The following is a 49,676-nucleotide window of genomic DNA, read 5'->3' as shown; positions in this document are numbered from 1 at the left end:
ATGACACGCGGGGCGAGCACCCGAAACCAGACGCCCTCACACCCCTACCTGCGAGATCGGGTCAGACGCCGTAGCCGCCGTCGACGTCGAGCTTCTGGCCGGTGACGAAGCCGGCGCGGTCGGAGGCCAGGAAGCACACCGCCTCCGCGATGTCCTCGGCCGAGCCGAACCTGCCCAGCGGGATGTTGCCGCGGGTGATCGCCAGTGCGCGTTCGTCGAGGTCGCCGGAGCCGATCAGGCGCGCGGCCATCCCGTCGGTGAGCATCCCCGGGCCCACGCAGTTGACCCGGACGCCGTACCGCCCCTCCTCCGCGGCGAAACCTCGCGCGAGTGCTTCGACCGCTCCCTTCGGGCCGGCGGACAGCCCGTCGCGCACCGGGTAGCGCGCGGTCGCGGCGGTCGTCACCACGACCGCCGAGCCCCGCGTCGCGCGAAGTGCTGGGAGGGCGGCGTGCATCAGGTTGAAGAAGGCCGCCGCATCCTCAGCCAGCTGCTCGGCGAACTGCGCCGGCGGCACGCGCGACAGGTGGACCATCGGCACGTGCGGTCCGGCCGCGTGTACGACGGTGTGCACGCCGCCGTGCCGCTCGACGAGGCTCGCCACGTGCCGGGCGGTCGCACCGGCGTCGGTGAGGTCGAGCGGCGCGGCCTCGCCCCGGACCCCGAGACCGGCGAGCTCCACGAGCAGCTCCTCGGGCCGGTGGGTGCGATAGGTCAGCGCGACGTCGGAGCCCCGTTCGGCGAGCAGCCGGCACACCGCCGAGCCGAGCCCGCCGGAGCCGCCGGTCACCAAAGCCACTCCGGGCCTGTCTGCGAAGTCCTTCAAGGCAGCTCCCGATCCAATCACCAAACCAAGCACTTGTTTGGTAGCCTAGCAGGCACCCCAGCCGACCTCGCCGCACCAGGAGAACGCGTGGCCCTCTCGATCGACCTCGTAGACCACGTCGTGCTCGTCACCGGAGGCGCCAAGGGGGTCGGCGACGGAATCGTCGAGACGTTCCTGCGAGCCGGTGCCCAGGTGGAGATCTGCGGCCGCACCGCACCGGAGCAGCTGCGCGAGGTCGACGGCCGCTCCCCGGTGTTCAGCGCCGTCGACGTCCGCGACGAGGAGCAGGTGGCGCGCTGGGTCGGCGAGGTCACCGATCGCCGCGGCCGGATCGACGTCGCGGTGAACAACGCCGGCGGGGCGCCGTACGCCGACTTTGCCACCGCCTCACCGCGCTTCCACCGCAAGATCAACGAGCTGAACTTCCTCGCGGCGGCCTTCGTGTCACAGGCGGTCCAGCCGGTGATGGCAGGGCAGGAGCAGGGCGGGGTGATCCTCAACATCACCTCGATCAGCGCCCGCCGGCCGAGTCCCGGGACCGCGGTGTACGGCGCGTCCAAGGCAGCCCTGGAGAGCCTGACCACCAGCCTCGCGGTCGAGTGGGCGCCGAAGGTCCGGGTCAACGCGATCAGCTGCGGCCTCGTCGCGACGCCGGGCTCCGCGGCCCACTACGGCGACGAGGAGCAGGTGGCTCGGGTGGCGGCGACCATCCCGCGCGGCGTCTTCGCCACCCCGACCGACATCGGCGAGGCCTGCGTGCTGCTCGCCTCCCCGCTCGCCTCGCACATCACCGGGGCGGTGCTGAACGTCGACGGCGGCGGCGAGGTGCCGGCGTTCCTGGCACACACGCCGAACGCCTAGGCCGGCTGCTCGGTCCGCAGCTCGGTCTTGAGCACCTTGCCGCTGGCGTTGCGCGGCATCGCGTCGACCACCACGACCGACCGCGGCACCTTGAAGTTCGCCAGCCGGTCCCGGCAGTGGGCGACGACCGCGTCGGCGGAGACCGACGCCCCCTGTCGGGGTACGACGTACGCCCGGCCGACGGAGCCGAGCCGGTCGTCCGGCACCCCGACCACCGCCGCCTCGAGCACGTCGGGGTGGGAGCTGATCACGTTCTCCACCTCGGCGGGGTACACGTTGAAGCCGCCGACGATGTACATGTCCTTGATCCGGTCGGTGATCTTCACGCATCCGTGCTCGTCCCGACGGCCCACGTCGCCGGTGTGCAGCCAGCCGTCGGCGTCGATCGCGGCGCGGGTGGCCTCCTCGTCCTCGAAGTAGCCGAGCATCACGTTGTCGCCGCGCAGCAGGATCTCGCCGTCCTCGCCCACGGGGAGGTCCTGGCCGGAGGAGTCGACGATCCGCACCTCGATCCCCGGCACCGGCGGCCCGGTGGTCTCCGCGATGTGGGCGGGGTCCTCGTCCGGCCGGGACTGGGTCGCGACCACGCACTCGGTGAGCCCGTAGGCCTGGCGGACGGTCTCGAAGCCGAGCACGTCGCGCATCCGCTGGAACAGCGACTCCGGCACCGACGCCGCGCCGGCGATGGAGAACCGCAGCGAGCTCAGGTCGTGCTCGGCGAGCCGCGGGTGGTCCATGAGGGAGGTGAAGATCGTGGGAGCGCCCGGGAGCACGGAGATCCGCTCGGCCTCGATCAGCCGCAACAGGGTGTCGACGTCGAAGGTGGCGAGTGGGTAGATCGTCGTACCTGCGGTGAGGGCGGCGACCACCCCGGCCTTGTAGCCGAAGCTGTGGAAGAACGGGTTCACGATCGCGTAGCGGTCGGCCGGTGTGAGGGATGCGCCCGCCGCCCACACCCGAGCCACCCCGAGGGTCTGCCGGTGCGCGCTCATCACGCCCTTCGGCACACCCGTGGTGCCGGAGGTGAACAGGATGTCGGCGACATCCTCCGGGCCCACCGCGGCGGCAACGGCCTCGGCCTGGTCGACGGGCACCTCCTCGCCGTGGGCCAGGAAGTCCGCCCAGGAGAGGCCGGCCGGCGAGGACGTCGTGGCGTTGAGGTCGACCACGGTGTGCAGTGACGGCAGCCCCGGCACGGGGCCGGCCGAACCACCGTCACCGTCCGCGGCCGCCTCGCGCAGCATCCGGCCGAAGTCGGTGTCGAGGAACCCGTTGGCGAGCACCAGCACCGAGGCGCGGGACCGCTGCAGGATGACGAGCGCCTCCTGCCCGCGGTAGCGCGTGTTCATCGGCACGACCGACGCGCCGGCACTCTGCGCCCCGAGCAGTGCGACGATGAACTCCAGGCGGTTCGGCGCCCAGATCGCCACGCGGTCGCCGGGCCGCACGCCCGCGGCCAGGAAGGCGCGCGCCGCCTGTCCGACCAGCTCCGCCAGGCGCTCGTACGACGTCGTGGTGCCTGCCTCGACCACGGCAGGGTGGTCGCCGTGCTCCCGACCGGCAGTCCGGACGAGCTGGGGAAGGGTCTCGGGTGCTGCCACTGCCGCGCCTCCTCGAACTACCAAGTGCTTGTTAGGTACCCTAGTCGAAGGGGGTCCTTGCTGCCACGGGCCCGTTCCACTCAGAGAGCCCGAAGGGACAGCCACGATGGCCACGACGACGCCCGGTGCCGCCCGGAAGAGTGCGAGTGCAAGTGGTTCCGACCGGCGGGCGGAGCTGCTCGCCATCGCGGCGCGACTGTTCGCCACCCGCGGGTTCACCCAGACCACGGTGCGCGACATCGCCGACGAGGCGGGCATCCTGTCCGGCAGCCTCTACCACCACTTCTCGTCGAAGGAGGCGATGCTCGACGAGATCCTGCGCGGCTTCCTCGGCACCCTCCAGGAACGGTTCGTCGAGATCGAGCGGGAGGGCGACAACCCGCAGCAGGTGCTCGACGCGCTGATCAGGCATGCGTTCGCCACCATCCACGCCAACCCGCACGCCGTCGCGCTCTACCAGAACGAGGCGAGCCTGCTCTCACGGCTGCCGGACTTCGGCTACGTCGACGAGCTGAGCCGCAAGAACGAGAACGTCTGGATCCGGGTGATCAAGGCCGGCCAGAAGTCCGGAGCGTTCCGCTCCGACGTCGACGCGACCACGACCTACCGGTTCATCCGCGACGCCGTCTGGTCAGCGGTCCGGTGGTACCGCCCGGGCGGGAAGCTCAAGGCGGACTCCCTGGCGCAGCAGTACCTCGGCATCCTGCACGGCGGGCTCCTCACCCGCTGAGAGACGCTTCCGCGCGGCGTGACAACAGGCGCCTCCGCGCGTGGCAGGTCAGCCCACGCTGCGCCAGCCCTCGAGCTCGGCCAGCCGCCGCCGGTGCTCACGCGCCGGGCCGAACAGCTCGGCCGTGGCGTGCGCCCGCTTGAACACCAGGTGCGCGTCGTGCTCCCAGGTGATCGCCACGCCGCCGTGCAGCTGCACGGTCTCGGCCGCCACCGCCGATGCGGCCTCGGAGCACCAGGCCTTCGCCACCGCGGCGAGCCCGGGCAGGTCGGCCCCGCTGGTGGCTGCCGACCAGGCGGCCGCCCAGGAGGCGGACCGGGAGGTCTCGACCTGGAGGAGCATGTCGGCCATCCGGTGCTTCAGGGCCTGGAAGGAGCCGATCGGCCGGCCGAACTGCACCCGCTGCTTGGCGTAGCCGACGGTCATGTCCAGCCCCCGCTGCGCCGCGCCGACCTGCAGCGCGGTGACGGCGACGGCCGCGACGTCCCGCAGGCCTGCGAGCATCCCCCTGGCGTCGGTCGACAGCGGCGTCGCCCGTGCTGTGTCGAGCGTGACGGTCGCGAGCGACAGCGTCGGGTCCAGCGCCGGGGTGCGGGTACGACGCACACCGGAGCCGTCGGGGTCGACCTCGAAGAGACCCACGCCGTGCGGGGTCGAGGCCACCACGAGCAGCATGTCGGCCGCGGCGCCGTCGAGCACCAGCGTCGAGGTGCCGGACAGCCGCCAGCCGTCCTCGTCGGTGGCGGTCACCGACGAGCCGTCGACGCGCCACCGGCCGTGTTCGTCGGCCCAGGCGAGTGCCGCAACGCGTCCCGAGGCGATGTCGGGCAGCAGCCGCTCGCACGCGGCCTCGTCGCCGGAGTGGAGCACCGCCTGAGCCGCCAGGACGGCCGACCCGAGCAGGGGCGAGGGGGTGAGCGCGTGACCCAGCTGCTCGAGCACGATGTGGGTCTCGAACAGCGAGAACCCGGCTCCGCCGTACTCCTCGGGGATGGCGAGCGCGGCGGCGCCGATCTGCTCGCACAGGGTCTGCCACAGCGCCTCGTCGTACCCGCGCTCGGAGGCCGCGGCGGCCCGGACCGCAGCGCTGTCGCTGCGTCGCTCGAGCAGCGCGCGGACGGTCGCGGCCAGCTCCGCCTGCTCGGGGCTCAGCGCGAACTCCATCAGGAAGCCCTCTCGGCGGTCAGCGAGGCGAGCACCCGGCCGCGGTGGTGGGACGGGTCGCCCCAGGCACCCACCAGGGCACGCACCTTGGTGATCCACAGGCCGAGGTCGTACTCGGCGGTGTAGCCGATCGCACCGTGCACCTGGAGTGCCGTGCGCGCCGCGCGGTCGGCGGCGACGGAGCAGGCGACCTTCGCTGCGGAGACCTCCCGGGCCGCGGTGGTGCCGCCGGTCATCGCGACGGCAGCGCCATAGACCAGGGGGCGGGCGAAGTCGAGGCCGACCTTGACGTCGGCGAGGGCGTGCTTGACCGCCTGGTACTCGCCGATCACCCGGCCGAACTGGCGCCGGCTCTTCGCGTAGTCCACGGCCGCGGTGAGCAGCCGCTCGCCGGCTCCCAGCAGCTGTGCGGAGCAGGCCAGGGTGGCCATGTCGACCGCGTCCCCAGCGGTGCCCTCCGGCAGGGTGGTGACCTGTTCGCCGGCCGTCACCCGGAACAGTCGGCGCGAGGCGTCGACCGAGCGGAGCGCTGACCCGAGCCGGGCCCGGGCAACGGTGTCACCGGCGAGCAGGAGGGCGTGCCCGGCGACGTCGCCGTCGAGGACGTGCGGCGCCACCGGTGGCGCCGCGACCGACACCAGCGCCTTGCCCTCGGCCAGCGGGGGCAGGAGGCCGTCCGGGTCGTCCCCGGCGGAGAGCAGTGTGGGAGCGAGCGCGACGGACTCGACGAGAGGGCCCGGGACGGCGTGGAAACCCAGTCGCTCGAAGGCGACCACCAGGTCCACCGGGTCGGCCTCGAGGCCACCGTGCTCCTCGGGCACGAGCAACGCGTGCAGGCCGACGTCACCGAGCCGTCGCCACAGGTCCAGGCCGGGCTCGTGGTCGCCGGCGGCCCAGGCGCGGACCACGTTCGGGACCCCGGCCCCCTCGAGCAGGCCGTCGAGGGCGGCGGCGAACGCGCGCTGCTCCTCGGTCGGTAGGAACCTCATCAGGAGCCCCTCTTGTTGTCGCCGCGCGGCAGGCCGAGCAGGCGCTCGGCCACGATGTTGCGCTGGATCTCGTTGGTGCCGGCGTAGATGGGGCCTGCCAGCGAGAACAGGTAGCCCTCCATCCAGGCGCCGGCGCCCGGCGCCCCGTCGCCGCGCAGCTCCGCCTCCGGGCCGAGCAGGTCGAGCGCCGCCTCGTGCAGCGCGATGTCGAGCTCGGACCAGAACAGCTTGTTCACGCTGCCGTGTGCGCCCATGTCGCCGCCGTCGGCGAGCCGGGTGACCGTGCCCCAGGTGTAGAGCCGGTAGGCCTCCGCCCCGATCCAGGCGTCGACGACGGCGTCGCGCAGCTGTGGCTGCTCGGCCCCGCGCTCCTGCCAGAGGTCCACCAGCCGGTCGGCGGCCGCGCAGAACCGGCCCGGCGAGCGCAGCGACAGGCCCCGCTCGTTGCCGGCCGTGCTCATCGCGACCCGCCAGCCGTCGCCGGGCGCACCCAGCACGTCGGCGTCGGGGACGAAGACGTCCTCGAAGAAGATCTCGGCGAAGCCGGGGTCCCCGTCGAGCTGCGGGATCGGACGAACGGTGACGCCCGGCGCGTCGAGTGGGAACAGGAAGTAGGTCAGCCCGCGGTGGCGTTCGGCGTCCGGGTCGGACCGGAACAGCCCGAACCCGCGGTCGGCGTACGGCGCCCGGGAGCTCCACGTCTTCGGGCCGTTGAGCACCCACCCGCCGCGGGTGTCGTCGCGGCGTGCCGTGCTGCGGATCGAGGCGAGGTCGGAGCCGGCCTCGGGCTCGGACCAGGCCTGGGCCCACACCTCGGTGCCGTCGGCCATCGTCGGCAGGAAGCGCTGCTGCTGGTCGGGGGTGCCGTGCTCGAAGAGGATCGGCGCGAGCAGGGAGATGCCGTTCTGGGAGATCCGGGTCGGCGCGCCGGCGCGGTAGTACTCCTCCTCGAACAGCACCCACTCCACGAGCGAGGCGTCGCGACCGCCGTACTCCTCCGGCCAGGCCACCACCGACCAGCGTCCCTCGGCGAGCTTGGCCTCCCACGCCCGGTGTGCCGTGGCACCATCCTCGGTGTCCATCGACGGCAGCGGTTCGGCGGGCACGTGGTCGCGCAGCCAGGCCCGGGCCTCGTCGCGGAAGGCGATCTCCTCCGGTGTCAGGTCGACGTTCACTGGGCGCGCCCCGAGTCGCGCATGCTGCGTGCGTCCATCCCTGCGAGCGAGTCCTTGCCGACCTCGGCGTTGTGGGCGTGCGCGAAGTGGTGCAGCCCGAACACCGAGTCCATGCCGGCGCGCATGCCCTGCAGGTCCTCGGCCTGGTTGACCGCCTTCTTGGTCAGCGCAAGCCCGAACCGCGGCATCGCGCTGATCCGCTCGGCCATCGCCAGCGTCGTGGCCTCCAGCTCCTCGCGCGGCACGACGTGGTTGACCATGCCGAGCTCGTGGGCGCGCTGCGCGGTGAACCGGTCGCCGGTGAAGAGGAACTCCTTGGCGGCGCGCGGGTTCATCACCCAGGGGTGGGCGAAGTACTCCACCCCCGGGATGCCCATCTTCACGACCGGGTCGGAGAAGAACGCGTCGTCGGAGGCGATGATGAAGTCGGCCGACCAGGCGAGCATCAGGCCACCGGCGATGCAGGCGCCGTGCACCATCGCGATCATCGGCTTGGGCAGCTCGCGCCACCGACGGCACATGCCGAGGTAGACCTCGGACTCGCGGGCGAAGCGCTGGTCACCACCCTCCTTGTCGGTGTGGTCCCACCAGATCACCGCCTTGCGGGGATACGTCTGGTCCACGTCGCGGCCCGGTGTGCCGATGTCGTGCCCGGCACAGAAGTGCTTGCCGTTGCCCGACAGCACGATCACCTTGACCTCGTCGTCGTCGACCGCGCGACTGAAGGCGGCGTCGAGTGCGTAGGTCATCTTGGAGTTCTGCGCGTTGCGGTACTCCGGTCGGTTGAGCGTCACCATCGCCACGCTGCCGCGACGTTCGTAGGTGACGACCTCCTCCTCGGTCGCGGCGGGGGAAGTCTGCTCCGCTGACATGCCAGCTCCTCAGCGTCATCGATGGCGGCTACCAAACAAGTGCTTGGTGGGCTACTCTAGGCCATGCCTCGGCCGGTGACCAGGACCGGGGCCTGACAAGACGCCGTCGAAGGGCAACCGTGGACCTCACCTACTCAGCCGAGGACGAAGCCTTCCGCGCCGAGGTGCGCGACTGGCTTGCGACCAACCTCGTCGGTGACTTCGCGGACCTGCGCGGGCGGGGCGGCTCAGGCCGCGAGCACGAGCTCTACGACGAGCGGCTGGAGTGGAACCGCCACCTGGCCAAGTCGGGCTGGACCTGCCTCGGCTGGCCCGAGGAGTACGGCGGCCGCGGGCTCAGCCTCCTCCAGCAGGTGATCTTCCACGAGGAGTACGCCAGGGCCGACGCGCCGGCACGGGTGAACCACCTGGGGGAGGAGCTGCTCGGCCCCACGCTGATCGCGTTCGGCACCGACGAGCAGAAGGCTCGTTTCCTGCCGCCGATCGTCGCGGTCGAGGAGCTGTGGTGCCAGGGGTACTCCGAGCCGGGAGCCGGCTCCGACCTCGCCGCGGTCTCCACGCGCGCCCGACTCGAGGGCGACAGCTGGGTCGTCGACGGGCAGAAGGTCTGGACCTCGCTGGCCCACCACGCCGACTGGTGCTTCGTGGTCGCCCGCACCGAGCCGGGCTCACAGCGGCACGCCGGCCTCTCCTACCTGCTGGTGCCGATGGACCAGGACGGTGTCGACGTCCGGCCGATCGACCAGCTGACCGGGACCTCGGAGTTCAACGAGGTCTTCTTCGACAGCGCGCGCACCGATGCCTCGCTGGTGGTCGGCGAGCCGGGCGACGGCTGGCGGGTGGCGATGGCAACCCTCGGGTTCGAGCGCGGCGTGTCCACGATCGGCCAGCAGGTCGGCTTCGCCCGCGAGCTCGAGGCGATCATCGAGGCGGCCCGGCGCAACGGCACGATCGAGGACCCGGTGGTCCTGGACCGGATCGCTCGCGCACACATAGGTCTGGAGGTGATGCGGCTCAACGCGCTGCGCACTCTCAGCGGCGAGCAGGGCCCGGAGGCCTCGATTGCCAAGCTGTTCTGGGGCACCTGGCATCGCGAGCTCGGCGAGCTGGCGATGGAGGTGCTCGGCCCCGAGGGGCTCACCGCCCAGGCGGCGCCCTACGAGCTCGACGAGTTCCAGACCCTGTTCCTGTTCAGCCGGGCCGACACCATCTACGGCGGCTCGAACGAGATCCAGCGCAACATCATCGCCGAGCGGGTGCTCGGCCTTCCCAAGGAGCCACGAGGATGACCGCCCCCAGGACCGAGCAGCCCGCACCCGAGTACGTCGCGGGGCACGACCTTCTCGCCGGCAGGACGGTCGTCGTCACCGCAGCGGCCGGGGCCGGCATCGGGGCGGCCGCCGTACGCCGCTGCCTGGAGGAGGGCGCCAGGGCCGTCGTCCTCGGCGACACCCACGAGCGCCGACTCGCCGAGGCCGAGGAAGCCCTGGCCAAGGAGTTCGGCGCCGACCGGGTGGCCAGTGTGCTCTGCGACGTCACCGTCGAGGAGCACGTCACCGCGCTGCTCGACGCCGCCGAGCCGCTCGGCGGGGCCGACGTGATGATCAACAACGCCGGCCTCGGCGGCACGGCTTCGATCACCGAGATGACCGACGAGCAGTGGAGCAAGGTCATCGACATCACCCTCACGGGCACGTTCCGCTGCATCCGGGCCGCTGGCCGCCGGATGATCGCCGCGGGCAAGAAGGGCGTGATCGTCAACAACGCCTCGGTGATCGGCTGGCGGGCACAGGAGGGGCAGGCGCACTACGCCGCGGCGAAGGCGGGGGTGATGGCCCTCACCCGCTCGGCGGCGATGGACCTGGCCGAACACGGGATCCGGGTCAACGCGGTCTCGCCGAGCCTGGCGATGCACCCCTTCCTCGCCAAGGTCACCAGCGACGAGCTGCTGGCCGAGCTCAAGGGCCGCGAGGCGTTCGGCCGCGCGGCGGAGCCGTGGGAGGTGGCCAACGTGATGGTGTTCCTCGCCAGCGACTACTCCTCCTACATGACCGGTGAGGTCGTGTCCGTGAGCAGCCAGCACGCCTGACCGCAGCGCACCACCCGCACGACACCCGCATCCGAACCACAAGGAGCTCCCATGGCCGAGGCCTACATCGTCGATGCCGTCCGCACCCCCGTCGGGCGGCGCGGCGGCGCACTCGCCCCGATGCACTCCGCCGACCTCGGCGCGCACGCGCTGAGCGCGCTGATGAGCCGCTCGGGTGTCGACCCGGCCGCGGTCGACGACGTGATCCTGGGCTGCACCGACACCCTCGGCTCGCAGGCCGGCGACGTCGCCCGCACCGCCTGGCTGGTCGCGGGACTGCCCGACCACGTCCCTGGGGTGACCATCGACCGGCAGTGCGGGTCGAGCCAGCAGGCGGTGCACTTCGCCGCGCAGGGGGTGATGTCCGGGACCCAGGACCTCGTCGTCGCCGGTGGCGTGCAGAACATGTCCGCGATCCCGATCTCCTCCGCGATGATCGTGGGGCAGCAGTTCGGCTTCTCGACGCCGTTCGCCGAGTCGCCCGGCTGGGTGAAGAGGTACGGCGACCAGGAGGTGTCGCAGTTCCGCTCCGCGGAGATGATCGCCGAGCGGTGGGACATCACGCGCGAGGACATGGAGCGGTTCGCCCTCGAGAGCCACCGCCGTGCGCTCGCCGCGATCGACGAGGGCCGGTTCAAGAACGAGATCGAACCGGTCGGCGGCTTCGACACCGACGAGGGGCCGCGCCGCGACACGTCCCTGGAGAAGATGGCCGGCCTGAAGCCGCTCGCCGAGGATGGCCGGATCACCGCCGCCGTCGCCTCGCAGATCAGCGACGCGTCTTCGGCGATGCTGATCGCCTCCGAGCGCGCCGTCGCCGAGCACGGGCTGACCCCGCGGGCGCGGATCCACCACCTGTCGGTGCGCGGCGACGACCCGGTGTGGATGCTGACCGGCCCGATCCCGGCGACCCGTCACGCCCTCGAGCGCACCGGCCTCTCGGTGGACGACATCGACCTGTTCGAGGTCAACGAGGCCTTCGCGTCCGTCGTACTCGCCTGGGCGAAGGAGACCGGAGCCGACCTCGACCGCGTCAACGTCAACGGCGGCGGGATCGCGCTGGGCCACCCGATCGGCGCGACCGGCACCCGGCTGATGACCACGCTGCTCAACGAGCTGGAGCGTCGCGGCGGCCGCTACGGCCTGCAGACGATGTGCGAGGGCGGCGGCCAGGCCAACGTGACCATCATCGAGCGGCTCTGACCGCCACCAGCCACGAGGAGTGAGCATGAGGAGGATCTGTGAAGGACGCGTCGCGATCGTGACCGGAGCCGGCCGGGGGATCGGCCGCGAGCACGCGCTCGAGCTGGCCCGCCAGGGCGCCAAGGTAGTCGTCAACGACCTCGGCACCTCCGGGTCCGGCGACGGCGCGTCGTCCGGGCCGGCGGAGGAGGTCGTCGCGCTCATCAAGGAGATGGGCGGCGAGGCGGTCGCGAACGCCTCCGACGTCGCCGACTTCGCCCAGGCCGAGCAGATGGTGCAGCAGGCCATCGACACCTTCGGTGGGCTCGACATCCTGGTCAACAACGCCGGCTTCCTCCGGGACCGGATGCTGGTGAACACCGCCGAGGAGGAGTGGGACGCGGTCATCCGGGTGCACCTCAAGGGGCACTTCGCGCCGCTGCGGCACGCCGCGGCGTACTGGCGCACCGAGGCCAAGGAGGGCCGACAGCGCGCGGCACGCGTGATCAACACCTCCTCCGGCGCCGGGCTGCAGGGCAGCGTCGGCCAGGCGACGTACTCCGCCGCGAAGGCCGGGATCGCCGGACTGACTCTGGTCGCGGCGCAGGAGCTGGGCCGGTACGGCGTCACCGTCAACGCCCTCGCTCCGGCCGCCCGCACCCGGATGACCGAGGCTGCGTTCGCCGAGACGATGGCGCGTCCCGAGGACGGGTTCGACGCGATGGACCCCGCCAACGTCTCACCCGTCGTCGCGTGGCTGGCCAGCGAGGACGCCGGCGACGTCACCGGCCGCGTGATCGAGGTCGAGGGCGGCAAGATCTGCGTCGAAGAAGGCTGGAACCACGGCCCCGCGCAGGACATCGGCGCCCGCTGGGAGGCCGCCGCCGTCGGTCCCGCGCTGCGCGACCTGCTCGCGAAGGCGCGTCGGCCCGAGCCGGTCTACGGCGCCGGCGGGTAGGCCGGCCGCTGCCGAACCTGGCCCGGAGAGTCTCGCGCACCTGCTTCACGGTCTCCGGGCTGTCCGCTCGCCTGAGGCCGCAGCCGCTGGTCGTTGCTGGTCTGTGGCTCACTTGCAACGTTCTGCACCGGTTTCGCCGGCGGAGTGGTGCATTTCGTTGCATCTGGCGGGGCCAGTCGCGGTAGCCAGTGAGCAGACTGTCGTCCGGGCGCGTGTCGGGGACAGTTTGCCCACGCCAACCGGCCGCGCAGGTCGCCGGCGGGCCTTGCGGGACCGCGTCCCCTCCGCGGGTCGCCGGTTGGGGCGGTCAGGCGAGGAGGGCGCTGGTGCGCCGGAGTTGGTCGGCCGCCTCGGACACGACCCGGTCGATCAGCTGTTCGCAGGTCGGCAGGTCGTCGACCGCCTGACCGGAGACGCTCGCGGGTGCCGAGGCCCGAGGCCCGTCACGATCGTTCAGATGAACGGTTGTGACGTGGTTCTGCGGTGTTCGGGCTGTCACAACCGGTCAGATGAGCGGTTGTGGTGAGCGGGCGGTCAGGCGAGGAGGGCGCTGGTACGCCGGAGTTGGTCGGCCGCCTCGGACACGACCCGGTCGATCAGCTGCTCGCAGGTCGGCAGGTCGTCGATGACGCCGACCACCTGACCGGAGGCGAGTACGCCGGCGTCGGTGCGGCCCTCGACGAGGCCGGCCTTGAGCATCATCGGCGTGTTGGCCGCGAGCACCATCTGCGACCAGGACCGCTCGGCGCCGTGCTTCATCGCCCGGCCGTCGGCGGCGAGCTGCCGCCAGGTCAGGCCGCTCATCTTCTTGAACGCGAGAGTCCGCCGCAGCGTGGGCCCGAGCCGTTTGAGCGAGCTGGTCTCCTCGAGCTCCTCCACCAGCTCGGTGCGCAGCATCCGGTGCGGCATCCCGTCGACCTTGGTGGTGACCACGGTGCCGTCGAGGCCGCGGTGCAGGTACTCCGCCTTGACCTGGTCGGGCACGGTGCTGTCCTTGGTGAGCAGGAACCTCGTCCCCATGCCGATCCCGGCGGCGCCGTACGCCAGCGCCGCGGCGAGGCCGCGGCCGTCGAAGAAGCCGCCGGCGGCGATGACCGGGATGTCGACCGCGTCGAGCACGGTCGGCAGGAGCAGGGTGGTCGGCACCGAGCCGGTGTGCCCGCCGCCCTCGCCGCCTTGGATCATCACGGCGTCGGCGCCCCAGGACGCGACCTTCTCCGCGTGCCGCGGCGCGCCGACCGACGGGATCACGACCACGCCGGCGTCCTTGAGCGCTGCGATCATCTCCCGCTTCGGGGCGAGCGCGAACGACGCCACCTTGACGCCCTCGTTGATCAAGAGCTTGACCCGCTCGTCGGCGTCGCCTGCGTCCGCGCGGAGGTTGACCCCGAACGGCGCGTCGGTCCGCGACTTCACCTCGCGGATCGCGGCAGCGAGCTCGTCGTACGTCATCGTCGCCGAGGCCAGGATGCCCAGGCCGCCGGCGTTGGCGGTGCCGGAGACCAGGCGCGGTCCGGCGACCCAGCCCATGCCGGTCTGTACGACGGGGTGCCGGACGCCGACGAGCTCGGTCAACGGGGTGCGCAGGAGCTGCTCGATCATGCCGACGGCACCTCCCGGTCGCGCAGCGCCTTGGGGTCGAGCACCTCACGGATCAGGATCAGCTCCTCCATCGAGGGCAGTCGGGTCTCGGGGACCTCGCCGTCGACGTGGATATCGCAGCCGCTGGCCTCGCGCACCTCGTCGACGGTGACGCCGGGGTGCACCGACACCAGCCGCAGGGTGTGCCCGGGGCCGGCGAAGTCGAGGACGGCCAGGTTCGTGACCACCCGGTGCACGTCGTGGAACCGGGTGGCCGCGGGACCGGCCTGCTCGGCGCGCTGCCGGCCGACCCCGGAGACCATGTCGACCTGCTCGACCAGCACCCGGGCGCTCTGCTTGGGCACCCAGTAGCTGGTCTTGTTGTTCACGGTGTTGCCGGGGGCGCCGCGGACACCGAGCAGCTGACGCTTGGGTCGCGCGAAGTCGCCGATGCAGGAGATGTTCTGGTTGCCGTGCCGGTCGACCTGGGTCGCGCCCATGATCACGTGCCGCTTGCCGTAGGCCACGACGTCGAACACCCGGCGGAACGGGATCCACCCCTCGACTACGTCGGCCGCGACGCCCAGCGGCGGCACCCCGCCCAGGATCAGCGACTCGCCGTCCGTGAGCAGCAGGTCGGGGGAGTGGGTCAGCTTGGCCAGGCGGGCGCCGAGGGTGGGCAGCAGCCCCATCGGGCTGGCCATGATCTCGCCGTCGCCCTCGAACAGGTCGGCCAGCGCGGCCGCGCAGACCTCGGCCCTGGTCGCATCCATCAGTTGCTCCCGCTCTGCTCGGCGTGGAAGGCGGCGACCGCCTCCTGGTAGGCCTGCTCGTCACCGGCGAGGAAACGCTCCTGGAATGCAGCCCAGGTCGCCGGGTCCCCGGCAGCGGTGGCGTAGGCCTTCTGGAACTTCTCGTCGCGGCCGTAGTCGGGCGCGCAGGTGGTGAAGTGGGCGCCGTTCGGTGTCTCCACGACCCCGTCGACCATCAGCCGGTTGAGCAGCAGGGTCTGCACGGGGGCGTCGATGGTGAGGCCGGCGGTGTCGATGATCTTCTCGGTCGAGACGAAGCGCCGGTCGGCGGCGAGGCAGAACAGGTCGTCGAAGTACGGGTCCGGACCGAGGTACTGCGCGTTGCCGTGCGCATCCGCCCGGTTCATGTGAACCAGCGCCACGTCGAGGTGGAGGGCCGGCACCGCGACAAGCTCCTCGCCGTCGTCGTACGGCGAGGTCACCGTGCGCAGGTGCGGGTTGTAGGTCATCACGTCCGAGCCGAGCCCGGCGCGCATCGGCAGGAACGGCAGCCGCTGCGCCGCGGCGCGAAGCCCGGTCTGGAACATCCCCTCGTCCCACTCCTCGACCTCGATCGTGGCGCTCTCGCGCGCGGCGCGGAACAGCGGCTCGAGCGGGATCGAGTCGAGCGACACGAACGCGTAGACCAGCTTCTTCACCTTGCCGGCCGCGCAGAGCAGCCCGACGTCCGGCCCGCCGTAGGACACGACCGTCAGGTCCTTGAGTCCCGATCGGGCGATCGCGCGGACCAGCGCCATCGGCTTGCGCCGGGAGCCCCAGCCACCGATCCCGATCGTCATCCCGTCCTTGAGCTCGGCGACGACGTCGTCGATGCCGATCACCTTCTGCTTCATCCGCGACTCGATCATCCGCGTGCTCCTGCCTTGGCCGTGCCCGCGAACTCGTCGCGGTGCTCGTCGGAGACCCCGGCCAGGTTCAGCTCCATCGTGAAGCCCTGCTCGAACCGGTAGCTGCGGTTGACGTCCACGGGGTCGATCCCGTTGATCGCCTCCTTGGCGGCTCGGATGACGCGGGTGTCCTTGGCGGCGATCTCGCCGGCCACCTTCATCGCGGCCTCGTCGAGCTCCCCGCGCGGGACGACCTCGAGCACCGAGCCGTGGTGGTGCAGCTGCTGGGCGGTGATGTTGCGGCCGGTGAAGTACAGCGTGCGCATCAGGTGCGGCGGCACCATCCGCGCCAGGTGGGTGGCAGCTCCGAGCGCGCCGCGGTCGACCTCGGGGACGCCGAAGAACGCGTCGTCGCTCGCCACGATCGTGTCGGCGTTGCCGACCAGTCCGACGCCACCGCCGAGACAGAAGCCGTGTACGGCGGCCACGACGGGCACCGCGCACTCGTAGACCGACTTGAACGCCGCGTAGCAGCCGCGGTTGGCGCCGATCAGGGCGTCGAAGCCAGTGGTGTTCTGCATCTCCTTGATGTCCACCCCGGCGTTGAACCCGCGGCCCTCGGCACGAAGCACGACGACCCGGGTAACGAGGTCGCGGCCGGCCTCGTCGAGCGCGGTGGCCAGGTCGAACCAGCCGGCCACCGGCAGGGCGTTGACAGGCGGGAAGTCCATCGTGACGACGCGGATGCCGTCCTCTTGCAGGGTCGAGCTGATGCCCATGTCGTGTTCCTAACCTAGCACTTGCTTGGTAAGCCTAGCAGTTGCTTGGTCGTCCAGCACCCCGAGCCCCGGGCCTCGGGAGTTCGAGCCCGTCGAGTCCCGGTGGCGAGCGAACGGTGGTCGAGCTCGTCGAGGCCCGAGGCCGGGACCTTCGCCACTGGGAGTCCGTGTGCGGGACGCGCACGCTGGAAAGCGAGGGCCCCACCGGGGAGGCGTGATGAACCAGACCGGCCCACTGCCCAAGCCGGATGCCATGAGGGGTGTGGCGAGGTGCTTCGCGCGCAGCTGGGTGATGCTCGCGCGTGGGGAGGTCCACATGCCTCCGGACCACCTCGGACGGACGATCGCGTTCGCCGACGGGAGCGCCGCGCGGGTGTACCGCGAGACACGAGCGCTGTGGTTCGGCGGGCACTACTGGGCGGAGCCGGTGGGTCCGGGGATCACCACGATGACGCTCGAGGTGGACAAGCGCGGGCTGGCCCCGAAGTCGCCGGGCGCCGTCGAGACGGTGGGGCGCTACTGCAGCATCGACAGTGGCGTGGGGGTCCGGTTCGTCGGCGCCCGCTGGGTCGCCGGGAGCTGGCAGGTGCAGGTCTCGCCCCTGCTCGACGAGGATGCCCAGGACCGCTTCGTCGGCTGCCTCGAGGACGCGGTGCTCGAGTGGCACCGCTTCACCGTCACCGACACCACGCTCACCCCCCGAAACCGGTAATTGCCGCCACGAAGGTAATAACCACCACGAAGTGTCGTTATCCCGCTTAGCCTGGTCACCGGAAGGGGGATGCCGTGCGCTTGGAGTCGTTGTACCGCGGCATCGTGGAGACGTCGCAGGACGGCATCTGGGTGATCGACGCCGAGGGGCGGACGATCTACGCCAACCCCCGGGTCGCCGAGCTGCTCGGCCGCGATCCCGAGGAGCTCGACGGCCTCACGGTCTACGACGCGCTCGACGACGACGGCAAGGAGCAGTTCACCGACCACCTCGTCGAGCTCTCGCAGGGTGTCGTCCACCCCGAGGAGGTCGAGTGCCTCTGGGTGCGCAAGGACGGCGGCCAGCTCTGGGTCCTGGTCCGCGAGAGCACGCTGTACGACGAGCACGGCAACGTCCAGGGCTACCTGCACCGGATCAGCGACTACACCGAGCGGCGCCGCGTGCACGAGGAGCTCATCAGCAGCCGCAGCCAGCTCTCCGACGCCCAGCGGATCGCCCGGGTCGGCAGCTACGAGTGGGACATGGTCCACGACGTCGTGACCGCCTCCGACGAGCTGCACTCGATCTACGGCGTGTCCCGGGAGGACTTCCGCGGCACCCTCGAGCACTTCCTGGAGTTCCTCACCCCCGAGGACCGCCTCAGGGTCGCCGACGTGGTGTCCGCGGCGTTCGAGGGCAAGGAGTCGGTCTTCGACATGGTCCTGCGGATCGACCGGCCCGACGGCGGACGGCGTTGGCTGCGCGGACGCGGCGAGGTGCTGCGCAACGCGGCCGGGGACCCGGTGCTGCTGCGCGGCACCCAGCAGGACATCACGGAGACCAAGCGCTCCGAGCTGGCCCTGCAGGACCTGGTGCTGCAGAACACCCTGATGCAGGAGATGGCGATCGCCGCCAACGAGGCCGAGACCCTCACCGAGGTGCTCGGGGTCGCCAAGAGCCTCCTGCTCAGCCACGACGGCTGGAAGCGGGGGCAGGCCTTCTTCCCCGACCCCGACCGGCCCGGGGAGCTGCGCTGGCTCCGCCTGCACGGCGGCGCCGACAGCATCGACGCCGCCGCCGACGCCGAGGAGCGGGCGCTGCTGGAGTCGGAGGTGGAGTTCGCCCGGCGCGCGCTCGCCGACGGCGGCCAGGTCTGGGACCACGAGCACGACCCGGAGTGCCCCCGGATCGCGTTCCCGATCAAGATCCGCGACGAGGTCATCGCGGTCACCGTGATCACCGCCGACCGCACCTGGCACCGCACCGACACGGTGCGCCGGATGGTCGACCAGATCGCCGTCCAGCTCGGGCGGGTCGCCGAGCGCGAGCGGGCCGCGCACGAGCTGGCCGCCGCCCGGGACGCCGCGATGGAGGCGTCGCGGCAGAAGTCGGAGTTCCTGGCCACGATGAGCCACGAGATCCGCACCCCGCTCAACGGTGTGATCGGCCTCAACGAGCTGCTGCTGCGCACCGACCTCGACCCGCACCAGCAACGGCTGGCGTCCGGCGCGCAGGTCGCCAGCCGGGCCCTGCTGTCGGTCATCAACGACATCCTGGACTTCTCCAAGATCGAGGCCGGCAAGCTCGAGGTCGAGAACGTCGAGTTCGAGGTGCGCCCGGTCTTCGACCAGGTGGCCAGCGTGCTCGGGGAGAGCGCCCGCAGCAAGGGCCTGGAGCTGATCGTCTCCTGCCATCCCGACGTGCCGGAGTTCCTCGTCGGCGACCCGACCCGGCTTGCACAGGTGCTGACCAACCTGGGCTCCAACGCGGTCAAGTTCACCGAGCACGGTGAGGTCTTCATCCGGGCCACCGCGGCACCGTGCGCGGACTCCACCAGCATCTTGCGGGTCGAGGTGGTCGACACCGGCATCGGCGTCGACCCGGAGAAGCAGGCCCACATCTTCGACCCGTTCTCCCAGGCCGACGCCTCCACCACCCGGCAGTACGGCGGCACCGGGCTCGGCCTGGCGATCGCCCGCGAGATCGTCTCCGCCTTCGACGGCGAGATCGGCGTGGAGAGCCGGCCCGGCCACGGGGCGACGTTCTGGTTCACCGTCCGGTTCGGCTGCGCCGGCGGCCCGGCGGCCGACCACGACGAGCTTCGCCGGCGCAAGGCACTGGCCGGACGCCGGGTGCTGGTCGTCGACGACAACGCCAACAACCGGCTGATCCTCAGCGAGCACCTCGGCCGCTGGGACGTCCGCACGACGACCGCGCCCGGAGCGCTCCGGGCCCTGGAGGCACTCCGGTCGGCCGCCGAGGCGGGCGAGGCGTTCGACGCGGTGCTGCTCGACATGGCGATGCCCGACTACGACGGGCTGCAGCTGGCGGCGATGATCCAGGACGACGAGCGGCTGCGGGGCGTCCCGCTGGTGATGCTGACCTCGTCCGGACAGCCGGACCAGGTGCGGCTCGCCCAGGCGGGGATCGTCGAGTGCCTCACCAAGCCGCTCCTCGCGGGCGAGGTGCTCAGCTCGCTGCTGCGTGTGCTCGAGGGGGAGGCGCCCGCGGTCCGTCGTACCCCGGTGCCGGGGCCGCGGCTCGCAGCCGACCCGGACCGGCCCCGCCTGCTCGTGGTGGAGGACAACCCGGTCAACCAGCTCGTGGCGCTGGGCATCCTGGAGACGCTCGGCTATGCCGCCGACACCGCCGACGACGGGGTCCAGGCGGTGGAGGCGTGGCGTCGGGGAGGCTACGCGGCGCTGCTGATGGACGTGCAGATGCCCAACATGGACGGCTACGCCGCCACCCGGACCATCCGCGGCCTCGAGGCCGAAGGGGAGCGGGTCCCCGTGCTGGCGATGACCGCGGCGGCCGTCGAGGGCGAGCGCGAGAAATGCCTGGCCGCCGGGATGGACGACTTCCTGACCAAGCCGGTCAACCCGGAGATGCTCGGTCGGATGCTGCGTCGCTGGGTCGACGGCAGCAGCGAGCCGACCGAGCCGGCGGCGGAGCAGCCGGCCGCCGAGGGCGTGCTCGACCACGACCGGCTCGACATGCTGCGCGACCTCGACCCGGGCAACACCGCCTATCTGGACAAGGCGATCGGCAACTTCGTGGCCCGGGTGCCGGAGTCGGTGCACGCGATCCGGGCCTCGATCGCGACCCAGGACGCCGAGGCGCTCACCCACTCGGCGCACCGGCTCAAGGGCAGCGCCCTCAACCTCGGCCTGCCCACCGTGGGCCATCTCGCGCACGAGCTCGAGATGCTCGGCGACAGCGGAAGCACCACAGGTGCGGCCGCCCAGCTCGAGGCGCTGGAGCAGGCCCTGTCCCACGCGGTCGCGGAGATGCTCGCCTACCAGCAGGACTACCAGCGGGTCTGACCGTGCCTCAGCCGCCCGGGCGTGAGAGGAGCTCGTCGCGGACCTGGCGGCGCAGCGTCTTGCCGATGATCGAGCGCGGCAGCTCCTCCACGACGAACACCCTGCGCGGCACCTTGTAGGCCGCCAGCCGCTCCCGGCACACCGCGCGCACCGCGTCCTCGTCGAGGGTGGTGCCGGGCTCGAGAAGCACCGCGGCGGTGACGTCCTCGCCGCCGTGCGGTGAGGGCAGTCCGACGACCGCCGCGTCGGCGATGCCGGGGGCGTGCCGCAGCGCCTCCTCCACCTCGGAGGGGTAGACGTTGAAGCCGCCGGTGATGATCACCTCCTTGATCCGGTCGACGAGGGTGAAGAACCCGTGCTCGTCCATCACCACCACGTCCCCGGTGCGGATCCAGCCGTCCTCGAGCACCGTGGCCGCGGTCTCCTCGGGGCGCTGCCAGTAGCCGGAGAAGACCTGGGGCCCACGCACCTGGAGCTCCCCGGCCTCGCCGGCGGGAAGCAGCCGGCTCGGGTCGTCCCGGTCGGTGATGCGGGCCTCGGTGTTCGGGAACGGCACGCCGATGGTGCCGATCCGCCGGCTCTCGGCGGCCGGGTTGCCGAGCGCGACCGGCGAGGTCTCGGTCATCCCGTAGCCCTCCACGAGCACTCCGCCGGTGGCGGTCTCCCACAGCTCGGCCGTGCTCGGAGGCAGCGCCATCGCGCCCGAGAGTGCGAACCGGATCGAGGTGAGGTCGACGCCCTGCTCGCGGGCGCCGTGGGCGAGCCGTTCGTAGATCGGCGGCACCGCCGGCAGGAAGGTGGCCGGGCGGCGGCGCATCGCATCGAGCACCATGTCGACGTCGAACCTCGGGAACAGCACCAGCGTCGCACCGACGCTCAGGCCGAAGGTCAGGCACAGGGTCAGTCCGTAGGCGTGGAACAGCGGCAGGGCGGCGTACACGACCTCCTGCCCGTCGTGCAGGCCCGGCAGCCAGGCCCGCCCCTGGGCCGCGTTCGACCGCAGGTTGCGGTGGGTCAGCATCGCCGCCTTCGGTCGGCCGGTGGTGCCACCGGTGTACTGCAGCAGTGCGAGGTCGTGCTCGGACGGGCCGGGGTGCTCGGCGCTGATCGGGGCGCTCCGGGCCACCGTCGCCTCCCAGCCGGGGATCCCGGGGGCCGGCGCGGTCATCGCCTCCCTCGCCTTGCGTGCGGCGGGCACCGGCAGGCGCAGGGCCAGCCGCTTGGTGGCCGGCAGCGCCTTCGGCAGCGACACCGCGAGGACGGCGCGTACGTCGATCCGCGAGCCGATCTCTCGCACCCGCGGGGCGACCTTGTCCCAGGCCACGACGATCCGGGGCCGGTGGTCGGCGAGCTGGTACTCCAGCTCCTCGGCCGTGTAGAGCGGGTTGTGCTCGACCACCACGGCGCCGATCCGGAGCGCGGCATAGAACGCCACCACGTGCTGGGGGCAGTTCGGGAGCACCAGCGCGACCCGGTCGCCCTTCTCCACGCCCAGCCGGCGCAGCGCCTCGGCGGCCCGGGCGACCTGCTCGCCGAGCCGGGCGTAGCTGGTCGTCGCGCCGAAGAAGTCGAGTGCCGCCCGGTCGCCGAAGCGCCGCACGGACGAGTCGAGCAGGTCCACCAACGACTCCGACGGAAGCTCGAGGTCCAGGGGGACACCGGGTGCGTAGCTGGCGGCCCAGGGCCGTTCGGCGGGGACGGGTGCGGAGCTCATGAGCCGAACGTACCCCCGAGTCCGGAACACCGGCACAGGTGACGGACCGGACAGTGCGGACAAGCGGCGGCGAAGCCGGTCAAACAGGTCAAGTCGGCACGTGGTCCGGCCGATAAGAGAGGGGAACCCTTCCCGACGAAAGACGCCCTGACCATGCGCCGATCGCGACCGCTCGCCCCGCAACGCCTCGCCGCTGCCGTGGCGACGCTCTCTCTCCTCACGGTCCCTGCCCTCGCGGTCGAGAGTCCCGCGCGCGTCGGCACCGAGACCGCCGGGTCGGTTGCAGGCTCGGTCGCCGGAATCCAGGCCCAGCAGAGCGCTCGCGTCACCGGGCGCCGTGCGATCACCGCCACCTGGGGCGCGACCGCTGTCGAGCGCGGGCAGCGCGGTGTCGAGGTACGCGGTGCCGTCGCCGGCGGCGGCCAGCGCCGGGTGGTGCTACAGGTGCGCGCCGGGAGTCGCTGGCGCGTCGTCCGTGCGCGCACGACGACACGCGCAGGCGCCTACCGGTTCGTGCTGCCCACCGGAAGGGTCGGCACCTTCGTCTACCGGGTGGTCTCGCCGGTCACCCCCCGTCAGCGTCGCGCCGGGCTGACCGTCGCGGTCAGCGACCGGCGGCGGCTGCGGGTGGTCCCCGCGGGCGAGCCGCTGCCCGAGGCGCCCGCGGACCCGACGGCCGACCCGACGCCCGAGCCCGCCCCGGAGCCGACCCCCGAGCCGACCCCGGACCTCCAGCGGCCGACCACACCGGCGCTCGGCAACCCCGCCGACTTCAGCTACATGATCGCCAAGCGCGCCCGGTGGAACCCGTGCCGCGTCATCAACTACCGCGTCAACACCACCTACGGCCCACCGTCGGCGCTGCAGGACACCATCGGCGCGATGAACCGGATCGAGCAGGCCACCGGGCTGGACCTGGAGTACGTCGGCAAGACCGACCTGATCCCGCAGGACCAGCAGGGCACCTACCCCTTCGGCACCCAGATCGTCATCGCGTGGGCCAGCCGGGCCCAGTCGGCGATGATCACCGGCGACAGCGTCGCGGGCGTCGGCGGCCCGATGGGCTACGGCGGGACCATCGACGAGGACGGCGTTCCGGTGGTCACCTGGTCGGAGGGCACCGTCGTGCTCAACAGCGCCTTCAACGACGTGCTCGACCCCGGGTTCGGGGTGGGGGCGACCGTGGGCAAGCTGCTCATGCACGAGGTGGGCCACGTGATCGGGCTCGGCCACGCCGGTGGCGAGGAGCAGGTCATGTACCCCACGCTGCTCCGGGGGACCCCCTCGGCCTGGGGGGCCGGTGACCTGAGCGGGCTGCGCTCCCAGGGTGCCGAGCACGGCTGCATCTACCGGCCCGACGGCTCACTGGCCCGGATCGGGCGGTTCGGCGTCTTCTCCCAGGTCACCGCCGACACCCTGGCCGACCTGGAGCACTGATCCGGCTCACACCTGTCGGGCGTCGCCGAACCGCATGGCCAGGTTGCCGATCCCGGTGCTGAACAGCGCCCGGCGAGGCAGCCCCAGCGCCGCGAGCTCGCGGGCCATCGGGTGTTCGCCGAGCCGGAGGTCGGCGCCGCCGGGACGCGAGCGGACTGCGCTCGGGTCCATCTCCCACGACGTCGCCCGGGTCACCCCGTCGAGGTGGGAGTAGGCGGTCAGCGCCAGCTTGCTCCCCGGCGCGGCCACCGGCAGGCCGGGCCGCACCCGCAGGTCGAGCACCAGCTGGCCGTCCTGGTGCAGGCTCACCTGCTTCGTCGCGCCGGCGAGATGGGTGTCGAACTCCGCGAGGGTCTTCGGGAAGCCCCAGATCCCCCGCCCGGCGGCCATCGTGAACTCCCCGTCGACCGGCAGCCGGTGGATCAGCACGCCGGCCTGCCCGGACAGCAGTGCGCGCAGGTCGCCCCACGGCGTACGACGGGCAGGGTGGTCGTGCCGACGGACCAGCACGGCGATCCCGAGCTCGTCGTACGGACCGAGGTCGCCGTCGACGTACCGCACCGCGACGACGGCGACCAGCCCCCGACCGGGCCGGAAGGGCAGTGCCTCGAGCCCGGAGTACCCGATCATCGACTGGAGCCGGGCCGTGGACGCCGACCAGACCGCGGTCGCCGCCATCGCGGTGCGGACCTCGACCGGCATCGTCACGGCGCGGCCGAGGACGGAGTGCGTGCTCAACGACATGGCCCCAACCTAGAACAAGTTCTAAGTTGGGGCCATGGGGTGGGTGCCCAAGTGGCCGGCCGCAGGTCAGCCGGCGGTGAACCTCCGCAGCCGCAGGCTGTTGGTCACCACGAAGACGGAGCTGAACGCCATCGCGGCTCCGGCGATCAGCGGGTTGAGGAACCCGAGCGCCGCCAGCGGGATCGCGGCCACGTTGTAGGCGAACGCCCAGAACAGGTTGCCCTTGATCGTGCGCAAGGTGGCCCGGGCCAGCCGGATCGCGTCCGGGGCCGCCTTCAGGTCACCGCGGACCAGGGTCAGGTCGCTGGCCTCGATCGCGACGTCGGTGCCGGTGCCCATCGCCAGACCCAGGTCGGCCTGGGCGAGCGCAGCCGCGTCGTTGACGCCGTCGCCGACCATGGCCACTACGGCACCCTCGGCCTGCAGCCGCTTGACCACGTCGACCTTGTCGGCGGGCAGCACCTCGGCGTACACGTCGGCGGGGTCGATCCCGACCTGGGCCGCGACCGCACGGGCGGCGCGCTCGTTGTCGCCGGTGAGCAACACCGGCCGCAGGTCGAGCGCGCGCAGCTGGGCGATCGCCTCGGCGGAGCTGTCCTTGATCGTGTCGGAGACGACGACCACGGCGCGCACCTGGCCGTCCCAACCCACCCAGACCGGGGTGCGGCCCTCGGCCTCGGCTGCGGACGCCTCGTCGAGCAGGCCCTGCGGCGCGTGCATCGCCCACTCCTGGCGCAGCCAGGACGCCCGGCCGACCACGACCGCGTGACCGTCCACGACACCGGAGACGCCCTGGCCGCCGTGGTTGGCGAACCCCTCCACGGCGGGGAGGTCGCCCACCCGGTCGGCCGCGTGGCCGGCCACCGCCTGGGCGATGGGGTGCTCGGAGGCGTGCTCGAGAGCGCCGGCCACGCGCAGCACCTCGTCGTGCTCCTCACCCTCGGCGGGGTGCACGGCGACCACGCTCATCCGGCCGGTCGTGACCGTGCCGGTCTTGTCGAGCACGATGGTGTCCACCGAGCGGGTCGACTCCAGGATCTGGGGACCCTTGATCAGGATGCCGAGCTGGGCGCCGCGCCCGGTGCCGACCATCAGCGCGGTGGGGGTGGCCAGGCCGAGCGCGCACGGGCAGGCGATGATCAGCACCGCGACGGCGGCGCTGAACGACGCCGTGGTCGGGTTGCCGGTGAGCAGCCACACCGCCAGGGTCAGGATCGCCAGCCCGATCACGATCGGCACGAAGATCCCGGAGACCCGGTCAGCCAGGCGCTGCACCTCGGCCTTGCCGGTCTGCGCCTCCTCGACGAGGCGGGCCATCTGGGCGAGCTGGGTGTCGGCCCCCACGCGGGTGGCGCGTACGACGATCCGCCCGCCGGCGTTCACCGTCGCGCCCACGACGTTGTCGCCGGGGCCGACCTCGACGGGCACGGACTCGCCGGTGAGCATGGACGCGTCCACGGCCGACGTACCGGACTCCACGACACCGTCGGTGGCGATCTTCTCGCCCGGACGGACCACGAAGGTGTCCCCGACCACGAGCTGACCGACGGGGATGCGCACCTCGACGCCGTCCCGCAGGACTGCGACGTCCTTCGCGCCCATGTCGAGCAGCGCGCGCAGCGCGGCGCCGGAGGACTTCTTGGCGCGCGCCTCCAGGTAGCGGCCGAGCACGATGAACGTGGTCACCGCCGCGGCGACCTCGAGGTAGATGTGCGCTCCGCCGTCGTCGGCCGCCGGCAGCAGCGTGAACTCCATCTTCATGCCGGGCATGCCGGCGTGGGTGAAGAACAGCGCCCACAGCGACCACAGGAACGCCGAGATCACGCCGACCGACACCAGCGTGTCCATCGTCGCAGCGCCGTGACGCGCGTTGGTCCACGCGGCGCGGTGGAACGGCAGGGCGCCCCAGACCACGACCGGTGAGGCCAGGGTCAGCGACAGCCACTGCCAGTTGTCGAACTGCAGCACCGGGATCATCGACATCGCCACGACGGGGACGGTGAGCACCGCCGAGACGACGAGGCGCTGCCACCAGCGGGCGGCCTCGTCGTCGCGGTCGGTCTTCTCCTCGGCCTCGCCGGTGGTCGCTGCCTCGCGCGGTGCCGGGAGCACGGCGCCGTAGCCGGTGGCCTCGACGGTGGCGATCAGGTCCGCGGGGTCGATGTCGCCTGAGACGGTCACCTTCGCCTTCTCGGTGGCGTAGTTGACGGTCGCGGTGACGCCCTCGAGCTTGTTGAGCTTCTTCTCGATCCGGTTGGCGCACGAGGAGCAGGTCATGCCGCTGATGTCGAGCTCGAGGTCCCTGACCTGGTTCTCGGTGTTGGTGGGCTGTGCGATCATGTCTCCTTCTCCTCTGCTGGTCCGGGCGGACCGGTGTTCTCGGGTCGTGCTCAGGCGAGCTTGTAGTCGCCTGCCTCGTCGAGTGCCTCGACGACCTTGGTCTCCTCGAGCGGTGCCTCGCTGGTCACGGTGACGGTCGACGTGCCACCGGCCACCAGGTCGACGTTGACGTCGTTGACGCCGTCGAGGGCCTTGAGCTCGGTGGTGACGGCGTGCGCGCAGTGGCCGCAGGTCATGCCGGTCACGGAGTAGGTCTGGGTCGTCATCGGATGACTCCTTCTCTGGGTGCGTTGTTTCTCTGGCTTCCCCGGACGGTCCGGGTCAGGAACGGACGAGGCGGGCGATGGCCGCCGACGCCTCGGTGATCTTCTCGTCGGCCTCGGTGCCCCCGACGCGGATCGCGTCGCTGACGCAGTGGCGCAGGTGCTCGTCGAGCAGCGACAGCGCGACCGTCTCGAGTGCCTTCGTGACCGCGGAGATCTGGGTGAGGATGTCGATGCAGTAGGTGTCCTCGTCGACCATCCGCTGGAGGCCGCGCACCTGACCCTCGATCCGCTTCAGGCGGTTGAGGTGTGCCGGCTTCTGGGCGATGTACCCGGGCGCTGCGTGATCCATGTCGTCCTCCTCGGCGAGTACCCCCTGGGGGTATCCGCAACATATACCCCCATGGGGTATCACGCAACCCTGAACGCCCAGCCGTCGAGCCGCGGCGTGCGGCCGCGCGCCGCGACGGCTCCGCTGGTCGAGCCCGTCGAGACCCTGGCGAGGCGCGGTCCGCCGGCCGCGCGCCGCGTCGTACCTGTCGCGGAGAAGGGCTAGTGCGTGAGTGAGCTGCTCGCTTCGGCCGCGAGGGCGACATTCTGCTCGCGAGCTACCCGCGGCGAGGGCCGGAGGGCGTCCCTCCGGCGCAGCGATCCTCACTTGCTACGTTCGGCACCAATCCGAGGGCCGGAATGGTGCATTTCGTTGCGACTGCGCCGCGCCCTAACAAGGCGCGCGGTGGGGACGACGATTCCCACGTTAACTTGGTGAACTGGAACTTGGCACGGCGTGCGGACCGTGCCAAGTGGTGGATTCCCACGTTAACTTGGGAAACCGCGGGGCCCGGGATCGGGCATATCAGTCGCGGAGCAGGCCCTGCATGTGGGCGATCTCGGCCTGCTGGGCGTCGATGATCTCCTGCGCCAGCTGCTCGGTCTCGGCGTTCTGGCCGTTCTCCACAACCTCTTCGGCCATCGTGACCGCGCCCTGGTGGTGCTCGATCATCAGCGAGAGGAACATCGTCTCGAACTGCTCCGGCGGGGCGACGCGGAGCGTCTCCAGCTCGTCGGTCCCGAGCATGCCGGGCATGTCGGCGTCCATGTCACCGCCGCCACCGTGGCCCTCGGCGTGCGCGTTGGCGTGGTCCCGGCTGGTCTCGGGGACCGGCTCGTCCCAGTCCTCGAGCAGGTCGGCCATCTGCTCGATCTCCGGGGCCTGCGCGGCACGGATCTGCTCGGCGAGCGCGGCCACCTCGGGATCGAGCTCGCGCCCCACGGTCATGTCGACCATCTCGAGCGCCTGCGCGTGGTGCTGGATCATGTCGGTGGCGAAGTCGACGTCGGCGTCGTTGAAGCCCTGCGGGTCCGCAGAGGACTCGCTCGAGCAGCCGGCGAGGAAGGTGAGCGCTGCGGCGGCCGCGACGAGGGCGCGCTGGAGACGCATGGGCGAGTGCTCCTTCGGGGTGCTGGGTGTACGTCCGGCTCCTGGGCGGACTTCACACGCGGACCGGGGCGGGGACTGGCCGGAGGGCTCGTGTCCGCCGGGATGAGTCTAGGCATGCGGGTGGAGGACGTCGAAGGCTGCCGCTGCGAAGCTCGCGGGGGCCCTCGACGTCACAATCGCTCAGGTGAACGGTTGTGACGGTGGTTCAGCGGCCGCAGGTGTCGCAACAGCTCAGATGAGCGGTTGTGACCGGGCGGGGGAGGTCGGCGGCTACGTGCGGGCGAAGTCGCCGATGTCCTCCTCGAACTCCCGCACCATGTCGTCGGTGAGCGTGGGACGCATCGCGGCGAGGGTGGTGAGGTAGTCCGACGTGCTCGCGTGGCAGCGGCTGCCGGTGTCGACGGTGCACTCGAAGGTCTTCTGGGCCACGGTGCGCGCAGCGTGCGCGATGTCGGCCGGGGTGAAGTTCGTGCTCGCCTCCACGAGCGCGGACTCGTCGACCTCGTCGCCGGTGCGGCCGAGGTGACGCTGCCACATCGCCGTCCGCGCGGTCTCGTCGGGCGGGCCGATCGGCAGCACGTAGTCGAACCGCCCGTGCCGCAGGAAGGCGCTGTCGAGGGCGCGCACCGAGTTGGTCGCGCAGACCAGCAGCCGGCCGTCGCGCTCGCGGAAGCCCACGAGCGCCTTGAGGAGCTCGTTGACCACGGCCACCGACGGTCCGCCGGACTCGCGGGCCGCGGCGATCTCCTCGACCTCGTCGATGAACACCACCACGTTGTCGAGCTCGGCGATCCGGGCGAACGCCATGCTGATCCCGGCGGCGAGCCCGCCGTCCTCGGCGGCCAGCCGCGAGGGGAACAGCTCCACGAACGGCCACGACAGCCGGCTCGCGACCGCCTTGGCGAAGGTGGTCTTCCCGGTGCCGGGCGGGCCGAAGAGTACGACGGCTCGGGGCGGCTCGACGCCGTGCTCGTGCGCCTGCACCGGCCGGGCCAGCGGGAGCACGAGCCGGCGCTCGATGAGCTCCTTCTCCCGGGCCATCCCGGCGACCTGCTCCCAGAGCCCGGCCTCCGGGACGCTGCCGCCGAGCGTGGTCAGCAGGGTCGCGGCGTGCGGGGTGACCATCTCGGTCTTCTCGAAGTAGCTCAGGCCGCCGCGACTGGTGAACCCGCTGTTGAGGAACGCCTGGCTGCCGGTCTCGGCGTCGGGCAGGATCGCGCTCAGCCGGCGTACGCCGGAGGTCACCAGGCGGTGCTCCAGGGCGCCGAGCAGCGCACTGCCCAGGCCCATCCGACGGAAGCCGGGGTCGAGGGCGAGACGGAGGAGCCACGCCCGCTCGCCCTCGACCCGGCTCACCGCGGAGCCGACGATCCGGCCCCGGGCGACCGCGACCACCGCCGGCTGACGTGCGGTGAGCGCGGCCACCACGTCGGGGAGCCCGAAGATGGGTGGCTGGCGGGTCGTCGTGGAAAGGTCGTCGAGGCGCACGAGCTCCTCGAGGTCCTCCAGGACGAAGTCCCGCACCTGCCACCCGTGCATGCCGGCTCTCAGACCACCGAGAGCGGCAGCGACCTGCCGACCAGGCTGCGGCGTACGACGGGCAGGGCAGCTGCGATGCGGCGCAGCTCCTGGGCCGAGTGCGACCCCGGAGCGGCCACCATCGCCGGCACCCCGGCATCACCGCCCTCTCGCAGCTCCACGTCGAGCGGCACCTGTCCGAGCAGAGGCGCGTCGATCGCCGCCGCGAGCCGCGAGCCCCCGCCGGAGCCGAACAGCGCCGTGCTCTCGTGGCACGACCCGCACACCAGCGCGGACATGTTCTCGATGACGCCGGCCACCGGCATCCGCGCGTTGCGGGCCATCCGGCCCACCCGCTCGGCGACGGTCTGGGCCGCCGGCTGCGGCGTGGTCACCGCGATCAGGGCGGCGTCGGGCACCAGCTCGAGCAGCGACATCGTGATGTCGCCGGTGCCCGGCGGCAGGTCGATCAGCAGCACGTCGAGCTCGCCCCAGTGCACGTCGCCGAGGAACTGCTCGAGCGCCTTGTGCAGCATCGGCCCGCGCCAGACGACCGGCTCCTCGTCGGAGACGAAGAAGCCGACCGACATCAGCGAGACCCCGTGCGCGTCCACAGGGAGCATCAGCCCCTTGATCGCGATCGGTGCCCGCCGTACCCCGAACAGGTGCGGGATCGAGTAGCCCCACACGTCAGCGTCGAGGATGCCGACCCGCTTGCCCTGCTGGGCGAGCGCGACGGCGAGGTTGGCGGTGACCGTCGACTTGCCCACGCCGCCCTTGCCGCTGGCGACGGCGTAGACCCTCGTGGTCGAGTCGGGGCCGAAGGGGTGCCCGGAGCCTTCGGGGGTGTCCCCGCGCAGCCGCTGGGCCAGCCGCATCCGCTCGTTCTCGCTCATCGCGGCGAAGCCGACCTCGACGCGTTCGACACCGGCGACGGCCGAGACCGCCGCGGTGACGTCCTTGCCGAGCGTGTCCTTCAGCGGGCAGGCCGGCGTGGTCAGCCGGACCGACACCTTGACGGTGCCGGATCGGTCGACCTCGACGTCACCGACCATCCCGGCCTCGGGCAGAGGCAGGTGCAGCTCGGGGTCCTCGACCGTGCCGAGCGCGGCGTGCACCGCGGCGAGGTCGACCTCCACCGCGGGCCGACGACGGGAGAGCAGGCTCATGCGTCGCCACCCCCGACCGAGGTGGTCGCCAGGTAGGCCGACCGCTTCGGCGTCACGTGGCGCATCATGAACTCCGGCCGGCGCAGGCCACCGGGGCCGGGGCCGGGTCGGGTCATCGCCAACCAGCGCTGGTAGACCTCGCGGGACTTGTTCACGTCGACCTCGACGTCGCCGTAACGGTCGCCTTCGCGGGCCCTTTCGATGCGCACCTTCTGGTGCCAGCAGTGCATGCCCGACACCGGGTCCGGCTGGACCGGGAAGGCGAGGTTCTGGTGCACGCCCGGGTCGTCCCAGTAGATCCGCTCCGAGTCCGGGTCCTCGCTCTTGAAGGGCTTGACGCCCTCGGTGTAGCGGAGCTTCCAGATCCCGTCGTCGCTGCGGTCGAGCTTGACCTTGCCCATCACCCAGCGACTGCCGGGGTGGCCCTCCTGCATCCAGCGGCCCATGTGGTGCGACAGGCCGGTGACACCGGGCCGGATCGCCTCGGTGGCCCACACCCGGGCGACGAAGTGGCCGATCTCGGTGGTGAGACGGACCAGGTCGCCGGTCTTCAGGCCCAGCGCGGTGGCGTCGTCCTTGTTCATCCACAGCGGGTGGGTGTTCGCGATCTCGTTGAGGAACTTCGCGTTGCCCGACCGGGTGTGGATCAGCGTGGGCAGCCGGAAGTTCGGCATCAGCACGAACTCCTGGTCGGCCCGGTTGACCCGCTTGGCCGACACGTGCGACTCGATGTAGCCCGGCGTAGCCTGCTCCGGCCAGCCCCAGTCGGCCAGCGTGGTGGAGAACAGCTCGAGCTTGCGCGAGGGCGAGAGCCAGCCGGCGGTCTTCGAGCCGTCCTCGTGGACCACGCCGACCGCGCCCGCCTCACCGACCAGCGGAGGCTGGCTGTCCAGGGTGACCGGCTTGCGCAGCACGCCGTTCTCGTCCGGGGTCGCGCCCTCGAGCTCGGCCTCGGTCAGCGGCCGCTCGTCGAGCCGGTAGACGCCCTTGGCGACCTCGAAGACGCCGTACTTGCGCATGTACTGCAACGGGGTCATCCCCTGCTCGGCTGCCGCCTCGGGCAGCCCCGGCACGCTCTTGGCGAACAGCGTGTCGTAGTACTCGTCCTGGGTCATCTTCTCGCCCGGACGCTCCTTGGACTCGAAGTACTGCCTGATCCCGAGCGAGCCGTCCGGGTCGATCTTCCAGGAGAGGTCGAACCAGAACTCGTTCTCCTCCCAGACCTCGCCGGGGTTGGCGTCGCGGGTGTCCTGGTAGGGCATGCCGCGCTTCTCCATCGCCACCCGGGTGACCGGCTGGCGGAAGGCGATCCACTTCGAGGCGTGGGTCTCGAACGACATCGTGTCGTGCCGCTCGGAGGCGTGCCCCATCGGCAGGACGTAGTCGGCGAAGGTCGCCGACTCGCTCCAGGTCGGGGTGAGTGCGACGTGCAGACCGATCTTCGCCTCGTCCTTGAGTACGTCGATCCAGGTGAACCCGTCGGGGTTGACCCACAGCGGGTTGTAGACCCGGCTGAAGTACACCTCGAGCCTCCCGCGGCCGTCCTTGAGCAGGTGCGGCAGCAGGATCGACATCTCGTTGGTGGTCAACGGGTACTCCGCCGGCCACAGCTTCTCGCTCCAGACGTCGTTGGCCGGCGGCATGTCGGGGAAGTGCGCGATGAACTTGTCCCAGCCGTTGGGGTGGGTGCCGCCGACGGTGCCGACGCTCCCGGTGAGCACGTTGAGGAAGAACAGGCTCCGGGTGATCTGCCAGCCACCGAGGTTGCCGGCGGCCGCCGAGCGCCAGGTGTGCGTGGCCAGCCGGGTGCCGGCCTGCGCGACGAGCCGGGCGAGCTCCTCGATCTGCGCGACCGGGACGTGCGCCTCGGCCGCGGCGAACTCGAAGGTGTACTTCGCGTAGTCCTCGGTGAGCCGGTCCAGGAACACCTCGAACCTGTCGGTGGTCGAGACCGTCGAGCCGTCTCCGTTGGTCGAGCTCGTCGAGACCACGTCCGGGTGGAGGCGCTCCAGGTAGACGTCCCAGTTCACCCAGCGGCGGATGTACTCCTTGTCGATCTGGCGGGTGCGCAGCAGGTAGGACGCCACGGCGAGGAAGATCGCCGCCTCGCTGCCCGGCCACGGCGCGATCCACAGGTCCGCGTGCGAGGCGGTGTTGGACAGCCGCAGGTCGATCGAGACCAGCTTGGCGCCGTTGGCCTTGGCCTCCATGATCCGCTGGGCGTGCGGGTTGAAGTAGTGCCCGGTCTCCAGGTGGCTGGAGAGCAGCACGATGGTCTTGGCGTTGGCGTAGTCGGGCGAGGGCCGGTCGTAGCCCATCCAGTGGGTGTAGCCGGTGCGGCCGCCCGAGGAGCACACGTTGGTGTGGCTGTTGTGCCCGTCGACGCCCCACGCCTGCAGGACCCGCTCGACGAAGCCGTCCTCGCCGGGCCGGCCGACGTGGTACATCACCTCGTCCTTGCGGTCCTCGACGATCGCCGACCGGATCCGTCGGCCGATGTCGTCGAGCGCCTCCTCCCACGAGACCCGCTCGAACTGGCCCGAGCCGCGTTCGCCGACCCGCCGGAGCGGGTAGAGGATGCGCTCGGGGTCGTGCACCTGGTTGATCGTGGCGGGGCCCTTGGCGCAGTTGCGACCGCGTGAGCCCGGGTGGGCGGGGTTGCCCTCGAACTTCTTGATCGACAGGTCGTCCTGGTCGACGTACGCCAGCAGGCCGCACGAGGACTCGCAGTTGAAGCAGATCGTCGGGATCAGGGAGTAGGTCTTGGCGACCTTGCGCGGGTGCGACCGGGAGTCGTACTCCACGTGGGAGTCCCAGTTCTCCGGCGGCGGGTAGTTGTGCAGCCGCTCGTGGCTGCGCGCACCCGGCATGGGCACCTGGGTCTTCTCGCGCTCCAGCTCAGCCGTCATGGGGTTTCCTTCCAAGAATCACGTGTAGAGGCGGTCATGACAGCGGCATGTCCTGTCCGGCCCGGACGAAGACGCTCTCGTAGGCCAGCAGGGCGGGCTGGACGACCAGGCCGGCCAGCGCGACCAGGACCGTCGAGGTGGTGTCGGCGCCCATCGCCCAGGCCACTGCACCGGCGATCGCGGCGAGGACGGTGGGTACGACGCTGCCCATCCAGAACGTCTTCGCGTAGCGGCCGCTGGTGATGACGTGCGCGGCGGTGGCCGCCTGCCGGCTGGCGTGCTTGCCGGCGTACTCGACCAACAGGATCACCAGGTGCGCGACCGTGGCCACGACGAAGGCGCCGATCACCAGCGTCCACGCCTCGTCGGAGAGGTCGAGGAACAGCCCGGCGACGGCCAGCGCGCCTGATCCGACCATGACCGCCTGCGCCTGCAGGTGCCAGAACAGCACCGGCGACTGCCACAGGTCGCGACCCTCGGCCTGGCCGAACAGGAACGCGGTGTAGCCCGCCATCAGCACCGAGGCCGGGATCGACAGCCAGGCCAGCGTCGTCATCGCCCAGCCGATCTCCAGCGCGGCCGCCAGGATCCACAGCATCGAGCCGCCCGTGAACAGCGTCAGGACGTAGCCGCCGAGGACCAGCCAGGACGAGAAGTTGCTCTTCAGGAACAGGTAGAGGAACCGCTCCGGACGCTTCAGGTCGAGCACCAGCAGGGCGCCGGTGGTCGCCGCGCCGAAGATCGCCAGCGCCGGTGCGACGTAGTCGCCGAGCACCCCGAAGTCGATCCCGAGCAGGATCGCGAGGCCGGCGACCGCCAGCGCGCCCGCGCCGATGCCCTTGGTCCACAGGTAGGTGACCACCTTCCAGCCCCACGGACGGGGGTGGGCGGTGTTCAGCGTGGTCCGCGAGCCCTTGCGCGGGTTGCCGGGCAGGTCGCCTGCGGTCTCGAGCCGGTGCGCGTCGGGCTTGGCCCAGATGTAGGTGTCGTCGACCGGTGCGGCCAGCGGGTCGAGCACGGCCTGGTCGGCGCCGAGGTAGAACACGTTGGGTCCGGTGTTCTGCTCCGGCGTGCGCACCGCGGTCTGGTGCGTCGAGACCAGCTTGGAGATCCCGCTCGTCGGGTCGTCGAGGTCACCGACCCAGATGGAGTGGGTGGGGCAGACCACGACACAAGCCGGCTCGAGGTCGTTGTCCACCCGGTGCGCGCACAGGTTGCACTTGGCCGCGGTGTTGGTCTGCGCGTCGATGTAGATCGCGTCGTAGGGGCAGGCCTGCATGCAGCTCTTGCAGCCGATGCAGCGCTCGTTGTCGAAGTCGACGATGCCGTCGTCGCGCTTGAACAGTGCCTGGGTCGGGCAGATCTTCACGCAGGGCGCGTCGGTGCAGTGGTTGCACCGCATGACCCCGAAGGACCGTGTGGTGTCGGGGAACTCACCGCTGTCGACGTACTTCACCCAGGTGCGGAACTGCCCGACCGGGACGTCGTTCTCGGTCTTGCAGGCGACCGTGCACGCATGGCATCCGATGCAGGTGCGTTGGTCGATGGCGAATCCGAGCTGCACCTAGCTCACTTCTTCCGGATCACGTAGCGGAAGACGCCGTCCTCGCTGCTGGAGTCCAGCAGCTCGTTGCCGGTGTCCTTCGCCCAGGACGGGATGTCGCTCTTGGACCCGCTGTCGGTGGCCTCGACGAGCATCACCTGTCCGGGCTCGATCTTCTTGATGCCCCGCGAGGTCAGCAGCACGGGCATCGGGCACTTCTGGCCCTTGGCGTCGATGGTGAGGTCGACCGTGTAGTCCATGGTGTTTCGGCTCCTTGGTTGGTGCTGAGAGGTGTACGGCGGTCACGTCCGCCGGTGTGGCCCCGGTGGTCTCGAGACGGGCTCGTTCCTCGCCCTCCTCGACCGCCGGGTCAGATGAAGAGGTTGATCTGGGACCGGCTCATCTCCGACAGGGCGGTCGCGGCGCCGACGGGCTCGCCGACCCCCTCGATCAGCTGGTCGCGGCGCAGGCCGAGCAGCTCCATGGTCATCTCGCACGGCCACAGGTTCACGCCGAGCTCGGTGCACATCTCGATGAGCTCCTTGGGGCTGGCGACCTTGTTGTCCTGCGCGAGCTTCTTCATCATCCAGGCGCCGGCGCCGGCCATGTTCAGCTTGGACAGCTTCATGCGGCTCATGCCGGGTGGGTTCATCCCGGCCAGCGCCTTGGTCATGGCGTTGGTGCCGGTGATCCGGACGTCGTCGCGGACCAGGGGGAACAGCCCCCAGAAGGTGAAGAAGATCGTGGTCTGCATGCCGTAGGCAGCCCCGGTCGAACCGAGGATCAGCGTCGGCCACATCTTGTCCAGGTCGCCGCTCCAGGCGACGATCGTCATGCTCTCCGGTACGTCCTCGGTCGAGTCGTCCGACATGGGTGGCTCCCTTTCGTCGAAGCAGAGAAGAAACGGCACAGGGTCTTGCCGAGTGTGATCCCGGACACTACATTCGAGTTTGCGCATATAACAAGACCCTTCTCGGGCGCTCTTTGCTAGCCCTTTCTTCCCAGCCCCTTCATCCACCCAGGGAGACATTCCGTGGCAGAGACCATCACCCCCATCGACCTGTTCCACGAGCTCAATGCCGGCAAGGTCAGCGAGATCCTCGACGTGCGCAACGTCGACGAGTTCGAGGCGAGCCAGGTCGAGGCCAACCGGCCCGTCCCGACCCGCAACGTGCCGGTCTACCGCGTGATGGAGGAGCTCGAGGAGCAGGCCGCCGCGACCCTCGAGGGCGCAGTGGTCATCTGCGGCCAGGGCAACGGCTCCGAGCTGGTCGCCGAGGAGTTCGAGATGCTCGGCAAGCGCACCCGCTCGCTCGAGGGCGGCGCCGATGCCTGGAACCGGCTGCTCGTGCCGCTGGAGATCACCGGTCTCCCGGGCGCGGTGCGCGTCTGGCAGTTCCAGCGCCCGGCCAAGGCGTGCCTGTCGTACGTCGTCGGGGTGCCCGGCCAGAACTGCATCATCGTCGACCCCACGCGCCAGCCGCAGCCGTACCTGGACCTGGCCAAGGAGCACGACATGACCGTCACCCACGTGGTCGACACTCACGTGCACGCCGACCACATCAGCGGTGGCCCGGCGCTGGCGGCCGACCTGGGCGTCGCCTACCACCTGCCGCCGGAGGATGCCGGCGGGGTCGTGCCGTTCCCGAACCAGCCGCTCAAGGACGGCGACGTGCTCGACCTCGGCTCCGCCGAGGTGCGCGTGATGAGCATGCACCTGCCCGGCCACACCCCCGGCACGATCGCGCTGCTGGTCTCCGACAAGGTGCTGCTCGTCGGTGACACGGTGTTCGTCCGGGGGCTGGGTCGGCCCGACCTCACCGGTCAGGCCGAGCAGCTGGCCCAGGACCTGTTCCGCAGCGTGCACGAGCGGCTGCGCCCGCTGGACCCGCAGACGATCATCGCGCCCGCGCACTGGTCGAGCGCGGAGGAGGTCAACGACGAAGGGTTGGTGGTGACCACCCTGGAGGACGTCTTCACCGCGACCCTGCTCAACGAGAAGGCGATGGAGAAGTTCGTCGAGGAGATCGTGACCTCGCTGCCGGCGGCACCGGACTTCTACGACACCATCCGCCAGGTCAACGCCGGGCAGCTGACCCCGCCGGAGGACGAGGTCGACGTGCTCGACGTGGGCCGCAACCAGTGCGCCGCGTCGACCTCGCTGGTCGCTCACTAGCCTGAGGTGGTGATCTCCGCCCGTCGTGCCCGCCGTCCCGCTCTCCACGAGGTCGGGGAGAACCCGGACTACCGATTCACGCTGGCCAACGAGCGGACGTTCCTGGCCTGGGTGCGCACCGCCCTCGCCCTGATGGCCGCAGGCGTCGCCGTCGTCCAGTTCGTGCCGGGCCTCGCCGAGGTGCGGCACGTCCTCGGCTTCATCCTGATCCTGCTGGGCGGGGTGATCGCGACGATGGCCTACCGCAACTGGGAGCACAACGAGCGGGCGATGCGGCTCGGCGAGCGGCTGCCGCACTCGCCCGTCCCGCGCCTGGTCGCCTCGGTGCTCGCGGTGGTCGCCTTCGTCGCGCTCGGCCTCGTCGTCTACGACCTGCTCCGATGAGGATGTGCCGATGAGGTCGTCGCGCCGGCTGCTGGTCGGCCGCCGCAGACCGGAGCCGGCCATCGACATCGGGCTGCCGGCCGAGCGGACCGCGATGGCCTGGCAGCGCACGGCCCTCTCCCTGGCGGGGGTCTCGGCGCTGGTCGTGCACCTGGCCAACCGGGACCTGCTCGCGGCGGTCCCGGGGGTGCTCGGTCTGCTCGCGGCGCTGGCCCTCCTGGTGGTGGCCGAACGCAGGTACACGTGGGCGGTTCGCCGGGTCGAGGCCGGGGAGTCCCCTCTGGATCACCGGCTCAACGTCGTACTCACCGCCGGCGTCGTCGCGCTGTCGGTGGTGGCGCTGGTGTTGGTGGTCACGCTCGGCATCTGAGCCTCACCGGCCCGTGGGTCGGCCGGGGGCAACTACACTGAGCCTTCGCGGAGGCGAGGGGAGGACGCATGGAAGCCGAAGTCGCGGCGCAGCTGCAGGAGCTGCACGCCCGCGTGTGCAAGGCGATCGCTGACCCGAAGCGGCTGCTGATCATCAACGAGCTGCGCGACCGCGAGCTGAGCGTCGGCGACCTGTGCGAGGCCCTCGGGTTCAGCCAGTCCAACGCCAGCCAGCACCTCGCCGTGCTCCGCGAGCGGGGCATCGTCGCTGCGCGCCGGTCGGGCAGCAACGTCTTCTACTCGCTGCGCAGCCAGAAGATCGTGCAGGCGGTCGACCTGTTGCGGGAGTTCCTGGCCGACGACCTCGCCGACCGCGGCGCACTCAGCGGGGCGCTGTTGCCCTGAACGGGTGGCTCGCGTCGTAGTCGAGCTGCTTGACCATGTGCACGACCGCACCGATCTTCGGCTCGCTCACGAAGTTGAGGTTGTCCACCAGTGCCCGCATCAGCTGCAGGCCGCGGCCGCTCTCGGCGTCCACGTCCGCCTGGTCGCGCACGCCTTCGGCGTTGAAGCCCTCGCCCCGGTCGAGCACGGTGATCGCGCAGCGGTCGGCGGCCAGCTCGATGCTGACCTCGTAGCCCTCGCTGTCGACGGCATGCTGGATCACGTTCGCGCAGGCCTCGGAGATCGCGAGCTCCACGTCGTGGATGCTGTCGGAGGAGGCGCCGAACGCGCGGAGGATCTGGGCCGCCAGGCGCCGGATCACCGGCACGCTGTGGCTCTGGCGCGGGAGGGAGACCGTCATCTCCAGCCGCGGCGAGGGATCGGCCTGCTCGTGGGTGCCCGCGGGCGGCCACCGGTAGGTGCTGCCGCACACGTCGTCGGCCACCTCGCCGAACAGGATCTGCAGCCGGTCGGCCGGGTCGCCGAGGCCCATGCTCTCGTCGTGCACGACGGTCGCGGTGCCGCGGACGCGCGCCGCCAGCCGCCCGGCGATCGCCTCGGTCACCCTGCCCAGGGACGGGATGTCACAGATCGCGGACCCGAACGGGCTCCGGTCCACCGCCAGCTCGACGACGACGTCCTCGACGCGCACCTGGTGGAAGCCACCGCCGAGCGCCTCGTGCAGCCGGCCGAACGCACTGACCACGTCCTCGACGGTGTCGAGCGTCTGACCGTCGGTGAGGGACGCGTCGGCGAGCATCGCACCGGCCGCGGCAGCCACCTGGTCGGGGGTGGCGACCGGGTGCGACTCCGAGGCGGCGGCGAGGGCGACGGTCGCGGCGGACGCGCCGTCGCGGAGCGGGTCGAGTGAGACGAGGACGGCGACGTCGGGGTCGAAGTTCATGACGACCTCCCTGGGGACCATCAGGTCCACGGTGGTTGCGGTGCCGTGCGCGGCCGCCCGGAGAGCCGGGCTGTCCTTCGCTGGCACCAGGGCATGTCCGTCGGCGGGTGCGGAGACGGACTCGGTCGAGACGGGACGAATCGTCAGGGCGGGCATGACCCGCGTCCAGTCCAGGTGCAGCCACAGCAGCGCCGGGTCGGTGGTGCCGCGCAGGGCGCTCTCGGCGCGCTCGACGGCACCCTGGACAGACGACTCGTCGCTCGTGTGGCGCAGGAGGTGGTCCTCCAGCGCCTTCACGGCGACGGCCGCTGCGGCGTCGCGTCGGGTGTCGAGTAGCCAGTCCACGTCGTGGAAACCTTCTCCCGGCTGGGGGCCACCTGGTGTGGCCGGTCGACGGGGCTATACCCAGTCCCGGGGACGAGCACACAGGTGCGCCGTGACACAGTCAGCGCAGCTTGAGGATCTCCATGAGCAGCCGGGCCGACGAGCCACCCGCACGGGTTGCCACGTCGAGCGCGGTCGGCACGTCGATGTCGTCGAGCAGTGCCGCGACCACGCGCTCGTCCGAGTCGGGGTCGTCCTCGGGCCGGCCGGCCGCCTCGTAGAGCGCCTCGAGCGCCTGCTCGGCCGCGGCGAGCTGCTGCTCGCCGTACTCCCAGGTGGCGCGCCACGGCCGGTTGAGCAGCATCAACCGGACCGCCGCGGCACGGTGCTCCCGGAGCAGCTCGCCGACGAGGGTCATGTTGCCGGTGGACTTCGCCATCTTGCGGCCGTCCTTGTGCACCGCACCGACGTGGACCTCGCGGCGGGCGAACGGCGTGACGCCGCTGGCCGCCTCGACCATCGCTGCCTGGTAGGCGTGGTGCGGGTAGGCGAGGTCCTCGCCCCCAACGACCACGTCCACGCTGGTGCCGAGCGTCGCCCACGCCATCGCGGCGCACTCCGCGTGCCACCCCGGGCGGCCCCAGCCCCACGGGCTCGGCCAGGCCGGCTCGTCCTCGGGCGAGGGGCGCCACACCGGTACGTCGAACGGCGAGTCGCGGTGCGGGTCGTCGGGGGTGTCGCCGAACTCGCGGGACTGCCGCAGGGCGTCCTCCTCGGTGAGGCCGGCGGCCGACGGGACGCCCTCGCCGCGGAAGTACACGAACCCGTCGCGCTGGTACGCGTGCCCGGTGGCCAGCAGCGCCGCCGCCAGCTGCGTGACGTGGGCGACGTGCAGCCGGGCGTGCGGCGTGTGGTCCGGCGCGCGGTTGCCGAGCGCGCGCATGTCGCGCTCGAACAGGAACTCCTGGGTCAGCGCGAACTCGTCGTAGGGGCGGCCGTGCTCGAGCGCCGCGGCCGTGAGCACGTCGTCGACGTCGGTGACGTTGCGGCAGGTCTCGGTCTCGACGCCGGCGAGCCGGGCCACCGACGACAGCGCGTCCGCCCACACGAACGTGGCCGCGTGGCCCAGGTGCGTGACCATGTAGGGGGTGATCCCGCAGACGTAGATCCTGGCCTTCGCAGTCAGCGGCAGCGGGCTTCCGGCGAGGGTCAGGTCGCTGGTGCGGAGCGGCTCGGTGTCGACCAGCGGGACGCGGCCGGCCGAGCCGAGGATGCCTGAGGCCGAGAGGTTGCTGTGCACGTGGTCGATCATCGCAGTTCCGGTGGTCGAGGAGCGAGCGAAGCGAGCGTCTCGAGACCCCCGGCCTCGGCACAGTCCGTGGACGTGACCTGCGACACGCTGCCTCGTTGCACACGGCATGTCCCAGCCTTCACGTCCGAGGCTGCTCGCGGCAGCCGCGCTCACCGCCCTGCTCACCGGGTCGCTCGCCCTGGGCGGCGCGGTCTGGGCCGGCCCCACCGACCTCGACCCGCAGGACTACCTCGACGAGCTGCCGGGGATGGCCGAGTCGATCCTGGCCGACCGTCCGGACATGGCCAGATGTCCCGAGCTGGCCGCGGGCACCGCCGGGACCCGCGAGGTCGAGGGCGCGCCGCCGCGCGAGCCGGACAACGGCAACCCGCTGCAGACCGGGGACGAGCCGGAGGCGCCGGACACCCTGCCCGACCAGGTGCATCTGCGGGGGCCGCGGCAGACCTTCAACCACCGCTACGAGTTCGTGGTCGCCCGGGGCACGATCTGGTACCGCTCCCGTGCCGCGGTCACCGGCATCGAGGAGCCCTGGGACAAGCTCGAGGTGCCGCCGTGCTTCGACGGGAAGGTGACCGCCATCGCCGCCGACGACGACGAGATGGTCGTCATCGACGAGGACCGCTGGATCTACACCCTCGACGGGATCCTGGCCGACCCGTCGTACTTCACCTGGACCCTGCGCTGGGGACCGCCGTTCTGGACCGGGTCCGGCCACCGACTGCCGGTCGGGATCAAGACCTGGTCCTGGTCGGTGCTGTCCCAGCTCAAGGACGGCACCTGGCGCGATGACGCCGGCAACGACCACCGGGTCGGCGACTTCAAGGTCTCCCACATCTGGGCGTTGAGCCGCGACGGGCGGCGGTTGACCTACATCGATCCGTGGCTGCCGCGGGACATGAGCTTCGAGATGTGCTCACCGCACCGCGGCCGGTTCCGCTCCTCGGGGATGTCGGCCAGCGGGTCCACGGTGTTCGTGATCGGCGAGCACGGCGACATGTTCACCCGGCTCTACGACTTCGACATCTCCGGCGCCGACTCGGTGTTCTTCGACTACTCCTACGAGGACCAGCGCGGCGCCGCCAACCCGGTCATCCAGCTGCCGTCGCCTGCCTGGCGCGAGCAGCCCAAGATCCCCGGCACCGTCACCGACCGGATCTCGATCCACAAGGTCGGCGCGAAGTCCTTGCACCGGACGCTGCGGGTGGAGGGACGCCGCGCGGGCCGGACCGGCTACTGGCACAAGGACATCGGTGCGAGGCGCTGGCGCTTCACCGTCACCGGCGAACGCCTGCGTGGGCGGGTGCTCGACAACCCGCGCCGTGACACCTCGGCACGGGACCGGCTGCCCGCGGAGGACCGGCGGTACGTCGGCGCGCGTAGCGCGGCCCAGCTGACCGTCCCGGACTTCAACACCTACTGCTCGCCCGCGACGATCCGGGTGTACCTCGCCACCGGCCAGCGGTTCAGCCTGCGCCTGCACACGGTCGACGCGATCCGCCAGGACACCCGGGCGCGCGGGCTCGACGGCGACCCGCGGCTGGTGCAGGGCACGATCGAGGTGCCGGCCCGGCTGCGTCGCAGCTCCGACCCCGACGTCGCCGAGTTCCTCGCGACCCTCGGCGACGGCGAGCGGTTCGTCGATGCCGACATCGACGCCACCCTGGGGCGACTGGAGTTCCGCGACCAGGGCTGGGTGCTCAGGCACCACCCGTGACAGCGGGCCGCCCGCTTCGGGCGCGGTGACATAGTGGCGCCATGACAGCCGACGTCGTGGTGGTCGGGGCCGGCCTCGCGGGGCTCACCTGCGCCCGCGAGCTGGTGCGGGCCGGTCGCCAGGTGGTCGTGCTCGAACGCTCCGACGCGGTGGGCGGTCGGGTGCGCACGGACGTCGTGGACGGGTTCCGCTGCGACCGGGGCTTCCAGCTGCTCAACCCCGCCTACCCGGCACTGCGCCGGCTGGTGGACCTCGACGCGCTGGACCTGCGCTCCTTCTCCGCGGGCGCCGCCCTCGCCGGACGGCACGGGTTCTCGATCGTGGCCGACCCCCGGCGCAGCCCCGGCTACTTCATGCAGACCCTGCGCAGCGGCTACGTCCGTCCCGGCGAGCTGGCCCGGCTGAGCGCCTGGGCGGCGCCGTCGCTGGGAAGGGTGCAGGACCTGCTCGAGCGCGACGACGAGTCGCTGGCGGAGTCCCTCGACGGTGCGCGGGTCCATGGCCGGCTGCGGGAGGAGGTCTTCGAGCCGTTCTTCGCCGGCGTGCTCGCCGAGGACCGAGGGGAGACGTCCGCGATCTTCGCGCGGCTGCTCGTGCGGTCCTTCCTGCTGGGCACGCCGGGCGTGCCCGCGCTGGGCATGTCGGCGCTGCCGGAGCAGATCGCCGCCGACCTCGACGGGGCCGTGCACCTCGAGGAGCGCGTGCGCGCCGTGGAGCGTCACGGTCACCGATGGCGGGTGCTCACCGACGAGGCTCGGTACGACGCCCGCGCCGTGGTCGTCGCGGCCGACCCGGCGACCGCCTCGGGTCTGACCGGGCTGACCACGACCCCGATGAAAGGCCTGGTCACGTACTGGTTCGCGACCCAGGACGCGCCGACGGACCTGGACCTGCTGGTCCTCGACCCGGCGCGGAGCGGGCCGGTCGTCAACACCGCAGTGCTCTCGAACGTGGCCCCGGACTACGCGCCGCCGGGCTGGCACCTGGTGCAGGCAACCACGCTGGAGAGCTCGGCACGGCAGAGGGCCGGCGAGGCGGAGGTGCGCGCGCACCTGGCGAGGATGTACCGCACGGACACCGGTCGGTGGGACCTGGTCGTCACCCATGACGTTGTCCACGCGCTGCCGCAGCAGCGGCCGGGAGCGCCGGTGCGGCAGCCGGTCGAGCTCGGCGGCGGCCTGTTCGTCGCCGGCGACCACCGCGACACAGCCTCGATCCAGGGCGCGCTGGTGTCCGGGCGACGCACGGCTGCCGCGGTGCGTGGCTGGCTCGAACCCTGACCGGCCGCGTCACTCAGCGCCGGCCGTGCGGGCCGCGTCCGCGCGGGAGGGCTCAGCTGGACGCCGGGTCGGCGTCGCTGATCTCGCGCGCCTTCTCCTCCAGCCACGCGTCGTCGACCTCGACACCGACCTCGGCCGCTGCCTTGTGCAGCTCCTCGCGGACGGTCTCGACCGGTGCGCCCTCCTGCCAGGAGAGCACCCGGTCCACGACGGCCTGCTGGGCCTCGGCCTCGGCGCCCTGGGCGCCGGTCGCTGCGGCTTCGTTGCGGAGCTCTTCGTTGTCGGTCATGAGGCCCGGTTACCCAGCCGCGGGCATCCGTAACTGGGTTAGCGTGGCCGGATGCGGATGTTCGTCGCGTTCACCCCGTCCGAGGAGGCGCTGGAGGACCTCGGCGAGTTCCTGGCCCCACGCCGGGAGGCCGAGCAGGGCTTCCGGTGGACGGCCCCCGACCAGTGGCACGTCACGCTGGCGTTCATGGCCGACGTGCCCGACCGGGCCCTCGACGACCTGCTCGAGCGGCTGTCACGAGCCGCTGCTCGTCGTACGCCGTTCACGGTGAGCGTGGCAGGGGGCGGCGCGTTCCCGAACCCGGCAAGGGCCAAGGTGCTCTACGCCGGGCTCGAGGTCAGCGAGGCCGAGGAGCTGCGCCGGCTCTCGACCGGTGCGCGAGCGGCCGCAACGAAGGCCGGTGCCGAGACCGAGGGGGGCAGGTTCCATCCCCACCTGACCCTCGCCCGGATCGGCCGGCCGCTGGATGTGACCAGGTGGATCCGAGTGCTCGACGCCTACCGCGGGCCGCTCTGGGACGCGTCCGAGATCGCGCTGATCGCCTCCCACCTCGGCGAGGGCCCGCGCAAGCGACCGCGTTACGAGGTCGTCGAGACCTTCCCCCTCGGCGGGCGGACACGAAACGCGGACGAAACGCCGGTCGTGACACCCTGACCGCATGCAGATCGAGCGGATCGGTTTCACGCCGTTGAAGGGCGCGCGGCATCGGGCCCACGACAGCGTGCGGCTGGCCGAGAGCGGCCCGGTCGGCGACCGCGTGTTCTGCCTGGTCGACCCAGCCCGGGGCCGCGTGCTCCGCACCGTGGAGAACCCCTCGCTGGTCCGGGCGGTGGCCGACTGGGACGGCGAGGTGCTGGCCGTCGAGCTGCCCGCGGGCCGCTTCGAGGCGACCCCGGAGCCGACCGGCGACCTGCTGGCCGTCGACTACTGGGGGCGCACGGCCAGGGTCGAGACCGTCGCCGGGCCGTGGGCGGCCGCCTTCAGCGAGCACCTCGGCTACGACGTCGTCCTGGCCCGGTCCGCCGCGCCCGGCGAGGTGGTGTACGGCGCCTCGGTCACCCTGGTGACGACCGCCTCCCTGACGCACCTTGCCGACCACCTCGGCACGACGGTGGACAGCGCCCGGTTCCGGTCGACCTTCCTCCTCCACGACGGTGCCGAGCCGCACGCCGAGGACTCCTGGGTGGGCCGCAGGCTGCGACTTGGGGAGGCAGAGGTCGCCGTGAACGGCATCGTGCCGCGGTGCGCCGTGATCGACCTCGACCCGGACACCGGCGCCCGGAACGGCAACCTGATGAGGACGCTCGCGGGTTATCGTCGGGGGGAGCAAGAGGTCCACTTCGGCGTGGATGCCGTGGTGGTCCGGCCTGGCGTCGTCCGCGTCGGTGACCACGCAGACCTAGAGAGAGGCTGACCGGCAGATGCCCTACCTGCTGCGTGTCGAGCTGCCCGACGTCCCAGGCTCCCTGGGCCGGGTCGCGACCGCGATCGGTGAGGCCGGCGGCGACATCGAGGCGATCGAGATCGTCGAGAAGAACGTCGCACGCGGCACCGCCGTCGACGACGTGCTCCTCGAGACCGCCCCCGGCGTGATGCCCGACTCGATCGTGTCGGTGTGCAACCAGCTCGACGGCGTCAGCGTGCTGTGGATCTCCCGGTACGGCGCCGGCGGCAACCTGTTCATGGACCTCGAGGCGGTCGAGGCGATCACCGGCACCCCGCACTCCGCGATCGACGAGCTCGTCGACCTGCTCCCGGTGACGTTCCGGGCGGACTGGGCCGTGCGCGTCCGGCGGGTGGACTCAGGGGTGGTGATCACCCACCGGACCTCGGCCGCGCCGGAGCAGATCGGCGGTGACGTCGACTGGTTCCCGCTCAACCGGCCCGCGCGCGTCGAGGTGCCCGAGGACTGGGAGCAGTGGACGTCCACCCTGGTCGCCGCCGCACCGCTCGGCGACAAGGACGAGATCGTGCTGTTCGGACGCCGCGGCGGACCCGCGATCCTGGACTCCGAGCTCGCCCGGCTGGGCCACCTGGCAGCGCTCGCCGTCTCCATCGTCCGGGCCGGCTGATGGCGCAGTTCGACAAGGAGACCGACCGCTCCGGCGCGTTCAAGCGTCAGCCGAACCGGTTCACCGATCGACCGTCCCCCGCGGCCGGACGCTATCGGCTGATCTGGTCACGCGCCTGCCCGTGGGCGCACCGCTCTCGGATCGTCCTCGGTCTGCTCGGGCTCGACGAGGTGATCTCGATCGGCACGGTCGACCCGGTTCGCGACGAACGCGGCTGGCGGTTCACCCTCGACCCGGACGGCCGCGACCCCGTGCTCGGCATCGAGTACCTCTCCGAGGCCTACCTGCGCACCGACCCGGGGTACGACGGTCGCGTGACCGTCCCGTGCCTGGTCGACGTCGAGACCGGGAAGGTCGCCACCAACGACTACCCGCAGATGACGCTGGACTTCTCCACCGAGTGGACCGACCAGCACCGGCCGGGTGCTCCGGACCTCTACCCCGCGGCGCTGCGGGCGGAGATCGACGAGGTCAACGACCTGGTCTTCCGCGACGTGAACAACGGCGTCTACCGGTGCGGCTTCGCCGCCTCGCAGGAGGCCTACGAGGAGGCGTTCGACGCGCTGTTCGCCCGGCTCGACTGGCTCTCGGACCGACTGGCCGGGCAGCGCTACCTCGTCGGGGACCGGCTCACGGAGGCCGACATCCGGCTGTTCACCACCTTGGTGCGCTTCGACGCGGTCTACCACGGCCACTTCAAGTGCAACCGGCACAAGCTCTCCGAGATGCCGGTGCTGTGGGCCTACGCCCGGGACCTCTTCCAGACGCCCGGGTTCGGCGACACGGTGGACTTCGACCACATCAAGCGGCACTACTACGCCACGCACGAGCAGATCAACCCGAGCCGGATCGTGCCGCTCGGCCCCGACGAGTCCGGCTGGCTCGAGCCGCACGGGCGCGGCTAACGGGTCACGGCCGCGGCTGCTCGACCGGCTCGGCGACGAACACCGGGATCTCCCGGTCGGTCCTGGCCTGGTAGTCGGCGTAGTCGGCGAACGCCGCCACTGCGCGATCCCACCACGTGGCCTTCTCCTCGCCGGTCACCTCGCGGGCGCGGTAGGTGCGGCGGGCCGGACCGTCCTGGATCATCACCTCGGGGTGCGCCTTGAGGTTGAAGTACCAGGTGGGGTGCTTCGGCGCGCCGCCCTGGGACGCGACGAGCGCATAGCTGCCCTCGTGCTCGACGCGCATCAACGGCGTCTTGCGGATCTTGCCGCTGCGTGCGCCGACCGACGTCACGACCACGACGGGCATGCCGCGGAGCGTCGTACCCTCGGTGCCGCCGGAGGACTCGTAGAGCTCCACCTGGTCGCGGACCCACTGGCTGGGACTGGGGACGTACTCACCTTCGAGTGCCATGACCGCATGGTGCCCGCCGAGGGCCGATCTCAAGCGGCGGGGGGTAGCCTGCGGCCCATGCCCGAGACTGTCTCCGAGATCTTCGACCCCAGCGCGTGGAAGCCGGTCCCCGGCTTCGAGGACCTGACCGACCTGACCTACCACCGTGCGGTCGACCACGGGACGGTGCGGATCGCCTTCGACCGGCCCGAGGTGCGCAACGCGTTCCGGCCCGGCACCGTCGACGAGCTGCTGCGGGTCCTCGAGCACGCGCGGACCTCCAGCGACGTCGGCTGCGTGCTGCTCACCGGCAACGGGCCGTCGCCGAAGGACGGCGGGTGGGCGTTCTGCTCCGGCGGCGACCAGCGGATCCGCGGCCGGGCCGGCTACCAGTACGCGACCGGTGAGACCTCGGAGACCGTCGACAAGGCCAAGCTCGCGCGGCTGCACATCCTCGAGTGCCAGCGGCTGATCCGGTTCATGCCGAAGGTGGTCATCGCGGTCGTCCCCGGCTGGGCCGCCGGCGGCGGGCACTCGCTGCACGTGGTCGCCGACCTGACCCTGGCCAGCGCCGAGCACGCCCGCTTCAAGCAGACCGACGCCGACGTGGGGTCCTTCGACGGTGGCTACGGGTCGGCCTACCTCGCCCGCCAGGTGGGCCAGAAGTTCGCCCGCGAGATCTTCTTCCTCGGTGACGAGTACACCGCCGAGGAGGCGCACGCGATGGGGATGGTCAACAAGGTGGTCCCGCACGCGGACCTGGAGAAGGTCGCGCTGGAGTGGGGCCGCAAGATCAACGGCAAGTCGCCCACGGCGCAGCGGATGCTGAAGTACTCCTTCAACCTGATCGACGACGGCCTGGTCGGCCAGCAGATCTTCGCCGGCGAGACGACGCGCCTGGCCTACATGACCGACGAGGCGGTCGAGGGGCGCGACGCGTTCCTCGAGAAGCGCGAGCCGGACTGGTCGCCGTTCCCGCACTACTACTGAGGCGGTGCCTCATGGCTGAGCCTCCGGAGACCCGCTGGTCGCAGAGCGGCGTCAGCGGTGAGGAGTACGCCGCGCGGCTGGCCGAGCGCGCCCGGAGCGGCGCCGACATGCACGGCGAGGCGAGCTTCGTCGCCGCCCTGCTCGCGCCGGGCGGCCGGGTGCTGGACGCCGGCTGCGGCACCGGCCGGGTCGGGGTCCGGCTCGACGAGCTCGGCTACCACGTGGTCGGTGCCGACGTCGACGAGTCGATGCTCGCCGTCGCGCGTCGTACCGCCCCGCAGGTGCCGTGGCACCGGGCCGACCTCGCCTCGCTGACCGCTGCAGACCTCGACGGCGACGACGACTTCGACCTCGCGGTGATGGCGGGCAACGTCGTCCCGCTGCTCGCTCCGGGGACGGTCGGCCGGGCGGTGCCGGCGCTGGTGGCGCTGCTGCGCCCCGGAGGCCTGGTCGTGGCCGGCTTCGGTCTCGACCCGGCGCACCTGCCACCGGGGTGCCCGGTCACCCCCCTGGCCGAGTACGACGACGCGTGCTCGACG

The 49,676-nt window shown here is 71.6% G+C and carries 48 protein-coding genes (1 of these 48 cut by a window edge); 22 read left to right on the top strand and 26 right to left on the bottom strand.

Annotated features, from left to right (window positions below):
- Positions 1-61: 61 nt before the first annotated feature.
- Positions 62-799 (bottom strand): SDR family NAD(P)-dependent oxidoreductase, encoded by a 738-nt coding sequence (locus ACYVIH_RS21380; protein ID WP_460871570.1) that lies wholly within the window; start codon positions 797-799, stop codon positions 62-64.
- 114 nt (positions 800-913) lie between these two features.
- Between ACYVIH_RS21380 and ACYVIH_RS21375 the strand changes: the two genes are divergently transcribed.
- Entirely contained in the window at positions 914-1,687 is a 774-nt protein-coding gene (locus ACYVIH_RS21375; RefSeq protein WP_460871569.1) for an SDR family oxidoreductase, read from the top strand.
- On the opposite strand, the gene ACYVIH_RS21370 is transcribed toward ACYVIH_RS21375, so the two are convergent.
- A complete protein-coding gene (locus tag ACYVIH_RS21370; protein ID WP_460871568.1) occupies positions 1,684-3,288 on the bottom strand; it encodes a FadD3 family acyl-CoA ligase in 1,605 nt (534 codons plus the stop codon). The genes ACYVIH_RS21375 and ACYVIH_RS21370 overlap by 4 nt on opposite strands.
- A gap of 106 nt (positions 3,289-3,394) precedes the next feature.
- On the opposite strand from ACYVIH_RS21370, the gene ACYVIH_RS21365 reads away from it, so the two are divergent.
- Complete coding sequence (locus tag ACYVIH_RS21365) at positions 3,395-4,018, top strand: TetR/AcrR family transcriptional regulator (RefSeq protein WP_460871567.1); 624 nt, start codon at positions 3,395-3,397, stop codon at positions 4,016-4,018.
- A gap of 48 nt (positions 4,019-4,066) precedes the next feature.
- Here the strand turns inward: ACYVIH_RS21365 and ACYVIH_RS21360 are convergent, their stop codons facing one another.
- The 4 genes from ACYVIH_RS21360 to ACYVIH_RS21345 are packed head-to-tail and all read right to left on the bottom strand — an operon-like array spanning position 4,067 to position 8,218.
- Positions 4,067-5,182 carry an acyl-CoA dehydrogenase family protein gene (locus ACYVIH_RS21360; protein ID WP_460871566.1) on the bottom strand — a complete coding sequence of 372 codons (1,116 nt, stop codon included), beginning with the start codon at positions 5,180-5,182 and terminating at the stop codon, positions 4,067-4,069.
- Positions 5,182-6,171: an acyl-CoA dehydrogenase family protein gene (locus ACYVIH_RS21355; protein ID WP_460871565.1), complete on the bottom strand. Its 990-nt coding sequence runs from the start codon at positions 6,169-6,171 to the stop codon at positions 5,182-5,184. Before ACYVIH_RS21355 ends, ACYVIH_RS21360 begins: the two co-directional genes overlap by 1 nt.
- Positions 6,171-7,346 (bottom strand): acyl-CoA dehydrogenase family protein, encoded by a 1,176-nt coding sequence (locus ACYVIH_RS21350; RefSeq protein WP_460871564.1) that lies wholly within the window; start codon positions 7,344-7,346, stop codon positions 6,171-6,173. The genes ACYVIH_RS21355 and ACYVIH_RS21350 overlap by 1 nt, the downstream gene beginning before the upstream one ends.
- On the bottom strand, positions 7,343-8,218 hold the full coding sequence (locus tag ACYVIH_RS21345) for an enoyl-CoA hydratase (RefSeq protein WP_460871563.1): 876 nt from the start codon (positions 8,216-8,218) through the stop codon (positions 7,343-7,345). The genes ACYVIH_RS21350 and ACYVIH_RS21345 overlap by 4 nt, the downstream gene beginning before the upstream one ends.
- A gap of 119 nt (positions 8,219-8,337) precedes the next feature.
- On the opposite strand from ACYVIH_RS21345, the gene ACYVIH_RS21340 reads away from it, so the two are divergent.
- The 4 genes from ACYVIH_RS21340 to ACYVIH_RS21325 are packed head-to-tail and all read left to right on the top strand — an operon-like array spanning position 8,338 to position 12,447.
- Complete coding sequence (locus ACYVIH_RS21340) at positions 8,338-9,507, top strand: acyl-CoA dehydrogenase family protein (RefSeq protein ID WP_460871562.1); 1,170 nt, start codon at positions 8,338-8,340, stop codon at positions 9,505-9,507.
- Positions 9,504-10,307: an SDR family oxidoreductase gene (locus ACYVIH_RS21335; RefSeq protein WP_460871561.1), complete on the top strand. Its 804-nt coding sequence runs from the start codon at positions 9,504-9,506 to the stop codon at positions 10,305-10,307. Before ACYVIH_RS21340 ends, ACYVIH_RS21335 begins: the two co-directional genes overlap by 4 nt.
- Before the next feature lie 51 nt (positions 10,308-10,358).
- Positions 10,359-11,510 carry an acetyl-CoA C-acetyltransferase gene (locus ACYVIH_RS21330; RefSeq protein ID WP_460871559.1) on the top strand — a complete coding sequence of 384 codons (1,152 nt, stop codon included), beginning with the start codon at positions 10,359-10,361 and terminating at the stop codon, positions 11,508-11,510.
- 25 nt (positions 11,511-11,535) lie between these two features.
- On the top strand, positions 11,536-12,447 hold the full coding sequence (locus tag ACYVIH_RS21325; RefSeq protein ID WP_460871558.1) for an SDR family oxidoreductase: 912 nt from the start codon (positions 11,536-11,538) through the stop codon (positions 12,445-12,447).
- Positions 12,448-12,981: 534 nt separating this feature from the next.
- On the opposite strand, the gene ACYVIH_RS21320 is transcribed toward ACYVIH_RS21325, so the two are convergent.
- Genes ACYVIH_RS21320 through ACYVIH_RS21305 form a run of 4 tightly spaced genes read right to left on the bottom strand, consistent with a single transcriptional unit; the run spans position 12,982 to position 16,446 of the window.
- Positions 12,982-14,049 carry an NAD(P)H-dependent flavin oxidoreductase gene (locus tag ACYVIH_RS21320; RefSeq protein WP_460871557.1) on the bottom strand — a complete coding sequence of 356 codons (1,068 nt, stop codon included), beginning with the start codon at positions 14,047-14,049 and terminating at the stop codon, positions 12,982-12,984.
- Positions 14,046-14,801, bottom strand: coding sequence for a CoA-transferase subunit beta (locus ACYVIH_RS21315; protein ID WP_460871556.1), 756 nt, complete (start codon positions 14,799-14,801; stop codon positions 14,046-14,048). The genes ACYVIH_RS21320 and ACYVIH_RS21315 overlap by 4 nt, the downstream gene beginning before the upstream one ends.
- Positions 14,801-15,688, bottom strand: a complete 888-nt coding sequence (locus ACYVIH_RS21310; RefSeq protein WP_460871555.1) for a CoA transferase subunit A — start codon at positions 15,686-15,688, stop codon at positions 14,801-14,803. Before ACYVIH_RS21310 ends, ACYVIH_RS21315 begins: the two co-directional genes overlap by 1 nt.
- Positions 15,685-16,446 carry an enoyl-CoA hydratase family protein gene (locus tag ACYVIH_RS21305; RefSeq protein ID WP_460871554.1) on the bottom strand — a complete coding sequence of 254 codons (762 nt, stop codon included), beginning with the start codon at positions 16,444-16,446 and terminating at the stop codon, positions 15,685-15,687. Before ACYVIH_RS21305 ends, ACYVIH_RS21310 begins: the two co-directional genes overlap by 4 nt.
- A gap of 217 nt (positions 16,447-16,663) precedes the next feature.
- Here ACYVIH_RS21305 and ACYVIH_RS21300 point away from each other — a divergent pair, with 217 nt between their 5' ends.
- Together ACYVIH_RS21300 and ACYVIH_RS21295 are read left to right on the top strand one after the other, a co-directional pair.
- The gene (locus ACYVIH_RS21300; protein ID WP_460871553.1) at positions 16,664-17,158 is read left to right on the top strand and encodes a hypothetical protein; all 495 of its coding nucleotides are present in this window, start codon (positions 16,664-16,666) and stop codon (positions 17,156-17,158) included.
- Positions 17,159-17,232: 74 nt separating this feature from the next.
- Positions 17,233-20,463 carry a response regulator gene (locus ACYVIH_RS21295; RefSeq protein WP_460871552.1) on the top strand — a complete coding sequence of 1,077 codons (3,231 nt, stop codon included), beginning with the start codon at positions 17,233-17,235 and terminating at the stop codon, positions 20,461-20,463.
- A 7-nt stretch (positions 20,464-20,470) separates the two neighbouring features.
- Here ACYVIH_RS21295 and ACYVIH_RS21290 read toward each other — a convergent pair whose 3' ends face one another.
- A complete protein-coding gene (locus ACYVIH_RS21290) occupies positions 20,471-22,177 on the bottom strand; it encodes a long-chain-fatty-acid--CoA ligase (protein ID WP_460871551.1) in 1,707 nt (568 codons plus the stop codon).
- Positions 22,178-22,330: 153 nt separating this feature from the next.
- On the opposite strand from ACYVIH_RS21290, the gene ACYVIH_RS21285 reads away from it, so the two are divergent.
- Positions 22,331-23,614: a zinc metalloprotease gene (locus ACYVIH_RS21285; protein WP_460871550.1), complete on the top strand. Its 1,284-nt coding sequence runs from the start codon at positions 22,331-22,333 to the stop codon at positions 23,612-23,614.
- A gap of 6 nt (positions 23,615-23,620) precedes the next feature.
- Here ACYVIH_RS21285 and ACYVIH_RS21280 read toward each other — a convergent pair whose 3' ends face one another.
- From ACYVIH_RS21280 to ACYVIH_RS21265, 4 genes are all read right to left on the bottom strand, one after another.
- Positions 23,621-24,358, bottom strand: coding sequence for an acetoacetate decarboxylase family protein (locus ACYVIH_RS21280; protein ID WP_460871549.1), 738 nt, complete (start codon positions 24,356-24,358; stop codon positions 23,621-23,623).
- 66 nt (positions 24,359-24,424) lie between these two features.
- On the bottom strand, positions 24,425-26,698 hold the full coding sequence (locus ACYVIH_RS21275) for a heavy metal translocating P-type ATPase (protein WP_460871548.1): 2,274 nt from the start codon (positions 26,696-26,698) through the stop codon (positions 24,425-24,427).
- Positions 26,699-26,748: 50 nt separating this feature from the next.
- Complete coding sequence (locus tag ACYVIH_RS21270; protein ID WP_460871547.1) at positions 26,749-26,964, bottom strand: heavy-metal-associated domain-containing protein; 216 nt, start codon at positions 26,962-26,964, stop codon at positions 26,749-26,751.
- A gap of 55 nt (positions 26,965-27,019) precedes the next feature.
- The gene (locus tag ACYVIH_RS21265) at positions 27,020-27,313 is read right to left on the bottom strand and encodes a metal-sensitive transcriptional regulator (protein WP_460871546.1); all 294 of its coding nucleotides are present in this window, start codon (positions 27,311-27,313) and stop codon (positions 27,020-27,022) included.
- Between the two features lie 51 nt (positions 27,314-27,364).
- Here ACYVIH_RS21265 and ACYVIH_RS21260 point away from each other — a divergent pair, with 51 nt between their 5' ends.
- A complete protein-coding gene (locus ACYVIH_RS21260; RefSeq protein WP_460871545.1) occupies positions 27,365-27,517 on the top strand; it encodes a hypothetical protein in 153 nt (50 codons plus the stop codon).
- A gap of 300 nt (positions 27,518-27,817) precedes the next feature.
- On the opposite strand, the gene ACYVIH_RS21255 is transcribed toward ACYVIH_RS21260, so the two are convergent.
- The 7 genes from ACYVIH_RS21255 to ACYVIH_RS21225 all read right to left on the bottom strand — a co-directional run bounded on the left by ACYVIH_RS21255 (position 27,818) and on the right by ACYVIH_RS21225 (position 36,412).
- Positions 27,818-28,402, bottom strand: a complete 585-nt coding sequence (locus tag ACYVIH_RS21255) for a DUF305 domain-containing protein (RefSeq protein WP_460871544.1) — start codon at positions 28,400-28,402, stop codon at positions 27,818-27,820.
- A 270-nt stretch (positions 28,403-28,672) separates the two neighbouring features.
- Complete coding sequence (locus tag ACYVIH_RS21250; protein ID WP_460871543.1) at positions 28,673-29,941, bottom strand: ATP-binding protein; 1,269 nt, start codon at positions 29,939-29,941, stop codon at positions 28,673-28,675.
- An 8-nt stretch (positions 29,942-29,949) separates the two neighbouring features.
- Positions 29,950-31,089 (bottom strand): Mrp/NBP35 family ATP-binding protein, encoded by a 1,140-nt coding sequence (locus tag ACYVIH_RS21245; protein WP_460871542.1) that lies wholly within the window; start codon positions 31,087-31,089, stop codon positions 29,950-29,952.
- Positions 31,086-33,998 (bottom strand): molybdopterin-dependent oxidoreductase, encoded by a 2,913-nt coding sequence (locus ACYVIH_RS21240; RefSeq protein WP_460871541.1) that lies wholly within the window; start codon positions 33,996-33,998, stop codon positions 31,086-31,088. Before ACYVIH_RS21240 ends, ACYVIH_RS21245 begins: the two co-directional genes overlap by 4 nt.
- Positions 33,999-34,032: 34 nt before the next feature.
- The gene (locus ACYVIH_RS21235) at positions 34,033-35,562 is read right to left on the bottom strand and encodes a 4Fe-4S dicluster domain-containing protein (RefSeq protein ID WP_460871540.1); all 1,530 of its coding nucleotides are present in this window, start codon (positions 35,560-35,562) and stop codon (positions 34,033-34,035) included.
- A 5-nt stretch (positions 35,563-35,567) separates the two neighbouring features.
- Positions 35,568-35,801: a sulfurtransferase TusA family protein gene (locus ACYVIH_RS21230; protein WP_460871539.1), complete on the bottom strand. Its 234-nt coding sequence runs from the start codon at positions 35,799-35,801 to the stop codon at positions 35,568-35,570.
- Between the two features lie 110 nt (positions 35,802-35,911).
- Complete coding sequence (locus ACYVIH_RS21225; protein WP_460871538.1) at positions 35,912-36,412, bottom strand: DsrE/DsrF/DrsH-like family protein; 501 nt, start codon at positions 36,410-36,412, stop codon at positions 35,912-35,914.
- Between the two features lie 162 nt (positions 36,413-36,574).
- Here ACYVIH_RS21225 and ACYVIH_RS21220 point away from each other — a divergent pair, with 162 nt between their 5' ends.
- The 4 genes from ACYVIH_RS21220 to ACYVIH_RS21205 all read left to right on the top strand — a co-directional run bounded on the left by ACYVIH_RS21220 (position 36,575) and on the right by ACYVIH_RS21205 (position 38,875).
- Complete coding sequence (locus tag ACYVIH_RS21220) at positions 36,575-37,717, top strand: MBL fold metallo-hydrolase (protein WP_460871537.1); 1,143 nt, start codon at positions 36,575-36,577, stop codon at positions 37,715-37,717.
- 9 nt (positions 37,718-37,726) lie between these two features.
- Complete coding sequence (locus ACYVIH_RS21215; protein WP_460871536.1) at positions 37,727-38,101, top strand: YidH family protein; 375 nt, start codon at positions 37,727-37,729, stop codon at positions 38,099-38,101.
- A 10-nt stretch (positions 38,102-38,111) separates the two neighbouring features.
- Positions 38,112-38,471 (top strand): DUF202 domain-containing protein, encoded by a 360-nt coding sequence (locus ACYVIH_RS21210; RefSeq protein ID WP_460871535.1) that lies wholly within the window; start codon positions 38,112-38,114, stop codon positions 38,469-38,471.
- 68 nt (positions 38,472-38,539) lie between these two features.
- A complete protein-coding gene (locus ACYVIH_RS21205; RefSeq protein WP_460871534.1) occupies positions 38,540-38,875 on the top strand; it encodes an ArsR/SmtB family transcription factor in 336 nt (111 codons plus the stop codon).
- Here the strand turns inward: ACYVIH_RS21205 and ACYVIH_RS21200 are convergent.
- Positions 38,853-40,163 (bottom strand): ATP-binding protein, encoded by a 1,311-nt coding sequence (locus ACYVIH_RS21200; RefSeq protein ID WP_460871533.1) that lies wholly within the window; start codon positions 40,161-40,163, stop codon positions 38,853-38,855. The genes ACYVIH_RS21205 and ACYVIH_RS21200 overlap by 23 nt on opposite strands.
- Positions 40,164-40,263: 100 nt before the next feature.
- Positions 40,264-41,454, bottom strand: a complete 1,191-nt coding sequence (locus tag ACYVIH_RS21195) for a cysteine--tRNA ligase (protein ID WP_460871532.1) — start codon at positions 41,452-41,454, stop codon at positions 40,264-40,266.
- 106 nt (positions 41,455-41,560) lie between these two features.
- Between ACYVIH_RS21195 and ACYVIH_RS21190 the strand changes: the two genes are divergently transcribed.
- A complete protein-coding gene (locus ACYVIH_RS21190; RefSeq protein WP_460871531.1) occupies positions 41,561-43,168 on the top strand; it encodes a hypothetical protein in 1,608 nt (535 codons plus the stop codon).
- A 41-nt stretch (positions 43,169-43,209) separates the two neighbouring features.
- Positions 43,210-44,448 (top strand): NAD(P)/FAD-dependent oxidoreductase, encoded by a 1,239-nt coding sequence (locus ACYVIH_RS21185; protein WP_460871530.1) that lies wholly within the window; start codon positions 43,210-43,212, stop codon positions 44,446-44,448.
- A 52-nt stretch (positions 44,449-44,500) separates the two neighbouring features.
- On the opposite strand, the gene ACYVIH_RS21180 is transcribed toward ACYVIH_RS21185, so the two are convergent.
- Positions 44,501-44,737, bottom strand: coding sequence for a hypothetical protein (locus tag ACYVIH_RS21180; protein ID WP_460871529.1), 237 nt, complete (start codon positions 44,735-44,737; stop codon positions 44,501-44,503).
- Between the two features lie 51 nt (positions 44,738-44,788).
- On the opposite strand from ACYVIH_RS21180, the gene thpR reads away from it, so the two are divergent.
- From thpR to ACYVIH_RS21160, 4 genes are read left to right on the top strand one after another with little or no spacing between them, the layout of a single operon-like run.
- The gene (thpR, locus tag ACYVIH_RS21175) at positions 44,789-45,391 is read left to right on the top strand and encodes an RNA 2',3'-cyclic phosphodiesterase (protein ID WP_460871528.1); all 603 of its coding nucleotides are present in this window, start codon (positions 44,789-44,791) and stop codon (positions 45,389-45,391) included.
- Positions 45,392-45,395: 4 nt separating this feature from the next.
- Entirely contained in the window at positions 45,396-46,151 is a 756-nt protein-coding gene (locus tag ACYVIH_RS21170; protein WP_460871527.1) for an MOSC domain-containing protein, read from the top strand.
- 7 nt (positions 46,152-46,158) lie between these two features.
- Positions 46,159-46,809 carry an ACT domain-containing protein gene (locus tag ACYVIH_RS21165; RefSeq protein ID WP_460871526.1) on the top strand — a complete coding sequence of 217 codons (651 nt, stop codon included), beginning with the start codon at positions 46,159-46,161 and terminating at the stop codon, positions 46,807-46,809.
- Positions 46,809-47,714 (top strand): glutathione S-transferase family protein, encoded by a 906-nt coding sequence (locus ACYVIH_RS21160; protein WP_460871525.1) that lies wholly within the window; start codon positions 46,809-46,811, stop codon positions 47,712-47,714. Before ACYVIH_RS21165 ends, ACYVIH_RS21160 begins: the two co-directional genes overlap by 1 nt.
- A gap of 4 nt (positions 47,715-47,718) precedes the next feature.
- On the opposite strand, the gene ACYVIH_RS21155 is transcribed toward ACYVIH_RS21160, so the two are convergent.
- Positions 47,719-48,168, bottom strand: a complete 450-nt coding sequence (locus ACYVIH_RS21155; protein WP_460871524.1) for a nitroreductase family deazaflavin-dependent oxidoreductase — start codon at positions 48,166-48,168, stop codon at positions 47,719-47,721.
- Between the two features lie 57 nt (positions 48,169-48,225).
- Here ACYVIH_RS21155 and ACYVIH_RS21150 point away from each other — a divergent pair, with 57 nt between their 5' ends.
- Both ACYVIH_RS21150 and ACYVIH_RS21145 read left to right on the top strand, forming a co-directional pair.
- Complete coding sequence (locus ACYVIH_RS21150; protein WP_460871523.1) at positions 48,226-49,137, top strand: 1,4-dihydroxy-2-naphthoyl-CoA synthase; 912 nt, start codon at positions 48,226-48,228, stop codon at positions 49,135-49,137.
- 11 nt (positions 49,138-49,148) lie between these two features.
- On the top strand, positions 49,149-49,676 hold the 5' portion of the coding sequence (locus ACYVIH_RS21145) for a class I SAM-dependent methyltransferase (protein WP_460871522.1). 96 nt of this gene lie beyond the right edge of the window; 528 of the gene's 624 nt are visible here — the first part of the coding sequence; it begins with the start codon at positions 49,149-49,151; the stop codon falls past the right edge of the window.

The sequence above is a fragment of the Nocardioides pakistanensis genome (assembly GCF_054781215.1).
Note: the sequence above shows the minus strand (reverse complement) of the source record. Positions and strands in the feature narration are given on the sequence as shown.

What these genes read in the sequence shown, in the direction of transcription:
- ACYVIH_RS21365 (WP_460871567.1), top strand. Translation starts at nt 3,395, where the DNA reads ATGGCCACGACGACGCCCGGTGCCGCCCGGAAGAGTGCGAGTGCAAGT.
- ACYVIH_RS21360 (WP_460871566.1), bottom strand. Translation starts at nt 5,182, where the DNA reads ATGGAGTTCGCGCTGAGCCCCGAGCAGGCGGAGCTGGCCGCGACCGTC.
- ACYVIH_RS21355 (WP_460871565.1), bottom strand. Translation starts at nt 6,171, where the DNA reads ATGAGGTTCCTACCGACCGAGGAGCAGCGCGCGTTCGCCGCCGCCCTC.
- ACYVIH_RS21345 (WP_460871563.1), bottom strand. Translation starts at nt 8,218, where the DNA reads ATGTCAGCGGAGCAGACTTCCCCCGCCGCGACCGAGGAGGAGGTCGTC.
- ACYVIH_RS21335 (WP_460871561.1), top strand. Translation starts at nt 9,504, where the DNA reads ATGACCGCCCCCAGGACCGAGCAGCCCGCACCCGAGTACGTCGCGGGG.
- ACYVIH_RS21330 (WP_460871559.1), top strand. Translation starts at nt 10,359, where the DNA reads ATGGCCGAGGCCTACATCGTCGATGCCGTCCGCACCCCCGTCGGGCGG.
- ACYVIH_RS21325 (WP_460871558.1), top strand. Translation starts at nt 11,536, where the DNA reads ATGAGGAGGATCTGTGAAGGACGCGTCGCGATCGTGACCGGAGCCGGC.
- ACYVIH_RS21320 (WP_460871557.1), bottom strand. Translation starts at nt 14,049, where the DNA reads ATGATCGAGCAGCTCCTGCGCACCCCGTTGACCGAGCTCGTCGGCGTC.
- ACYVIH_RS21315 (WP_460871556.1), bottom strand. Translation starts at nt 14,801, where the DNA reads ATGGATGCGACCAGGGCCGAGGTCTGCGCGGCCGCGCTGGCCGACCTG.
- ACYVIH_RS21310 (WP_460871555.1), bottom strand. Translation starts at nt 15,688, where the DNA reads ATGATCGAGTCGCGGATGAAGCAGAAGGTGATCGGCATCGACGACGTC.
- ACYVIH_RS21305 (WP_460871554.1), bottom strand. Translation starts at nt 16,446, where the DNA reads ATGGGCATCAGCTCGACCCTGCAAGAGGACGGCATCCGCGTCGTCACG.
- ACYVIH_RS21300 (WP_460871553.1), top strand. Translation starts at nt 16,664, where the DNA reads ATGAACCAGACCGGCCCACTGCCCAAGCCGGATGCCATGAGGGGTGTG.
- ACYVIH_RS21290 (WP_460871551.1), bottom strand. Translation starts at nt 22,177, where the DNA reads ATGAGCTCCGCACCCGTCCCCGCCGAACGGCCCTGGGCCGCCAGCTAC.
- ACYVIH_RS21285 (WP_460871550.1), top strand. Translation starts at nt 22,331, where the DNA reads ATGCGCCGATCGCGACCGCTCGCCCCGCAACGCCTCGCCGCTGCCGTG.
- ACYVIH_RS21280 (WP_460871549.1), bottom strand. Translation starts at nt 24,358, where the DNA reads ATGTCGTTGAGCACGCACTCCGTCCTCGGCCGCGCCGTGACGATGCCG.
- ACYVIH_RS21275 (WP_460871548.1), bottom strand. Translation starts at nt 26,698, where the DNA reads ATGATCGCACAGCCCACCAACACCGAGAACCAGGTCAGGGACCTCGAG.
- ACYVIH_RS21270 (WP_460871547.1), bottom strand. Translation starts at nt 26,964, where the DNA reads ATGACGACCCAGACCTACTCCGTGACCGGCATGACCTGCGGCCACTGC.
- ACYVIH_RS21265 (WP_460871546.1), bottom strand. Translation starts at nt 27,313, where the DNA reads ATGGATCACGCAGCGCCCGGGTACATCGCCCAGAAGCCGGCACACCTC.
- ACYVIH_RS21260 (WP_460871545.1), top strand. Translation starts at nt 27,365, where the DNA reads ATGGGGTATCACGCAACCCTGAACGCCCAGCCGTCGAGCCGCGGCGTG.
- ACYVIH_RS21255 (WP_460871544.1), bottom strand. Translation starts at nt 28,402, where the DNA reads ATGCGTCTCCAGCGCGCCCTCGTCGCGGCCGCCGCAGCGCTCACCTTC.
- ACYVIH_RS21250 (WP_460871543.1), bottom strand. Translation starts at nt 29,941, where the DNA reads ATGCACGGGTGGCAGGTGCGGGACTTCGTCCTGGAGGACCTCGAGGAG.
- ACYVIH_RS21245 (WP_460871542.1), bottom strand. Translation starts at nt 31,089, where the DNA reads ATGAGCCTGCTCTCCCGTCGTCGGCCCGCGGTGGAGGTCGACCTCGCC.
- ACYVIH_RS21240 (WP_460871541.1), bottom strand. Translation starts at nt 33,998, where the DNA reads ATGACGGCTGAGCTGGAGCGCGAGAAGACCCAGGTGCCCATGCCGGGT.
- ACYVIH_RS21230 (WP_460871539.1), bottom strand. Translation starts at nt 35,801, where the DNA reads ATGGACTACACGGTCGACCTCACCATCGACGCCAAGGGCCAGAAGTGC.
- ACYVIH_RS21225 (WP_460871538.1), bottom strand. Translation starts at nt 36,412, where the DNA reads ATGTCGGACGACTCGACCGAGGACGTACCGGAGAGCATGACGATCGTC.
- ACYVIH_RS21210 (WP_460871535.1), top strand. Translation starts at nt 38,112, where the DNA reads ATGAGGTCGTCGCGCCGGCTGCTGGTCGGCCGCCGCAGACCGGAGCCG.
- ACYVIH_RS21205 (WP_460871534.1), top strand. Translation starts at nt 38,540, where the DNA reads ATGGAAGCCGAAGTCGCGGCGCAGCTGCAGGAGCTGCACGCCCGCGTG.
- ACYVIH_RS21195 (WP_460871532.1), bottom strand. Translation starts at nt 41,454, where the DNA reads ATGATCGACCACGTGCACAGCAACCTCTCGGCCTCAGGCATCCTCGGC.
- ACYVIH_RS21190 (WP_460871531.1), top strand. Translation starts at nt 41,561, where the DNA reads ATGTCCCAGCCTTCACGTCCGAGGCTGCTCGCGGCAGCCGCGCTCACC.
- ACYVIH_RS21185 (WP_460871530.1), top strand. Translation starts at nt 43,210, where the DNA reads ATGACAGCCGACGTCGTGGTGGTCGGGGCCGGCCTCGCGGGGCTCACC.
- ACYVIH_RS21180 (WP_460871529.1), bottom strand. Translation starts at nt 44,737, where the DNA reads ATGACCGACAACGAAGAGCTCCGCAACGAAGCCGCAGCGACCGGCGCC.
- thpR (WP_460871528.1), top strand. Translation starts at nt 44,789, where the DNA reads ATGCGGATGTTCGTCGCGTTCACCCCGTCCGAGGAGGCGCTGGAGGAC.
- ACYVIH_RS21170 (WP_460871527.1), top strand. Translation starts at nt 45,396, where the DNA reads ATGCAGATCGAGCGGATCGGTTTCACGCCGTTGAAGGGCGCGCGGCAT.
- ACYVIH_RS21165 (WP_460871526.1), top strand. Translation starts at nt 46,159, where the DNA reads ATGCCCTACCTGCTGCGTGTCGAGCTGCCCGACGTCCCAGGCTCCCTG.
- ACYVIH_RS21160 (WP_460871525.1), top strand. Translation starts at nt 46,809, where the DNA reads ATGGCGCAGTTCGACAAGGAGACCGACCGCTCCGGCGCGTTCAAGCGT.
- ACYVIH_RS21155 (WP_460871524.1), bottom strand. Translation starts at nt 48,168, where the DNA reads ATGGCACTCGAAGGTGAGTACGTCCCCAGTCCCAGCCAGTGGGTCCGC.
- ACYVIH_RS21150 (WP_460871523.1), top strand. Translation starts at nt 48,226, where the DNA reads ATGCCCGAGACTGTCTCCGAGATCTTCGACCCCAGCGCGTGGAAGCCG.